Raw genomic sequence first — 57,671 nt, 5'->3', positions numbered from 1 at the left:
CTGGACCGCCCCGGACAGGAAGCCGCCATCCGCAAAACAGAGTCTGCATTCCGGGAAGCAGGCGCCGATTTCACCATCCGTACGATGGAGGCCTTGCCGGATTTGATTGAGGAAATCGAAACGATGTTGGCAGACGGGAAGCGTCCCGGCTCGGCAAGAGAATAAAGCGTGACTGATATGGGGTCCTGTCCGGAGAGTGTGGACAGGGCTTTTTTGTTTGGCTTCGGAAAGCTTGTAATCGGAGGGCCGGCCAAGAGCTGATTTGGATTTGGTCTGTTTAAGATGGCGGCAATCCAAGCAGATTTTCTATAGCCGATTACCATCCGCGGAAACTTAGGAAAATTACGAAAAATAATTGACATATATTGAACGTGTCTATAATATATTAAACAATATTCTAAATACTAATAACCGTTAAATATATTAAATCCATTTTTGGAGGTTTACTTTATGGCTGACATACATGAAAAAATCCGATCGTTGAGGAATGAGCGCGGGCTCACGTTGAAGGAATTAGCGGAGCTGACCGGCTTGTCTGCCGGGTTTCTTTCAATGATTGAACGAGGGTCATCGTCGCTTGCGATTACTTCGCTCAAGAAGATCGCCGACGCGTTCAACTTGGATATTACCTATTTCTTTGAAAGTCCAAATCCTAACCGGAAATTCCATGTTGAGAAGGCAGATCAGAAAAAGTTCTGGATTGATACGCCCGATAACGGATTTGTGAAGCTGAGTGGCCAGTTTGCCAACCGCGGTCTTGAAAGCCTTTTCGTCACGTTAAAGCCGAATCAGCAAAAAGAATATGATGATTCTCATGCTGGAGAAGAATTCTACTATATCCTGGAAGGGGTTGTCCGCTTCACGGTCGACGGGGAGAAGTTCGATGTTCAAAAAGGAGAATCGATTCATTTCCCGTCCAAGCTGCCGCATGACTATGAGAATCCAACGGATGAAGAGGCTTCGATGCTTTGTGTGATGACTCAATTATTATTCTGAACGGGGGAGACGGAAATGCGAATTGCAACAGACATTGGAGGAACGTTCACGGATCTCGTGTATATTGACGAACATGATCAGGTTCAGGTCGCCAAAAGCTCGACGACCCCTCCGGACTTTGAACAGGGTGTTATGAATGTCATTGAGCGTGGGGGACTGGAGTTTTCAATGATTGAAGAGTTTATCCATGGAAGCACGGTCGTCATCAATGCCATCACAGAACGAAAAGGCGTAAAAACAGCACTCATCACGACAAAAGGTTTTCGGGATGTACTGGAGATTGCCCGTGGAAACAGACCGGATCTCTTTAATATCCGCTATGAAAAACCGGCACCGTTTGTCGAACGTTATTTGCGCAAAGAAGTAGAGGAACGGCTGAATGCAAACGGGGAAGTCCTGTTGCCGCTTAACAAGGAAGAGCTTCTGAAAGTAATCGGGGAATTGAAGCAGGAACAGGTGGAGGCGGTGGCGGTTGCCTACCTTCACGCTTATTTGAACCCGGAACACGAGTTGATCACTAAGAAGCTGATCGAAGAACATTGGCCGGAAGTATCTGTGAGTGTGTCGCATGAAGTGACGATGGAATGGCGGGAATATGAGCGGACGAGCAGTACGGTGCTGAATGCGTATGTACAGCCTGTCGCTTCATCATACATCGATCGTCTCGACGGCGAACTGAAGTTCAGGTCATCGAGCCGCAACTATATCATGCAATCGAATGGCGGGACAACGACATTCGAACATGCAAAGGAATTGCCACTGCATATGCTTGAGTCCGGTCCGGTGGCGGGGGTTTACGGAGCGGCTGTTCTCGGCAGAGAAATGGGAGAATCGGATATTATCGCATTTGATATTGGCGGCACTACAGCAAAATGCTCCCTGATTGAAGATGGTGAGATGAAGATTTCCACTGACTATTCAATAGAGAAAGACAACCGGAACGCAGGATATCCAGTCAAGGTACCGGTTGTCGATATCGTGGAAATCGGCAACGGCGGGGGCTCGATTGCATGGATTGATGAAGTCGGATCTTTGAAAGTCGGACCACGTTCAGCAGGATCCCGTCCCGGACCAGTCGCTTACGGTCTTGGAGGAGAGGAACCGACCACGACAGATGCCAATTTGCTGACAGGACGGCTGTCTCCGAAGAACTTTGATTACAACGTTGATATAAAAGCAGTGGGAAAATCGATTCAGGAGCGGATCGGTGATCATTTTGGAACAAACGCGGAAGATGCTGCGCTTGGCATCATCCGAATTGCGAACGCCAATATGCTGACGGCACTGAAACTGATCTCCATCCGCAAAGGCCATGATCCGCGCAACTTCTCACTGATGGCGTTTGGGGGCGGGGGCTCAATGCACGCTGCGGCACTTGCAAAAGAACTGGGTGTCCAGAAGGTCATTATCCCGTTTGCTTCTCCTGTGTTCTCTGCGTGGGGGATGCTGATGACCGATCTCCGGCAGGATAAGATCGTCACCCTGAATGAATCTCTCAAGGACATTGACCCGGTAAGGATTCATCAAGAGTGGACTGGTATTGAAGCCAGGTTGCAGGAACAGTTCATCAGTGACGGATTTAAAGAAGAGATCCTATTCAAACGGTACGTGGATATGAGATATGCCGGCCAGGAGCATACCGTAAAAGTCCCGGTGATGTTTGGGGAGTGGGGCGCTGAACAAATCGCAGTACTGACGGAGCATTTCCACGAGTTGCATGAAAAAAATTATACGTTCCGGCTTCCGGATGCGGAGTGCGAAATCGTAAACTTGCATGTCACGGCCATTGGCGAGGTAAGGAAGCCGCCAATCAACCGTAAGGAACGGTTGGGCAAAGTGGAAGATGCATTGAAGGAAACCCGTCCGGTGTACTTTGAGGAAACAGGCTGGACGGAGACACCGATTTACGATAGGGAACTGTTGCCGACGGGGCAAAGGCTTGTGGGTCCGCTGATTGTCGAGGAAAAGGCGGCAGTCACGGTTGTGGAGAGCGGACAGTCACTTTCGGTGGATACGCTTGGGAATTTGATTATCAGTACGGGGGTGACAATAGATGAACGCAACAAAATTGCAGGATCCCTTCACGCTTGAAATTGTTAAGGATACTTTGTTGTCAATCGGGGATGAAATGTTTCATACACTCGCGAGGACATCGATGAGTCCGATCATCTACGAAGTGCTTGATTTTGCCTGCGGACTCACTGATCGGAAAGGACAGTTATTAACACAAGGGAATGGGGTCGCTGGTTTCATTGGCACATTGAGCTATATGGTCAAGGACGTTTTGGAGTCTTATCCAGATCAAGAGGATATCCGGAACGGTGACATATTTATCATTAACGACCCTTATGGCGGCGGGGGAACACATTTATCAGATGTCGGTCTTATCATGCCGATTTTTCATGACGAGGAACTGGTGGGGTTTTCCGCAAACAAAGCCCACTGGACGGAAGTTGGCGGAAAGGATGCCGGATCCTTTACAAACGACTCGACGGACATTTATCAGGAAGGGCTTCAGTTTCCGTGTGTAAAGCTGGCAGAGGCCGGAAAGCTGAATGATGCGCTAGTGAAAATGATCCGGGCGAATGTCAGGTTCCCTGACCTGTCAATCGGTGATATGTGGGCACAGATTGCCGCCTTGAAAATCGGGGAGAAGCGGTTGAATGAACTGTATCAAAAATATTCTAGGGATACTGTGGGAGCATCAATTGAACTGCTTCTGAATCAAGGAGAGCAGATGGCGAGAACGGCGATCCGCAATCTGCCGAAAGGGGTTTATACTGCCCGGAACTATATTGACGGAGACGGCCTCGGCAATGGACCTTTCCCGATTCAGGTGAAAGTTACGATTACGGATGATGAGTTCATTTGTGACTTCACAGGCAGCCATCCGCAGGTCCCCGGCCCGGTGAACGGTTCTTATACGACGCTTGTAACAGATGTCCGTACGGTCTTCCTTGCAATCACCAATCCTTCCCAGGACGCAAACGACGGAGTGTTCCGTCCGTTGCAAGTCATAGCGGAAAAAGGGTCCGTCTTTGCAGCAGAACGGCCGGCCCCGGTTTCGAACTATTGGGAAAGCGGCTCGTCCGGAGGTGATCTTGTATGGCAAGCACTGGCTCCCGTCTTGCCCGAACGTCTGAATGCCGGACACTTTTTGTCTGTTTGTTCCGTGACGGTGTCCGGCAGACAGCCCGACAGTGATGAAATGTTCTTGATCGTTGAACCATCGGTTGGCGGATGGGGAGCAGGAAAGGGCCAGGACGGGGCAAGGGGACAGTTTTGTATTGGGGACGGAGAGACCTATAATATTCCGGTGGAAGTTGCGGAGTCGAGATACGGGGTAATGGTGGATTCCTATCGGCTGAGATGTGATGGCAAGGGGACAGGAGAATATATCGGTGGATCCGGGGTCGTACGCGCCTACCGGGCAATGACTGACGGTCAACTGGCCACTGTCACATACGGCCGCCATCTGTTTGCGCCATGGGGGGTAAACGGCGGGGAGGAAGGCTCACCGAATGAGTTTGTTGTCATCAAACAGGACGGCACCAAGGATGGGCCGTACGGCATGTATGCCCGCTACCGGTTGAATAAAGGAGACGTATTGGAACTCTCTACCGGAACAGGGGGAGGGTATGGTCACCCGTTTCTGAGAAGCGCAGAACGAATCCAGAAGGACGTCAAAAATGGATATTTCACAGTGGAAGACGCAAAAGTCAAGTTCGGGGTGATCTTGGATTCTGAGACGCTGGATATCTTGGGGGAAAGCGCAGAGCGTGCAAACTACGGGGGGATAAATGATGACATTAAAGAGCGACGTTTCGATCACGTCGGCAGAATCGGCCAAACGCGTATCTGATGAAGCTTTGACACCTGTACCGATGGAGGAGCGACAACACTGGATTATACCGGCGATGATTTTTGGGGGTCTTGAGTTCTCCATTCCTGTTCTGCTGACCGGCGCTGTTCTCGCCACACACTTTGGAATAACGAAAGTGTTCTGGATCCTATTCGGTACACTTTTTGTCATTCAGTGGTTCGGAAATGCGGTGATGGGCTATATGGGGGCAAAGACAGGAGTTTCTTCCTCAGTAATCGCCAGAAGCAGTTTTGGTCATGTACAGGCCAGATGGATCATCGGTTTAATTACTTTTTTTGTCGGTCTTGGATGGTGGGCTCTACAGACGGCGGTAACCGGGGAAGCCATCGCCGCCATGCTTGGCGTAGATTATCAAAATAATTTCTTGATGCTCGCACTGATCACAACGGTATGCGGCCTGATCTTCGCCATCCCTTCGGTACTGGGCTATGCATCCATGAAATGGACGGATATTGTAGCAGTTCCGGCAGGTCTGCTCTTGATTGTCACTGGCATCTATCTCGTAATGAAAAACGGAGGCTGGAATTCGGTCATGTCCTGGAATCCAACTCCCGGCATTACAGTACTTGCTGCCATCAGCCTGATCCTGGGCATGAATGTGTCCCAGTGGGTTGGCGTTCAAGATTATACGCGCTACGCCAAACCGAAAATTAAAGACAATATTCTCATACCGCTCGGAATTGTCGGAGTTGGATTTCCACTGTTTCTTGTAGGCGCCATTATGTCTGTAGGTGCGGGTGAAGCGGATATTGTACAGATTATGATGGGACTGGGGTTCCCGGTCTGGGGCTTCCTGATTCTGTGGTTGTCGACGTGGACAAGTCAGATCGTCAACAGCTACAGCATGGGGCTATCCATGGCGAACATGCTCAATATCAACTCCGGAAAGGGCCGTGCGCTCCTGACGCTTCTCGGAATCATCTTGGGACTCGGGTTGGCGCTGGGCGGAGTTCTGCACTTTTTTGAGGACTTCCTCTATGTGTCCGGTGTTATCTACGGACCGATTGCGGGCGTCATGCTTGCGGACTTCTTCTTTATCCGCAAGCAATCTTATATTGATAATCCCGGTTGGAATTGGGTGGCGACGTTTGCAATGGGCATTGGGGTCATACTTGCTTACTGGACACAATATGTGCAGGAGATGGGCATTCCGGCAGTTCAGTCCTTAATCATTTCGGCTGCTTTGTACTGGGTCGGTATGAAGGTGAAAAGGAATATTAAGCCTGATCAGTTCACGGAAGTAAAAGAACCAGAACCGCAAGCCGTCAAATAAAGCGGCAATAAAAATCGGAATGAGAGTGGTGCTACGTGCCTGAGAAAATGAACCGACAACAAGCAGAGGACATCTTATTTGGTGCGTGTATACTGGGGGCCGGCGGCGGTGGCAGCCTGAGTGAGGGGCTTGGCCTGATCAAACGTTTATATGGAAATGGGCGGTCTGTTCAGATCGTGGATGTAGAAGACGTCGGGGACAACTGGCTTGTCGTCTCTCCCTATTATGTTGGATCAGTCGCACCTCCGACAAAAGAAGCGATGGATAAACTTTCTGGGATTTCAGAAAGGGAAGGAAATCCATCAGTCTTCGCCACAAGAGCATTGGAGGAATATCTGGGATGCCCTGTGGACGGGATATGTGCCACGGAATTAGGCGGAAATACGGCATGGGCCATGGATGTGGCAGCTGAAATGAACTTGCCCCTCGTAGATGGTGATCCGGCAGGAAGGGCTGTGCCGGATTTGGCCCACACGTCATTTAACGTTCATGGTGCCTCTATCACGCCATTTGCACTGGCCAACCGGTACGGCGAGCATTTGATCGTCCAGTCGGTTGCCAATCATGATCGTGCAGACCAGATTGCCAGGAGCTTCGCGATGAATTCAGGGAACTTCTCGGGGATTTGTGATCATCCTTTAAACGGCAAGCGGTTCAAAGAAGTGGTCATCCCAGGGACATTAAGCCGTGCCAAAAAAATTGGAGGAGCACGCAGGAATGCAACGGAAATGGGGAAAAATCCAATCGAGGCTATCGTGGAAGCGGATGAGGGATGGCTCATCGTAAGCGGAACAATCATGCGGGCTGAGTGGGTAGACGCTAATGGATTCATCGAAGGGGAAGTCCTCATCAGATGCCACAAAACTGATCGGATATTTGCCGTTAACTTCCTGAATGAAAATATGACAGTGGAGTGCAACGGCAATCTTATTGGGATTATTCCCGACATCCTGAGCATTCTTGATGCGGCAACAGGCATGCCTATTTTAAATCCCTCCTGCCGGGAAGGAATGGAAGTGGCACTCATTAGGTTTACATCGCCGGAAATTTGGACAACGGCGGAAGGAATGGCTGTGTTTGGACCTCGTTATATCGGAAGGGAAATAGAAGAGTATTTTAGGTGTCGGGAAAATTCGGATAATGGGCTTGGGAAAGAGAAGGATTCAATCGTTTTTTGATGGCTTAATAAGCATAGAAAACCAAGTAAGCTTGTTTGGCCCCTATAAAGCGGACAGTCCCATTGCTTTGGCAGCGTCCTGTTCAGAACCAAACTCAATGTTGTGACGGATTTGAAAATAGCAACGGCCTCGGGAACGTGGCAGATCTCGGTGGCCCTCTTGGCTTTTAACACAGGGGGCGGACTCTGCCACGGCTTCGCAAATCGCTTATTCAGTTCCTCCAGCGGATCCTTCCGTCAATAAAAAGTCTGCTTACGCAGCGATGAGATGATTCCGGTATTGAGCCGGGATCATCTTTTTGCAGCCCAAAAAACGTAATCAGACTAATTGATATATTGACAATATCCAAACACACGACTATCATTTACCCGCTATAGAACCGGTGGTTCGATATAAGAACCAATATGTGAGGAGGCAAATATCATGCGTGTGGCAACGGATATTGGCGGAACGTTCACGGATCTGGTTTACGTGGATGATGAAGGATCGGTCGGATACGCGAAATCAAATACGACTCCTTCCCATTTTGAAAGCGGTGTCATCGATGTCGTTCAAAAAAGCGGGCTCTCTCCCGAGGAAATCGAAATGTTCATTCACGGTTCGACGGTCGTGATCAATACGCTCACAGAGAAAAAGGGCGTGAAGGTCGGCCTGCTGACAACGGCAGGCACGCGGGATGTGCTGGAGATCGGACGGGGGAACCGGCCGGATCTTTATAATTTCCGTTTCCAGAAGCCCGAACCGTTTGTCGAACGGCATTTGCGAAAAGAGGTCCGCGAACGGCTTGATGGAAAAGGGAATGTCATTTCGGAGCTGAGCACCGACGATATTCTGCAAGCCCTCGAGTACTTCCGGAAAGAGAAAGTGGAAGCGATTGCGGTCTGCTACCTGCATGCCTACATCAATCCGGGACACGAACTCGAAACGAAGCGGGTGATCCAGGAAGAGTGGCCCGAGGTATCTGTCACCGTCTCAAGCGAGATCATCAAGGAGTGGCGCGAATACGAGCGGACGAACACAACCGTGCTGAATGCCTACGTCAAACCGATCGCAGAGGCATACATCGACCGGCTTTCCGGAAGGCTGGATGAGCTCGGAATGACGGAAAACCGGTATATCATGCAGTCCAATGGCGGCGTGACCACTTTTGAGAATGCGAAGAACGTCCCGATCCACATGGTGGAGTCCGGCCCGGTGGCAGGAATATTCGGTGCGGCGATGCTCGGCGAATTGATCGGCGAGCAGAATATGATCGCGTTTGATATCGGCGGGACGACCGCCAAGTGCTCACTCATCACGAACGGGGAAGTCCGGGTGACGACCAATTACTATATCGAAAAGACCGAGAAGACAGCCGGCTATCCGGTGAAGGTGCCGGTCGTGGACATCGTGGAAATCGGCAACGGCGGGGGATCGGTCGCCTGGATCGACGAGCTCGGATCCCTGAAGGTCGGGCCCCAGTCGGCAGGAGCGATGCCCGGTCCCGTGGCATACGGCAATGGCGGCGTGCAGCCGACGACGACGGACGCCAATTTGTTTGTCGGCCGTCTTTCGAAGAAGAACTTCGAAAACCCGGTGGACATGGACGAGGTGAAACGGGCGATCGACCGCCATGTGGCCGATCCGTTCCGGACCTCGACCGAGGACGGGGCGATGGGGATCATCGATATTGCGAACTCCAATATGCTGAATGCCCTGAAGCTCGTGTCCGTGCGAAAAGGCTATGATCCCCAGGACTTCACCCTCGTCGCATTTGGCGGAGGCGGGCCGATGCATGCGGCTGAACTGGCCGAAGAGCTCGGCGTCAAAAAGATCGTCGTCCCGAATGCGTCCTCCGTGTTTTCAGCATGGGGCATGCTGATGACCGATCTCCGTCATGATGACATCCGGACATACAACCGCAAGCTTCAGGGCATCGATCTCCATGACCTGAACGAAACATTAAAGGAAATGGAATCCGAATCAACCCGGCAATTTATCGGGGAAGGCATCGATCCGTCCCGTGTCCTGTTCATGAGGAATGTAGATTTCCGATACGTCGGTCAGGAGCATACGGTCAAGCTTCCGATCCCGGCCGGGATTTTGGATGGTCCGCAGATGGAGGAACTCAAAGCCCGTTTTCATGAAGCCCACGAAAAAGCGTACAGTTTCCATCTGAAGGAGAATGAGATGGAAATGGTCAATCTGCATCTGGTCGGCCTCGGCAAAGTGAAAAAACCGCGCCTGTCCCGGATTGAAGCTCACCGGGAAGCCGGCAGCGGTCCCAAAGAGGTGCGGAGCGTTTATTTCCGGAACGGCGGATGGACGGACGTTCCGGTCTATGACCGCGAAACGTTGGGGGCCGGTTTTGAAATGGAGGGACCGGCAATCGTGGAAGAGCCGAACACATCCACACTGATGGTCAAGGGGCAGCGGCTCCAGGTGGATTCTTACGGCAATTTGATTATTGAAACGGGGGTTAAGGAATGACAACGTCAGAAATCAGCCCATTCGTCCTCGAAGTCATCAAGGATTCCCTCATGTCGATCGGGGAAGAGATGTTTCATGCGCTCGCCAGGACGTCCATGAGCCCGATGTTTTACGAGGTGCTGGACTATGCCTGCGGGCTGACGGATAAACACGGCAACCTTATCAGCCAGGGGAACGGCGTGACCAGCTTCATCGGCATGCTGAGCCCGATGGTCCAGCGGGTGCTGGAGAAGTATGAAGGCGGTGCCGGCCTCTCGGAGGGAGATGTCATCCTGATCAACGATCCGTATGTCGGCGGAGGCTCTCACCTGTCGGATGTCGGCCTCGTGATGCCGATCTATCACGGGGGCGAGCTGGTGGCCTTTTCGGCGAACAAAGGACACTGGACCGAACTAGGCGGGAAAGACCCGGGCTCGTTTACAAACGATTCGACCGAGATCTATCAGGAGGGCCTGCAGTTTCCGGGCATCAAGCTCTATGACCGCGGCGAGCTGAACGAGGCGATCGTGGAAATGATCGGCGTGAACGTCCGGCTGCCGGATATGTCGCTCGGAGACATGTGGGCGCAGGTGGCCGCACTGAAAACCGGAGAAAAGCGCGTCCGTGAACTTTGCCGGAAATACGGACGGCCAGTCGTCACCGGTGCGATGGAGAAATTGATCCGCCAGGCTGAGCAATATTCCCTGGGCGAACTGTCGAAATTGCCGAAAGGGACGTATGAGGCGGAAGACTTTATCGAAGGAGATCCCGAGAAGGGCGGACCATATCCGATCAGGCTGAAAGTGACGATCACCGATACCGAGTTCATCTGCGACTTCCGGGGTTCCCACCCGCAGGTCATGAACCCGGTGAACTGCTCGTTTTATGGACTGATGGCCAGTGTCCGGGTCATGTTCCTTGCGATTCTGCGTCCGCAGTTCAACGTCAATGAAGGGCTGTTCAAGCCGCTCAAGATCATGACCGATCCGGGGTCGATCGTGTCAGCCGAACGGCCGTCCCCGGTGTCGATGAACTTTGAGGCACGCATGGGCGGAGCCGAACTGATATGGAAGGCGCTCGCACCGGTATTGCCGGACCGGCTGACGGCAGGGCATCTGCTCTCCGTCTGTTCGTTCCTCCTGAGCGGGAAACATCCGGACACCGGCGAGCGGTTCCTGATCGTGGAACCGACGCTCGGCGGATGGGGAGCCGGTGAAGGCATGGATGGCCAGCGCGGGCAGTTCTGCATGGGCAACGGTGAAACGTACAACATGCCGATTGAAATCGCCGAGTCGCGATACGGTGTCCGTGTGACCGATTACCGGCTCCGCTGCGACGGGGCTGGTGCGGGAACGTTCACCGGCGGATCGGGAGTCGTCCGGGAATACGAAGTGCTGACCGACGGACAGGAAATGACGGCCAGCTTCGGCAGGCACCGGTTTAAACCTTGGGGCATGAAAGGTGGCCATGATGGCTCATCCAGCTATCTGAGGGTGATCCGCAAAAACGGGGAGACCGAGGGGCCATTCGGCGTCGCGACCCGGCTTCGCCTGAACCGCAGCGACAAAGTGCAGCTGGTGACCGCGACGGGCGGAGGCTACGGCCCTCCGGAGGAACGGGACCCTGAACAGGTTCGGGCCGATCTGAAAAACGGCTACATCACTGCCGGCCAGGCAGAGGCGGTTTACCGGCTTGCGGAGAACGGAGCGGATTCTTAATGGCCGATCAGCCGACAGGCGTGTCTTCATTGAAAACACTCGACAATGCGCTGGCCGTCTTATCGGAATTCACTCTTGAGACGCCGACATGGGGACTCCGGGAGCTCTCGAAGAAGATGGACATGAACCATACGGTCCTGCACCGGATATTAAGGACATTTGAAGGCTGGGGATATCTCCGGCAAAATCCGTTGACCAAGGAATACGAGCTGGGATTGAAGATCCTCGAGTTCACGAGCGTGGTCAAGCAACGGATGAAGCTGTCGGAGTTCGTCGTGCCGGTCATGCACGAACTGGTCGAGGAAGTCGGGGAAACCGCCTTTTTGACACTGAAGGACGGGGACAAAGGCGTCACGGTTGAAATTGTGGAGTGTGACCGGCCGATCAAATTCAACGTCTCCATCGGAACACGGACACCTTTGCATGCGGGGGCATCCTGCAAAGTGATCCTGGCTTTCATGGACGAGGAGGAGAAACCCGGGGTACTCCCTGAATCCCTGCAGGCGTTCACGGCGAGAACCGTGACAGAGAGGGAAGCGCTTATCCGTGACCTCGAAGAAGTGCGGGAAACCGGAGTGTGTGTCACAAAAGGGGAATTCTCGGATGCCGTGTGCGGCATCGCCGTTCCGCTGTTCAATGCCAGGCGGAAAGTGGTCGGCTCCCTCACCATTGCGGGGCCGGGCTATCGGATGCCGGACGAAGAAACACCGGAACTTGCGGAGAAGGTCATGAACAAAGGGCGGATCATCCAGCAATACATTGACCGGTTCGGAAGCTTTTATTAAACGGAAACATTAGGGGGAAACCGAATGGCAAGCAGAGATCAGTTTGAAACCAAACATCCGACCATATTCTCGCCTTCGCTGCTCATTGTCATGATTGTTTTATCGGTTCTTGGGGGAATCATCGGCGTACAGCTCATCACCTCGCTCGGAATTTCTGCCAACACGTCAATCGTCGGGGCGGTCTTTGCCATGATCCTGGCAAGGATTCCGCTGAATGCGCTTATGAAATTCAAGTCGGTCCACAACCAGAATCTTGTCCAGACATCGATTTCCGCCGCCACCTTCGGAGCAGCAAGCAGTCTGATCCTGCCGATCGGCGTCCCGTATGTACTGGGGATGGAACACCTGATCACCCCGCTGTTTATCGGCGTGGCCGTGGCGATGATCGTGGATGCCTACCTGCTCTATAAGATGTTTGATACAAAAGTGTTCCCGGCTAAAGGAACCTGGCCGCCGGGAGTGGCGACAGCCGAAGCGATCAAAGCGGGGGACGAAGGCGGAAGCCGGGCCAAGTTCCTGCTCGGTGGCATTGTCATCGGCATTGTCGGCTCGATCCTGAAAATCCCGATGTCCGCTTTCGGGGTCGCATTCATCGGGAACATCTGGGCACTCAGCATGTTCGGGATCGGACTTTTGCTCCGCGGCTACTCCATCCCGCTTTTCGGAGTCGACATCAATGAGTATTACATACCGCATGGGTTCATGATCGGCGCGGGGATTGTGACGCTCGGCCAGATCATGGTCCTGATCTTCAAAAAGAAGAAGTCGGAAAAACAGGAAGAAAGCTATGCGAAGGAAGGCAAAGAGTTCGGTCAGGCGTTCGGCCAGGGATTTATTGCATATCTGATCATCTCCCTGTTCCTGGCGATTTCCGGCGGGCTTTATGCAGACCTGTCTCCGGGAATGTTCGTGCTGTTCCTGGTGTTTGCGACCATCGCTGCGTTCGCCCATGAACTGATCGTCGGCATTGCCGCGATGCACGCCGGCTGGTTCCCGGCATTCGCCGTTGCATTGATCACCCTGATCCTGGGCATTCTGATCGGCTTCCCGCCGGAGGCCCTCGCCCTTCTTGTCGGCTTCAGTGCCTGTACCGGCGTGGCATTTGCGGACATGGGGTACGATTTCAAAACGGGCTATATGCTGCGGGGGAACGGGGAAAACCAGGCGTTCGAACGGCAGGGAAGGAAACAGCAGCTGTTCGCAGCGTTCATCGGATTCTTCGTCGCGGCGATCGTCGTCTTGTTCTCCTTCCAGTCCTACTTCGACCAGGGCCTCATCCCGCCGGTCGACAAAGTGTACGCAGCCACGATCGAATCCGGAATTTCCGGTGATGTCGCCAAGCAGCTGATGATCTGGGCCATCCCGGGGGCGCTTCTTCAACTGATCGGGGGCTCCACCCGCCAGATGGGCATCCTGTTCGCAACCGGCCTGCTCCTCACCTCTCCGCTTGCCGGATGGGCCGTCCTGGCCGGAATCATCATCCGGTTCGCCGTGCTGCGAAGCCCTGCTGCCAAATATGAACAGCACATGACCATCATGGCCGCCGGCGTTATCGCGGGCGATGCAATTTACAGCTTCTTTAGTTCGATCCTGAAGATTGGGAAGTGAGGACCTTGGGTGCCGGTGATGTGAAGTTTTGTTTTGGTGAAGAGTGATTCACCTTCTCTGATACGTGGTTTGATTATAGGTTTCGCCATGCAATAGAGAAAACGGAAGTAACAGCCCCTGTCCAGGAAGTAATGGACAGGGGCTTATTGATGACTTTTCATTTTGTTTAAACCGTTTGGCGCCGTTCTAGCCAAATAAGTGCAATTATTCTGTGAAGTATTGAATACCCTGAAATAAATGTTATAATATGAGGAACAAAGGTTCTTGTTTTAGGTGAGTAGACTTGGCTTGATGAAAACAATTATTGAGTCTAAGGAGGGCCCATGGAAAATAGAATGCCAAGGGTTTTTATCGGTTCTTCCAGAGAAGCTCAGGTGTATGTGGATGCAATTCATGAACAGCTAAATTACGTTGCAGAGGTTACTCCTTGGACAGCTGGCGTGTTTGGAGCAAACCGTTACACATTGGAAGACTTGGATCAGCAATTAAACAGTAATGATTTTGCTGTATTCGTCTTCGCGCCGGATGATTTGGTGATTTCAAGGGGGGAAGAATCATACCGAGCACGGGATAATACGGTGTTTGAAATGGGAATGTTTTGGGGTAAGCTAAAGAGGGAAAGAGTATTCTTTTTAGTCCCCAACAAGGCACCGAATAACTTTACTATACCTTCTGACTTTAACGGGCTTGGGCGTCTTGAATATGAAGTCAGAGATGATCAAAACTATGAGGCGGCTGTTAATCGGGCATGTAGTGCGATAAAACGGCGAATCGAGGATTTAAATCTTTTTCAAGATCCTATCGACCTATTGGAAGAAATGGAAAAGGATTTAACGGCAATGAGAAAGATTCGTCTCTTTTATAAACGGTTCACCAAGCTAATAATGCGAAGGCAGACACGCCCCCATGATTGTTTATTTGAAGCAATCCGTGACTCTCATACTTGTCCGGCTGATTATGATGTTACCGGTGTTGGCATTTGGACAGCAACAGATGAAGGGATTCAATACCTTTCTGGAGATGTGGGAATTGGGCGGTTTTATCCTTTCTCTATAAACCAAAGTAAAGGTGGAATGGATAAAATTCTTGTGGTTGAAAGTTATTTAACCTCAAAAGAACAAGTTGTTGAACTGCAAAATTCCGTTATTCGCTCATATTTAATGTGTTATCCAATCAGAAGCCATGTGATTTCTGTCCATATGGAAGGAAGAGCTAATCTATCTCCTGAAGAGTTAAGAAAAATGCTTGACGCGAACTGCATGTTAATCGGATGCGTAAAAGATCTTTTAGGGGAGATGTCCAATGAATAAAAAAATGATGATTAAACGATCTGCCGGAAATGGTTCGTATTCATCAAAAGGCAGGAAGGTCATTGCATACTCGGTCAATGGCGAAGAACAGGTCGGGCGAGTAATTATTGAACGTGCTGCCAATTACCCTAAGCCTGAATACCTGGACGACGAGAACTTCTGGAAGAAAAAGATTCATGGTTTGAAAATGCAACGCGTTCATTAATAGTGCTTTTAGCTCTGAAAAGATGAGTTTCCAGAAGCTGACGTCGAAATGCCCAGTAAATCAATTGTAGGATCTTCAAAAGAGCCGCCCCAAAGCATTCGCTTCGGGGTGGCTTCCTTTATTTACCTCACAATCACCTTCACTTTACTACTCGCCAACTCCTTGAACAACTCCACTCCGCACTCGATCAATTCATCCCTGAAGTCATATTCCACCGTATGCACAGGCGGGTGGTCTTCGCCGTTTCCGATGATGCAGTAGGCGCCTTTCGTGAGCTTGGTGAAGTGGCCGAAGTCTTCGGAACCGCGGAACGCTTCGCTGATTTCAATCACATCCATGCCTTTCGCTTTTGCGGCGGCGCGGATGTGATCGGTGCTTTCCGGGTGATTGTAGGTTTCGGGGAATTCGTCATTGTATTCAAAGCGGACCCGGAGTCCGTATTCTTCTGCCTGCTCATTGGCCAGGTTCTCAAGGTTCTCCTGCAGCCGGTCCAGTTCATCCTCATACAGCGCGCGGATTGTCATGCGGAGGTCGCCTTTGTGTGCGGCAATGCCGAACATTTCTTCGCCGACATCGATCTGGACGACGGTGCAGAGGACGAGTCCTCTGTGGTGTTCCGGCTGGATGAGGCGGGGGATGGCATTGACGATGTTGGCGATGGCGAATGACGGGTTGATGCCGGTTTCGGGCTGGCTGGCGTGTGCAGGCGTGCCTTCGAGATGGATTGTCATGCCCTTGGAGGCGCACATGAAGGTGCCGTCCATAACGCCGACCGACTTGAACGCGAATCCGCTCATATTGTGGCAGCCGTATATTTCGTCGATCTGTTCATCTTTGATGAGATCGATGCATTGGATGGCGCCGTCGCCGGTTTCTTCGGCGGGCTGGAAAAGGAAGAAAATATTATTGTCGGCACCGTTCTGATCGACTTCGAGTGCGAAGGCGGCAAGCGTCGCCGAGTGCCCGTCATGGCCGCATTTATGGGAGACGCCCGGAATTTTGGACCCCCAAGGAAGGTCGATCGTCTCTTCGATCGGCAACGCATCGAAGTCTGCGCGGAAGGCGATGTTCGGCCTGCCATCGCCTGCGCGGTAGGCGGCGTAGAACCAGTTCCCCTTATCGATGACTTCCAGGTTCGTATTCGCATGGATGAACGCCATCAGATGCCCTTTCGTCCATGTCTCTTCGTTGGAGAGCTCCGGGTGCTCGTGCAGGTCATGCCGGAGTTTGATGGCCAGTCCGAGGTTTTGATCGTTCATGTGCAAGGTCCCCCTTCGATGTATTATCATTCTATTATGACAATAATCATTGAACATACAATGCCCAATCATTATTCCAGGAGGGGCTTTTGACGAAAAGGCGGGGTTCATTTCAAAAAACGAAATAGTATTCTTAGAAACTGAAACTTAAGGGGGCGTTTGGGTGATTACGGTGAAGCAGATTGCAGAGAAGCTGGCCGATGTTGGGATCCCGCTTGTTGCAGGACATGAAGGGACCGGCCGGATGGTTGAATACGTGACAACGATTGAATTGAATGAACGGACCGGACGAATCCAGAAGGATGGATTCCTTTTGTCCACTTTTCATGCGTTTCAGGGTGCCCGGGAAATTGTGGATCACTTGGAGTGGCTTGTGGAGGTCGGTGTGTCCGCAGTCGGGTTCCACACCTCGGTCTATTCGTCCATTCCCGATGAGGTGAAGCAGTTCGCGGATGAGTCCGGTCTGCCGCTTTTTCGGCTTTCCGCACAAACGCCTTACAATCTGATTTTTGAACTGTTTAACGGAATGCGGCAAGACATAAGAGACAAAGGCAGAAACCGGATCAGCCAGCTTAACAATTTATTGATCGAATCCATTCTTTCCGGACGAAGCCTCAGACAGATTGTTGAAATGATCGGCGAGTACGCCGGGGGGGATTATGTCGCGTGGATAGACCCCGGCTTGGAGGTGCTGGAAAAGTGGATCGGACACAATGCCGGCTCCGGCACGGCACAATCCGTCAGTCTGATCCTTCAATCCGAAAGGGAGCGGCTGCAGGAGGCCAGAGTGCTGAATGAGCCATGCAAAATTCCGGCTGATCTTCTGGATGGGGCATTGGTGGTGTTCCCCATTTCCAATGAAGCGGGATTTGGAGGCTATTTGGCGTTTCATTTTATGGAGGAACGGGAAGCCCCGGAGCCCGAAGAGATGGGCCAGTTGATTGAGACTGCCTCCAAGATTCTTTTATCGGATCCGTATTATCCGGGCAGACGGGGACAGCCGGAAGTCATAAAGATGCTCAAGTATTTTTTGGCGGGCGGGGAAGATCATCAGATGGGGGGAACCTTACCAATTGCCGAAGGCATGGAATTTCATGTCGTCGCCGTGGAGGCGGTTGATGGAGAGAGCCGGGCATTGCTGGAACGGTTCGGCCGATGGGTGGAACTGGACGCGGATCAAGCCCCGGACCGGTATATCCTGTTCCCGCCCTTTGTACATGATGACCGGCTTATCTTATTCATGAAAACGGAATTCCGGATAGAACAGTGGGCGGAAGCAGTTCCGGAGAGTCGGCAATGGATGATCGGGGTCAGTGATGGCGCATCCAGTACGGAGCCGTCCGTCTTTCGCCGTTTGTATGGGCAGTCGGTCATTTCACTCAATCTGTGCCGGAAGCAAAATCTGTCTATCTCCAAATGGACAGAATCGGGAGCCGGCAAAGTTGCCGTATTTCTGGAAACACAGGAACCGTTCAAAGGGTTTGCTGAGGATCTCCTGCTTCCTCTGATTCAATATGACCGCCAAAAGAATACGGATTTGGTTCACACGCTGCGTGTGTATCTGGACCACTTCTTCAACTTGAAGAATACCGGAGAGGCGTTGTTCGTGCATCCAAATACGGTGAAGTACAGAATGGAGACCATACGGGAACTGTTGCCTTTTGAGATTGAAGACGCCTCTTTCTTTGCTCTGCTCGTGTTGGCTTATCGTTCGTACGGAGCACCAGACGTGAATTCCGAATGATCATCAATTTGTTGGTCACAGACAATGGATGACAGAATGTTTGGCGACGGCTCATATGGTGCATGGCCAGAAATGCATGTAAGATTTGATTATTCGGGATTGTCTGTTTTCCTCTATGGAAAGCGCTTTCCTGGTTGGGGATCGAGGATGCACAAACACGAGAAGGGGTGAACACATGTGAGCATTTACCTGATTGCGGTCATCATTTATTTGTTGCTGATGGGGTTGCTCGGAGTCTACTTTGCCAAAAGCACAGTGAAAAACAGCGATGATTTCATGGTGGCGGGAAGAAGACTTCCGCTTTGGATTGTCATCGGTACATTGCTGGCCACATTTGTCGGATCGGGAACGGTTGTCGGTGGCGCCAGCTTTATCTACCAGTACGGACCGTTTGCGGCCATCTTCAATTTGTCGGGTGGTTTTGTCGGGGCATTCATCTTGTACATGATTGCCAGCAAGGTCCGCCAGAGCGAGATGTATACGGTCCCGCAACTGCTGGAGAAACGTTTTGGGACGGGCACCCGGGTCATTGCTTCAGTGTTTATTTTACTGGCCTATGTCGGAATTACAGCCTATCAGTTTACCGGTGGGGCCTATGTCCTCCAATTGACGACAGGAATGCCGCTTGAGATAGGCGCGATCGTCATGTGTGCGCTCGTCATCTTCCTCACGATGAGCGGCGGATTATTTTCGGTCGCCTATTCGGATGCATTGAGTGCTGTGCTGATCCTGATCGGGTTCATCATCGGGATCCCGTTTGCGCTGAATTCAGCCGGCGGGTTCAGCGGCCTGGCAGAAGCCTTGCCGGCGATTACGAAGACATGGAACGGCGGTCTATCCATTCCGCAGCTGCTCGGCTTTTTCCTGCCGCTCTTCCTGCTGGTGCTCGGGGATCAGAATATGTACCAGCGGTTCGCAGCCGCGAAAGATGAACTGACAGCCAAGCGGTCGGTCATCGGGTTCATCATCAGCAATGCACTGGTCATCGGGCTGGTCATCATGATGGCGACCGCGGCGATTGTCCTGTTCCCGAATATCAGCCCGGACTCGGCCGTTCTGACCGTCGCGCTCAAAGGAGTTCCGGTGGCGGTAGGGGTGCTGATCCTCTGCGCATCGGTTGCATTTTTGATCACGACCGCCACCTCCTATCTGCTCTCTGCATCCGGAAATATCGTGTATGACCTTGTCCAGCGCTTCAGCAAGAAGGAAATCCCCGAACAGCGGCTGCTCTGGCTCAACCGGGCCACCGTGCTCGGACTCGGTGTGTTCGCCTATATCCTGGGCCAGTTCTTCCCGAGCGTCCTGGCGATCCAGATGTACTCCTATACGATGTACGGTGCAGCGATCACGCCGGCGATCATCGCGACCTTGTTGTGGAAGCGGGCAACGACGGCGGGCATCATCAGCTCGATTGTTGTCGGGGGATCCGCGACGATGTTCTGGGAGCTTGTGCTCAACCGGCCATTTGACTGGAACAGCGTGCTGTTCGCGCTTCCGCTCTCGGTCATTACATTGATTGTCGTCAGCCTGGTCACTCAAAAGAGGGGAGAACGTCTTTCATTTTTGAATAAGAAACTGAACTTGGAGTAAGAAGGGGTTTTGACTGTGGAATATATCATTTCAAATGTGTGTTTGCTGCTCGGTGAAGAGCTGGAGCCGGTGAGTGACCGGGCAGTCTGGGTGAAAGACGGGGTCATCCGGGATGTGATTGCAGATTCGGAGATTCCAGGAGATGTGCTCGTCTATGACGGCGGCAACCATCTGCTCATGCCGGGACTGGTCGACCTCCACATCCACATGATGTGGGACGGGTCCGCCGATCCCGTGGCGACACTGGAATCGGAAGGCTATGAACAGATGCTCATCCGGGCGGTGGCGAACTGCAGACATTATCTTGAACACGGCATTACAACGGTCCGTGACGTCGGCTCTGTCGATGATATCGCACTTCATGTTGCCAAGAGCATCCGTCGGGGATTGGTGCCGGGGCCGGCAGTACTGGCGAGCGGAAAGACGCTGACGATGACCGGCGGGCACGATCCGTTCTGGGCCCGTTTCGTGGATGGACCGGACGAGGCACTGAAAGGTGTCAGAGAACAGATTTACAAAGGGGCACAGGTCATCAAGGTCAGTGCAACAGGCGGTGCATACGGGCGCGATGAAGGTGAACAGGTCGGACACGCCGAACTGAATTTGTCCGAGCTGACGGTCATCGCGGATGAGGCTCACCGCTTCGGGCTCAAAGTGGCCTCCCATGCGATCGGGAGAGACGGGATCCGGAATTCCCTTTTGGCGGGAATCGATACAATCGAGCATGGTCATTTTCTGGATGATGAATTGATCGGGCTGATGAAGGAGCGCGGGGCGGCGTGGATACCGACGCTGCATGTTTATCGTCAGTTGGCCACGATGGACGAAATCCCGGACTACGCGAAGGAAAAGGCGAAGGAAATTACGGAGATCCATGCAGCTGCCTTTAAAAAGTACTTTAAGTGCGGCGTCATGGTCGGGGCCGGGTCTGATGCGGGATCGCCGGGCACCTCCCACCATGCGATCAAAGACGAATTGTATGCGATGTACCACCTCGTCCCAGACGCGAAGGCCGTATTAAAAACCGCAACCGTGAACGCCGGGAAGATTCTCGGGATGAATGTGGGGCAGATCGCAAAGGGATATCAGGCCAATCTGCTGATGGTGGCGGGCAATCCGCTGGAGAACCTTGAACATCTGGAAAAGGTGAAGCAAGTGATCGTGGACGGGAAGATTGTGATCAACCACAGCTTTGCAGCCGTTTCTGAAATGGAAACCGTGCAATGACTTTTATGAAAAGGCGGGATCGGGATGAATACAGATAAACGTGTGCAGAAACTGCGTGAAGTGATGGATGCAAGAGGGATCGATGTATCCGTCATCTGCAACTTTGAAAACCAATACTATTTTAGCGGGCTCAAGGCCATTACGTATTCACGGCCCATCGTGCTCCTGGTGGACAAGCAGGAAACATCGCTCATCATCCCGTCGCTTGAGGAGGAACACGCCAAGGCGAAGACGAGGGTGGACCATCTGCATGTGTATCACGAGGTGAAGTCGAAGGCGGGGCAGGGTGAGTCGTACACCGAGCATTTCGATGCCCTCTTGTCCCGTTATCCGAAAGGCACGGTGATCGGGGCGGAGTTCGCTTCATTCCCCGTGAGGCTGGAACAGATTGCCCGCAAGCACGGAGCGGACCTCGTCAGCATCGACAAGGAGATTGTGGACATGCGGGCGGTCAAGGATGAGCAAGAGATGGGCATGATTGCGGAATCCGGCCGTCTTGTCAGCCTGGCGCTCAAGCATTCCCTTGAACATGCGGCTGCCGGGATGTCCGAAATGGAGATGGACCAGTTCGGGACGCGGGCACTCTTCATGGAGGTTGCGGAGAAGCACCCGGATGCGACACTCGATTACTTCGTCATGTCCCCGTCCGGAATCGAACGGACGAACATGCCGCATGTCTTTTCAAACACCCGGCAGCTAAAACAGCAGGACATCATCATCCATAGCCGGCAGGTCGGGCTCAACGGTTACCGTGCCGAATGTGAACGGACCTTCTTTATCGGCGGTGCTACTGAAAAGCAGAAGGAAGTGTTCAAGGTTGCCCAAGAAGCACAGGCGGCGGCCTTGGACTTCATCAAAGTCGGCGTCACGGCAAAGGAAGTGAACGAGGTTGCACGGAAAGTCATTGAAAAAGCCGGCCTGGAAACTTTCGTCAATCACCGGACCGGCCACGGAATCGGCATCGGCCTACACGAAGAGCCGTCGCTGCGCTACGACAATGATCTGGTGCTGAAGCCGGGCATGGCCTTCTGTGTGGAACCGGGAATCTATATTCCGGAAGTCGGCGGCTTCCGGCATTCGGACACGGTCATTTTGAGGGAGAACGGAACGGAATTGATCACGGAATACCCGCGCGGCCTGGATGCATTGGTGTTCGGCGGGGTGAAGCAGGAAGTCTGATGAAAAGTGGATTGCGATGCTTCGGGAACATTCCAAGGCAATGAAAATCACCATATAGACGTTTACCGCACAGTGTGTCTGACTGTGCGGTAAACGTTTTTTGTGTGGGGACATTTATGGTCATCTTCCTTAACTCCCGAAACTAAACTGAGGCCGCTTCAAGAGAAAGTGATCCTAAGAAGATGGGCATGGTCTGTCCATTTCTCATACCATTTATAAAAATCTAAATATTCCGTTGACACGATAGATTCATTGCTCTAAAGTAAAGTTCAGCATAAAGGACATTTTCCTTAACTGAAGGGGTGGTTGGGTGGTTTGTTGAAACGGGATGTGTTGACAGTCATTGAGGAGAATCGGGAGAGGTACATAGAGTGGCTCGTGGAGTTCTGCAAGATTCCGAGCGTCGCGGCACAAGGCCGTGGGATGGAAGAAGCGGTCAAGTTTCTGGACGGACTGTTTGAAGAGGAGCTTGGGCTTCAGCCGGAAAAGCTGGATGCCGGCGGTTATCCGGTCGTTTACTGCGAGATGAAGGGGGCTTCGGACCATACGATCAGCTTCTACAACCATTACGATGTGCAGCCTGAAGATCCTGTGGATCTCTGGCAGACCCCCGCTTTTGAGCCGGATCTGCGGGACGGGAAAATCTTTGCCCGCGGAGTGGCGGACAACAAGGGCAACCTGATCGCACGGATGGCTGCGGTCCATGCGATTTTGCAGGCCGATGAAGAACTGCCGATGAACGTGAAGTTCGTCTTTGAAGGTGAAGAAGAGATCGGAAGCGTCAACCTCCCTGAGCTAGCGGAAAAACATGCGGAGAAATTGGCTTCCGACGGCTGCGTGTGGGAGTTCGGCTACCGGGATCCGGACGGCACGGTCCAGCTGTCGCTCGGGGTGAAGGGCATGCTCTACGTGGAGCTCACGGCTTCCGGTGCATCGACAGATTTGCACTCCGCCAATGCGACGATCATCGAGAATCCGCTTTGGCGTCTCGTCTGGGCGCTCGGAACGCTGAAGGATCCCAAAGAACGGGTGCTGATCCCGGGATTCTACGATGAGATCGATGAAATCACCGAAACGGAACTGGCCCTTCTGGATTCCTATGAGTTGGATGAGGACGCGATGCTGGATAGCCTTAAGCTGAAGAAATTCGTGCTCGGCCTGAAAGGGGATCAGCTGAAGAGGAAGCACATCTTCGAACCGACATGCAATATTTGCGGAGTTGAAGGCGGTTACACGGGGGAGGGTTCGAAAACCGTCCTTCCTTCGAAGGCTATGGCCAAGCTGGACTTCCGCCTCGTACCGGGGCAGGATCCTCAGAAAATCCTGGCCGCATTAAGAGAGCACCTGGATGCAAACGGATTTGAAGACATCGAGATCCGGGAAATGAGTTCCGAAGTGGCTGCACGAACGCATCCGGATGAAGCACTCGTCCATGTGATGAGGTCGGTGGCAGAGAAAGTGTCAGGGAAAAAACCGAATGTTGTACCGAACACACCGGGCACCGGCCCGATGCACGTCCTTTGCCAGGCACTCGGAATCCCTTCCGCTTCGTTCGGTGTCGGCAATTTCAGTTCCAACAACCACGCGCCGAACGAGAACATTAACGTCGAGGATTATATCGACGGCATCAAGATGGCCGCCGTTCTGATCGAAGAATTCAATGCGCAGCTCAACAAGGAAAAGAGCGTGGTCGGATGATGACAGGACAGGAGATTTCGACACCGTTTGAAAGACTCAAGGAGACCCGTCCGGATCTTTACGAGGCCGTTCAGAATGTGTTTTCGGACACAGTGGAAACGAGGAGGCAGATCCGCCGTCATCCGGAGCTGGCCTTTCAGGAAACGGAAACGGCAAAGCTCGTGGCCGGCCGGCTGAAGGAATGGGGATATGAAGTGCAGGAAGGCGTCGGCGGTACCGGGGTCGTCGGGGTTCTGAAGGGCGCCCGGCCGGGACCGGTGGTCGGATTGCGTGCGGACATGGACGCCCTTCCGATGAACGATCTGATCGACGAGCCGTACAGGAGTGAGCACGGCGGCATCGCCCATACTTGCGGCCATGATGCCCATACGGCGATCCTGCTCGGTGCGGCGAAAGTCTTTTCGCAGGCCGGTCTGTCCAGGGGAAGCCTGAAAGTCATTTTCCAGCCTGCCGAGGAAATCGGAGAAGGCGCGGCGGCGATGATCCGCGACGGGGCCCTTGGGAATCCAGATGTGGACGTCATGGCCGGCCTGCATGTCCACCCGACCGTCTGCGTCGGAGAGTTTTCCCTGGCGACTCCGGAGTTCACCTGCGCTGCGGTCGATCTGTTTGAACTGGAATTCAGGGGACAAGGCGGGCATGCCGCGCACCCGCATGAAACGGTGGATCCGATCATGATGACGGCACAGGCCCTGGTCACCCTGCAGCAGATCGTCTCCCGACAGACGGATCCGCTGGACTCGGTCGTGCTCAGCTTCGGGCAGATCCACGCGGGAACAAAGGACACGATCATCCCGGATGCGGTGAAAGTATCCGGCACGGTCCGGACGCTCAAGCCGGAAACCCGAAACCGGATGGAAGAGCGGATCCGGTCAATTGCGTCCGGAATTGCATCCGGACTCGGGGGTTCCTGCACGCTCGATTATCGATATGGCCCGCCTTCAATCAAAGTGGGCGAAGTTCCGCGCCGCATGCTTGAGGAGACGATCTCCCGCCTGTTCGGATCCGACGCACTCAAAGAGACGGCCCCTTCCATGGGAGGAGAAGACTTCTCCTACTTCTCGAACGAAGTTCCGTCGGTCTTTTTCCGGCTCGGAACGAACGGAGGCGAGCGGACCGCTTACCCGAACCATAATGCCCGCTTTGATGTGGACGAGCAGTCATTCCTGTACGGAATATCCACACTGGTCGAATTGACCAATACATTTCTTGAAAAGGACAAGGGGGAGTTTGTATGAAAATGAAGTGGAGGGCGGGAGCCTTGCTTCTGAGTGCCGGCCTGCTGTTGGCAGCCTGTTCGGACAAAGGGGAGGCGGACGAAAAGTCTGGTTCGAAACCGGTCGAGCAAAGTGACAGCAAGACACTGACGATCGCTAACGGCAGCGACATGGTGACATTTGATATCCATGACCACAATAATACGTCGACTGAAGCGATCCATGTGAATATGTTCAATTACCTTGTGAAAAACGGCGGAGATGAAGGATTCCTCCCGGATCTTGCCGAGAGCTGGGAGAACAAGAACGATACCACTTGGACGTTCAAGCTCAAAGAAGGTGTGAAGTTCCATAACGGCGATGATTTTACGGCGGAGGACGTCAAGTTCACGCTCGAGCGGGTCGCCAGAGACGAATCGCTGCTGGAATACGGCAGCTACAAGCAGATCAAAGAAGTGAACGTGCTCGGAGATCATGAATTTGAGATCATCACCAACAATCCGGAACCGGCCTTGCTGAACCGGTTGTCCCGCCTGGGCTCCGGTATGCTGCCGAAAAATTATATCGAGACCGAAGGATGGGAAACGTTCCTCAAGGAGCCGGTCGGCACCGGGCCTTATAAATTCAAGGAGTGGAAGCGGGATGACCGCCTCGTGCTCACGGCGAATGAAGATTACTTCGGCGACGCACCAAAATGGGAAGAACTTGTTTTCCGCGCAATCCCGGAAGATTCCACCCGAGTGTCTGAATTGCTGACGGGAGGAGTGGATGTGGCCGTAAATATCCCTCCGACCGATGTGCAGCGGATTGAGTCCACTGACGGCGTCCATGTGGCACAGTCTCCGACACAGCGGGTCATGCTGCTCGCAGTGCGGACTGCAGGAGAGGGTCCGACGGCTGATCCGAAAGTCCGGGAAGCGATCGACCTGGCCATCGACAAGGAAGCCATTGTCGAGTCGCTTCTCGGGGGAGCTGGCACGGTCACCCGGACCCGTGTGACGCCGGGTAATGCAGGGGCGAATGAATCGCTGTACGGCGTATCCGTGTATGACCAGGAAAAGGCAAAGAAGCTGCTTGCCGAAGCCGGATACCCGGACGGAGTGGAAATTACATTAAGTTCACCGAACGGTCGTTACCTGAAAGACAAGGAATCGGTGGAACTCATGTCGGCGATGCTCGGTGAAGTCGGGATCAAAGTGGAACTGGAACTGCTTGAGTGGAGTGCATTCAGCGAGAAGTACCAGAACCGGACATTCGGCGACATGTTCTACATCGGGTACGGCAATTCGATGTTCGACGCTTCCCTCGCGCTTGAGCGTTTGACATTCGAGCAGGCGGCAGGTGAAACCGATTACGATAATCCGAAAACAGAGGAACTCCTCAAGGCGGCAGAAAAGAACATGAATCCGGAAGAACGGACGGCCCAATATCAGGAAGCCCAAGAACTCATCGCGGAGGATCGTCCGCAGATCTATCTGTATCAATTGGATGCGATCACCGGTGTCAATGACCGCCTGGATTATGAACCGCGGCTGGACGAAATGTTCTATGCCGATACCATTACATTGAAATAAAAAGGGGGGATTTCCCCTCTTTTTTGATTCAGGGAGGAACGCCATGAAGTACTTACTCAAAAGCCTTCTCAAAACGATTCCGGTTCTTCTCTTCATTACATTGATCGTATTCGTCCTGATGAGGCTGACGGGGGATCCCGTCTCTTTGATGCTGCCGGAAACGGCAACTCAGGAAGAGCGGGAAACCCTTAAAAATTCGCTCGGTTTGAACGACCCGCTTCCGGTCCAGTACATGCATTTTCTGGGCGACCTGGTGAAAGGGGACTTCGGGGATTCTTTCCGGTATAACACGGATGCCCTTGAACTTGTGATGGAGCGGCTTCCGGCCACGATCGAACTGGCCATCGCCGCCATGATTGTTGCGGTCATCATTTCCATCCCACTCGGAATCTTGTCGGCGATCAAACGGAACAGTTTCATGGACCTGTTCATCACCGGAGGGGCGGTGCTCGGCAAGGCGATGCCGAGTTTCTGGCTCGGCATCATGCTCATCCTTCTCTTTTCTGTGATGTTCCAGCTTTTCCCTGTATCGGGAAGGGGGACGCTGGGTCATCTGGTTCTCCCGGCTATCACGCTCGGCACCGGGATTGCGGCGGAGATGACCCGGCTGATCCGTTCGAGCATGCTGGAAATCCTCGGCCAGGACTTTATCCGGACTGCGCGGAGCAAGGGGCTGCGGGAGACCGTCGTTGTGAATCAGCACGCTTTCCGCAATGCGCTCATCCCGGTTGTGACGATCATGGCGCTTCAGACTGCGACATTGGTGGGCGGGACGCTGATCACCGAAACAGTATTCGCATGGCCGGGGCTCGGCCAGCTGCTCGTGCAGGCGGTAAACCTGCGGGACATGGCTGTTGTCCAGGCCGCAACCTTCATCATCGCGATTTTCGTCATCGTGAGCAATTTATCGGCAGATCTGATCTATCGCTTGCTTGATCCTCGGATCAAATACGAATGAGGAGGGCGAGATCATGACACAAATCACCGAACCGGCAATCAAAGTCACCCGCAAGCCAAAATCCTCTTCAGGCAATCTGATCCGGCGGCTGCTGAAAAGCCGGACCGGCATGCTTGGCCTCATCATCGTCCTGCTCGTGACATTGATGGCGATTTTTGCGCCGTTTCTTGCAATGCATGATCCGGCGAAGACGGACATCATGAATCGCCTCGTTCCGCCGTTCTGGCTGGACGGAGGGAATATGAGCTATCCTCTCGGCACGGACAACCTGGGCCGGGATGTGTTGAGCCGGATCATTTACGGCTCCCGCGTCTCCCTGCTCGTCGGGATCAGCGCCGTGCTGCTGGCAGGAGCCATCGGCATCGTGATGGGTCTGCTCGCAGGCTACTACGGCAAGGCATGGGACTTCCTCATCATGCGTCTCGTGGACTCGTTTTTGGCGATTCCGAGCATCTTGTTCATGCTCATCGTCCTGGCGGTCATGGGCCCGAGCCTGTCGACCCTCATCCTGGTGCTTGGAGGGACGACCTGGGTCGTGTATGCACGGATGGTGAGAAGCGAGACGCTCAGCGTCAAGGAACGGGATTATGTCCAGTCAGCCAAGGCGATCGGGGCGCTCGATTTCCGGATCATCGTCAAGTATATCCTGCCGAACGTCATCTCCTCGTTCATTGTGATCGCGACTTTGAATGTGGCCACCACGATCATCATGGAGGCGAGCCTCAGCTTTCTCGGACTCGGGATCCAGCCGCCGGATGTATCCTGGGGCCTGATGCTCAGTGACGGCAGGGAGTACATCGCGACGAGCTGGTGGGTGGCCACATTCCCGGGTCTTGCCATCACGATCACCGTACTGGGTGTGATTTTCTTTGGAGACTGGCTGCGCGATGTCCTCGATCCGAAGATAAAAGACTAACGGAAGGAGCATCCGACATGCAGGAAGCGGTATTAAAAGTGGACGGTCTGAAAGTCCGTTTCAAAACAGAAGACGGCTATGTCAGCACGGTGAACGGGGTCTCCTTCACCGTGCACGAAGGAGAAACCCTGGCGATCGTCGGAGAATCCGGCAGCGGCAAAAGTGTCACCTCGCTCGCGCTGATGGGCATCCTGCCGCCGAACGGAGAAGTGGTCGAGGGAAGCATCCTTTACAGGGACCGCGAGCTGACCAATCTGTCCAAGAAGGATTACCGGAAAATCCGGGGCAATGATATATCGATGATTTTCCAGGAGCCGATGACGGCCCTGAACCCGGTCTTCACGATCGGATTCCAGCTCCGGGAGCCGCTTATGCTTCATGCGGCGCTGAACAAGCAGCAGGCACACAGCCGGGCGATCGAGATGCTGCGTTCGGTCGGTATCTCCGATGCGGAGAAAGTGATGGGCAGGTTCCCGCACCAGCTTTCAGGCGGGATGAGACAGCGTGTGATGATCGCGATGGCCCTTTCATGCAATCCGAAATTGCTCATTGCCGATGAACCGACGACGGCACTGGACGTGACGATCCAGGCGCAGATCCTGACTTTGCTGCGGAACCTGAAAAGACAGTCCAGCACGAGCATCATGATCATCACCCACGACCTCGGCGTGGTGGCGGAAATTGCGGACCGGGTGGTCGTCATGTATGCAGGGGAGATTGTGGAGGTCGCGACCGTCGATGAATTATTCGAATCGCCCCAGCATCCGTACACGAAAGGACTGCTCAATTCGATGCCGAAGATTCATGACGTCGTCGATGAGCTCTATTCAATAGAAGGAACCGTCCCGAGTCCTCTGGAAATGCCGACCGGCTGCAAGTTTCATCCGAGGTGTCCGCTCGGTGACAGCGAGTGCGCCAAGATCCACCCTTCTTTGGAAAGCAAAGAAGGGGACCACCTGGCCCGGTGCATCAAAGTGGCCAAAAAGGAGCTGGTCGTATGATAGCCTCCAAAGAGCGAACGGTCATTTTTGAGGTGAAAAACCTGAAAAAGCATTTTGAGCTTTCGAAGGGGATGTTCAAAAAGCAAAAAACGATCGTCCGCGCCGTGGACGGGCTTAACTTCAGGGTGTATGAAGGGGAGACGCTCGGCATCGTCGGCGAGTCGGGCTGCGGAAAGTCCACAACCGGGCAGCTGATGCTCGGCATGCTTGACGCCACCGACGGCCAGATCATATTCCGCTCCCAAGACCTGGCGACGATGAATAAGGAAGAACTCCGAAAGGCCAGAAGGGATCTTCAGGTCATCTTCCAGGATCCGTTTTCCTCCCTGAACCCGAGGATGACGGTGGAGGAACTGATCGGGGAGCCGCTCATCGTCCATGGCATCATGAAAGGGAAAGAGCTGCGTGCGCACGTACTGGAGCTGATGCAGCTGGTCGGGCTGAGGGAGCATATGATCAACCGGTATCCCCATGAATTCAGCGGCGGGCAGAGACAGCGGATCGGAATTGCACGGGCCCTTTCGCTCAACCCGAAAGTGATTGTCTGCGATGAAGCGGTTTCCGCGCTGGATGTTTCCATTCAGGCGCAGATCCTGAATCTGCTCAATAAGCTGCAGAGAGAGCTGGACCTGACTTACATTTTCATCGCCCATGGCCTTCCGGCAGTCCGTCACATCAGTGACCGGATCGGGGTGATGTATCTCGGGAAGATGGTCGAGCTAGCCGGCCGGGACGACTTATTCAATCAGCCGCTCCATCCGTACACGCATGCGCTTCTGGATGCGGTGCCGATCCCGGATCCGAAGCTGCGGAAAGAGCATGATCTGATCGAGGGAGAGATCCCGAGCCCGAGCAATCCGCCGTCTGGGTGCCGTTTCCATCCGAGATGCCCATACGCGACGGATAAATGCAGCAAGGAAGAGCCGGAGTATCGGGAAGTTTTGCCGGACCACTTTGTTGCCTGTCATTATCCGTTGACAGAAGTGGCAAAGCGTCCCGTGCCGAGCGTATAATGGACGGGAATCATCGCGTTGAATACAGATGGGGTGTCCGCCGCAAACGGCTGGCAGACCCATCTGTTTATTTTGACTGCTGAATATGAGGGATGCCAAGATGAAAGTGCGGATAGGTGCCATCGGTGCCCCGGATTCTTTGCGGAAGATCGAGGCTGTGGCCGATGAAGATCCAAGAATTGAGTTAGTGGTTTTTGAGTATGAAGAACTGCCGGAGCTGGATGAAATCCTGAACGTCCACCGTCATAGTGTGTCGCAGTGGATTTTCTCCGGCTCCTCTCCGTATCTTTACTGTGTGGAAAACGGGCTGATCACTTCCAGGGAAGCGATGTATCCGCCTGTGCATGGAATGGCGCTGCTCGGGACCTGCCTTCGGGTCATGCAGGAACTCGGCAGCGATGTGAAGCGGATGAGCCTGGACAAAGTCGACGAGGAGCTCGTCCAAGAAATGTTCAGCGAATACGCTCTGGACAGGCTTCAGTTTGAACTCTGTCCGGTCTCGGGCTATGACTGCAACGACGAACTCATCGCGTTTCACAGTGAGTGTTTTGAGAGCGGGAAAACAGAAGTGGCGCTAACTTGCCACCTCGGTGTTTATGAAGAGCTTCAGAACCGTGGAATTCCTTCGTTCCGGATCATCCCGCCGAAGTTGGCCATCCGGACCGTATTCAATCTCCTCGTTTCCAGAGCGAGAAACCACCTGTACGGAAAGATGAAAATGGCAATCCTCGGCCTTGCGGTACAAACAGGGGACGGAAGGACCTGCCGGATCGCGCACTCGTTTGCAGACCAGGAGAGGCTGCTGGAGCTGAAAACAGAGCTGTTGGAAATCGCGAAGCAGGTGAATGGTTCCCTCGTGGAAAGAGGGGCTTCCGGCTTCTTCATTTACACCACTCAGGGAGATTATGAATTGATGGAGTCCTCCGACCCGCCGTTTTACCGTTATCTGGATGAGATCATGAGCAGGTTATCGTTTGAGTATCAGCTGGTGATCGGGGTGGGCTATACCGTCTATGACGCGGAACAAAACGTCCAGCTTGCCTTCGACCATGCTTCCGGAGCCGCAGGAACCCGGATCATCGCAGTAGACGAGGAAAAGAACCTGTTTGATCTAACGCCTGAACGACTCACCGACTTCCCGGACGGTCACTTGCCGGAATCGTGGAAAGAGACATTATCGAGGCATCAGTATAAACCGAACATCCCGGCCAAACTGTATCATTACATGCAGATCAAGGGCCTGAACGAACTCACAAGTGAAACCCTGGCGTTGATCCTAAAAAACACCGAGCGCAACTCAAGGAGGATCCTGAATGAACTGGAGCAGCTGAAGCTGATCGAAGTGATCCGGGAAGAAAGCCTCGGGAGACCCGGCCGCCCGCGCAAAGTGTATCGCCTGGTGACTTGACCTGCAGGCGGAGCACGCGGCAGGAGTTAGTGATTCGTAGATGATTCGTGGCGATTATCGAGTCAGTGGTAACGACTCAAGCGGGATTGGTAGGGACTCATCAGGGTTTGGTAGCGACTCACGGGTGATTGGTAGGGACTCGTAAAGGTTTGGTAGCGACACATGAATAATTGGTAGGGACTCAACAAATCATCGTCTATAAAGGACGCTTCCCGCGTGGCCCAAAAGGCCGGGGAGGCGTCTTTTTCGATAGGATCGGCACATTCAAATGAAGCAAAATGAACGTTTCCGGAACTGAACCAAAAATGAACAATTAGAACCGGGGCTATCGCCCTGTTTTCCAGGCATACCGGCCTGCATCAAGTACTTCCGTATGATAGACGCCTTTTGAATAGTCAGATAATCTAGCTGAAAGCGCTGACAATTCTATGAGGAAGGCAGGAGAAAAGATGCGGAAGATCAGGAAGGCTGCGGTGGCCGCAGTTTTGGCGGGTGTGATGATGGCAGGCTCCGTCCAGATGGCACCGGTTCTGGCGGACGGGGGCGGGAACGGAGCCAAGGTATGGGACCGGCCGGGGCCGATGTCGCCGGTGCTGCATCCGGGTTCGGTGAACGGAGCGGGGATGGTGCAGGCGCCATTGGATGCGATTGACGGTGCGATCGAGAAAGGGATGGCGGAAAAGACACTGCCGGGCGCCGTGGTGCTTGTGGCGAAGAACGGTCATATCGTCAAGAATGATGCGTATGGCTATTCGGCACTTTACACGGACGACAAGTTTACAAAGATGGAGGATCCGGTCGCCATGACCGAGGAAACGATCTTCGACCTGGCGTCCATCAGCAAGATCTTTACGACGACCGCGGCGATGAAGCTGTATGAACGCGGGGCGTTCAACCTGGATGATCCGGTCGCCCGGTACCTTCCGGAGTTCGCCGACAACGGGAAGGAAGCCGTGACGATCCGTCAGCTTATGACCCACACATCCGGCTTCACAGCTTGGGTCCCGCTGCACAGCCAGGGGAAAACCCGTGAGGACCGGATCGATATCGCCCTGCGCTATCCGCTCGCGAATCCTCCCGGGACGACGTACACGTACAGCGACCTGAACATGATCACGCTCGGCACGATCGTCGAGCGGCTGTCCGGAAAGCGGCTTGATCGATTCATCAAAGACGAGATCACGGGGCCGCTCGGCATGAAGGATACGATGTACAACCCGCCTGCATCTCTGAAGCACCGGATTGCCGCGACGGAATATCAGCCGGAAATCGGACGCGGCCTTGTCTGGGGAAGCGTCCATGATGAGAATGCCTGGTCGCTCGACGGCGTGGCGGGCCACGCGGGTGTGTTCTCGACGGCAACGGACCTGGCGAAGTTTGCCCACATGTTCCTGAACGACGGCCGTTACGGCGGGAAGCGGATCCTGAAGCCGGAAACGGTCCGCCTGCTGGAGGAAAACCAGATTCCGGACTTCCCCGGCAACGACCACGGCCTCGGCTGGGAGCTGAACCAGGGCTGGTACATGGACGCACTTGCGGATGACAACACGGCAGGACACACAGGCTACACCGGCACCAGCATCGTCGTCAGCAAGAAAAACCAGACGATCGCCATACTGCTCACAAACCGGGTGCATCCGTCGAGGAACACCATTTCCTTGAATGCGATCAGGAGGGCGGTTGCGCAATCCGTCGCAGATGCCATACCGGCACCGCTTCCGAAAAAAGAGACGATGTGGTTCTCCGGCTACGGGGACAAGATGGAGCGTGATCTGCAATTCAATGTGGAGAAGGGCGCATCCCGTATTTCATTCCAGTCGTGGCACCGCCTTGAGGACGGATCGGACTTCGGCCGGGTGGAAGCCTCGGCAGACGGAGTGAACTGGACAGAGATCATGGCCCCGCTCACGGGCAATGGCGGAGAGGTGAAGCGGATGACGGCGGAACTCCCGGCAAACAGCCAGTTTGTCCGATTCCGCTATGCGACCGATGCAACCGTGAACGGCCGCGGCTGGTATGTCGGCCGGGTGCAGGCCGACGGGAAAGACATCAAACCGATCCAGGATACAGAAGGATGGAAACTCAGGGGATACTGATGAATAGGAGAGGTGACTCATGCGGAAATTCAAGAAATTACTGATGGTGCCGCTGCTGGCTGCACTTTCGTTGACACCAATGGCAACTGGAGTGAATGCAGCGGTAAAGCCGGACGCATCGGACCTGGTCATTCTTCAGAATGTGCCGGAGATGGACACCCGGATCGGGGAAGACGGGCTGCAGCTCACTGCACTTCGGGTGTATGATGACGGGCATTTCGTGAAGACAGATGATGTTGAATGGACCACTTCGAATGGGAATGTCGCAACGGTGGACGGAGCCGGGAATGTCACGGTCACCGGGAAGCCGGGCAAGACATTCATCGGAGTGAAGGACGGGGACATGTCCGACCGGATCGCCGTACAGGCGAAGCCGGATCCGGGTGCAAGGACGGGCAAAGGCAAGCCGCCTGTGGTGGCTTCACTCGTGAAGGAGGGAGGCGACCGCCATGACCTCATCGGCCACGCCATCTCCCAGATGACGATGGAGGAAAAGGTCGGGCAGATGCTCATGCCGGACTTCCGGACTTGGAAAGGCAAGAACGTGACGGAAATGCTTCCCGAAATCGAACGGCTTGTAAAAGACTATCATCTTGGCGGCGTCATCCTGTTCCGTGAAAACGTCGTGACGACCGAGCAGACGACGAGGCTTGCAGATGCCTACCAGGCAGCGTCCGACAAGTACGGCATGTTCCTGACGATTGACCAGGAAGGCGGAATCGTCACCCGGCTGCAGTCAGGGACGGATATGCCCGGCAACATGGCGCTCGGTGCAACGCGCTCCCCGGAACTCGCCTATGACACCGGACGGGTGATCGGGGAAGAGCTTGCTTCACTCGGCATCAACTTCAACCTGGCCCCGTCTCTCGACATCAACAACAATCCGGACAACCCGGTCATCGGGGTCCGCTCGTTCGGCGAGGACCCTGAACTGGTCGCGGAACTCGGCATTTCTTATGTGAAAGGGGTTCAGGACACGGGGACCGCGGCGACGGTCAAGCATTTCCCGGGGCACGGAGACACGGCGGTGGATTCCCATCTTGGCCTTCCGGAAGTGCCGTATGACAAAGAGCGGCTGATGGAAGTGGAGCTCATGCCATTCCGCAAGGCGATGGATGAAGGGGTCGATGCGCTTCTGACTGCACATGTCACGTTCCCCAAGATCGATGATACAAAGGTGATCTCGAAGAAAGACGGGACGGAAATTAATCTTCCGGCAACGCTCTCCCATAAAGTCTTGACGGAGCTTGTGCGCGAGGAAATGGGCTACGAAGGATTGATCTTCACGGACGCACTGAACATGCAGGCGATCGCCGATCACTTCGGTCCGGTGGATGCGGTCATCAAGGCCATCCAGGCGGGTACCGATATCGTGCTCATGCCGGTCGGGCTGGAAGATGTCGCAAACGGTGTGTACGATGCTGTGCGTTCCGGAGAGATTTCCGAGGAGCGAATCGAAGCTTCGGTTGCACGGATTCTTGAATTGAAGCTGAAGAGGGGCATCTTGAAGGAAGAAAATCCGGAAAGCCTGGATGAAAAGATTTCAAATGCGCTGGAAGTCGTCGGTTCGGATGAGCACAAAGAAATCGAACGGCAAGTGGCGGAAAAGTCCGTGACGCTCGTGAAGAATGACAGCGTGCTGCCTCTGGCCCCTGCGGCGGATGACCGAATCGTAGTCGTCGGGAATACGTACATTGAGGATCTATATGGGGCGGTGAAGGAAAAGCATGAGAATACGGTGCTGATCAAGACGACCGGTCCTCTGACGGAGGAACAGCTGGATCAGGTGAGGGCGGCGAAGGCGGTGGTTGCAGGAACGGTGACTTCCACGGTGGCGCAGCGCTCTCCGGACAATGCCCAGATGCGGATGGTCAATCAGTTGAAAGCGGAAACTGAAACTCCGGTGATCGCGGCCGGCATCCGGAATCCGTATGACATCATGGCCTATCCGGACGTTGACGCGTATCTCGCCCAGTACAGCTTCCGGACAGCGAGCTTCAGGGCGACCGCAGGGATCCTGTTCGGTGAAGTCGCACCGAGCGGACTGCTTCCGGTGACGATTCCGGGAACAGACGGCGGCGTCCTGTACGGATACGGGCACGGACTGACTTATTAAGCGAGGGGGAATGAACGTGGGGATGAAGAAATCCTTGATGTTCCTGCTGACGGCACTGCTCGTGGTGTCGATGGTGTCGGTCGCATGGGCCGATCACGACAAGGGGAACGGAAAGTCACAGGACCACAAGAAAGGCGGCAAAGGGAACGAAATTTCCCTCGGTGTGGACGTGCTGCTCGGTGATCAGAAAGATTTGATCCGCGGGAAGAAGGTCGGGCTGATCACGAACCCGACCGGCGTGGACAAGGATTTGAACAGCATCGTCGACCTGCTGCACAATGACCCGGAAGTCGAGCTCACGGCCCTTTACGGACCGGAGCACGGCGTCCGCGGGGATGCGCAGGCCGGCCAGTATGTGGAGTATTACATCGACGAGGTGACCGGACTTCCGGTGTACAGCCTTTACGGAAAGACGAGAAAGCCGACGCCGGAAATGCTCGAGGGCGTGGATGTCCTGCTGTTTGACATCCAGGATGTCGGAACCCGCTTCTACACCTACATCTACACGATGGCGCTTGCCATGGAAGCTGCCAATGAGAACGGCATTCCGTTCGTGGTGCTCGACCGGCCAAACCCGCTCGGCGGGGAGAAGGTGGAGGGCCCGGTGCTCGATCCTGAATTTGCATCGTTCGTCGGACAGTATGCAATCCCGCTCCGGCATGGCATGACCGTCGGCGAACTGGCCCGTCTGTTCAACACGGAATTCGGGATCGGGGCAGACCTGACGGTGGTGGAAATGAAGGGATGGAAACGCAAGGCGTACTTTGACGACACCGGATTGCCATTTGTGATGCCGTCTCCGAACATGCCGACACTCGAGACTGCGCTCGTCTATCCGGGCGCCGCCCTGGTGGAAGGAACGAACCTGTCCGAGGGAAGGGGCACGACAAAACCGTTCGAGCTGATCGGCGCCCCGTTCGTGAACAGTACGGAGCTGGCCGCCGCGCTGAACGATCTGCAGCTGCCGGGCGTCAAGTTCCGCGCCGCCTCCTTTACGCCGACGTTCTCGAAGCACTCGGGCAAGCTGTCACACGGCGTGCAGATCCACGTGACGGACCGGGACAAGTACCAGCCGGTCGAAACCGGGCTGCACATCGTGAAAACAGTGCATGACCTGTATCCGGAAGACGTCACGCTGACCGCGTTCTTCGATAACCTGATCGGCAATGGCTGGATCCGGGAAGGGATCGAAAATGGAATGAGCGTGGAGGAAATGAAGGCTCAATGGAAGAATGAGCTGAAGAAATTTGAGAAAGTGAGAAAACAGTATCTGATCTATTGACGGATACCACTTCGGAGTCGTCTGAAAAGGCGATACCTCAGAGAAAAGCAAGGACCTTGGTCGTGTTCCACGAGCCAGCCACCGACCCCTCCGGCATACAGCCGTGCAGGACATCGGCCGGCAGGCTATCGCGGAGACCACCATCGTCCTTGCTTTTTGCATTCTCAAGAAACAACCATTTTCCGTGTACAGGCAAGTTAATCCTGATCTTTCACACTCTCTTTACACTGCAGCAATATTACACAGTTAGAGTTGAATTGTATTGCCTATAACCAGGAGGGATTCCATTGTTATCAGATCAAAGACGTGGTTTACTGGCTCCATTCTTTGCGGTGCTTCTATTCGTCCAGGTTTTGGTTCTGCCAATTACTGCGGCGACACCGGTTGTACATGCAGAAATCGGTGAGGAACATTCACTCGGAACGTTGATTGATGAGTGGTCGAAAACGATCGCGCCCGGGGTGACGGAAACGAACTTGATCCTGGACGGGTCCGGCGGCCGTCAACAGGTTTCTGTGATGGATGTTGATATCGGCATTCCGAGTATCCATCTGCAGGCAGGGATGCCCGATGGAGACCGATTTGGCATGCAGACCGTCCGGCAGCAGGCGGCGGCCGTCTCCGTTCCGGGCCACGTGGTGGTTGGCGGGGTGAACGGTGATTTTTACAACACGGCGAACGGGATGCCAAACGGGACCGTCATCCAGGAAGGAAGGCTATTGAAGGCCGGATCAACCGAATCGTTCGGGATTAAAGCGAATGGGGAAGGAATCATCGGCTACCCGGATGCTTCGTTTTCTGTTGGAATTGGAGGGGAGGAACGGACCCTGAAAGGGATCAATCAGCCGCGCGGTGCCGATGAGTTGGTTGCCTACACATCCGAACAACAGACAACCGGAACAGACGACGGCGGCATCGAGGTGATTGTAAAGGGTATCGAGCGTGATGTCCGAACCATCGGCCAGGTGACCGGCGTCGTCGGGAAAGTGGTACATAACACAGGGGATCAGCCGGTCAATGAAGGAGAGATTGTCCTGTCCGCTGCTGGAGCGGCCGCAGAACATCTGAACGGTCTGAAAACGGGTGATCAAGTGATATTCCATACTAACGTCGACCCTGCATGGAAGGAAGTCACCCAGGCGCTTGGGGGGCAATACATCCTGACAAAAGACGGAGCCCCTGCGTCCATCCGGGAAAACAGCTTCACGACAGCGAAGGCACCGCGGACCGCTGTTGGAATCCGCGAAGACAAAAGTGTTTTCTTCGTGGTAGTGGACGGCCGCCAGCCCAGATTCTCTGAAGGAATTACAATGTTCGAACTCAGAGACCTGATGCTCGAACTGGGGGCGAAAGATGCGCTTAACCTGGACGGAGGCGGGTCCTCCACATTCGTCAGCCGAGAGCCGGGTGATGCGGAACTCACCGTGAAGAACAGCCCATCCGACGGCTATGAGCGCACGGTGGCAAATTCGTTCTTTGTCATCTCCACAGCGGAAGAAGGCAGTCTGAGCCAGCTGGCCGTGAAACCGGATCACTCCCTGATTTTGGCAGGCAGCACACAATCATTCGCTGCCAAAGGAATGGATGCTGCTTATAATCCCGTCGAAGTGAAAACAGTTCCTACCTGGAAGGTTTCTGATCCAACTGCCGGCAGTGTGGATGGCCAAGGCAACTTCACTGCAGGAAATACCGGAATCAGAGGCGAAATCCTTGCGTCGGTTGACGGGGCGGCCGGTTCCTCGGCGATTACTGTGACGGACAAGTTGACAGATTTAAAGTTCGTCCAACAGGCGCTGACTGTAAAGCGGGGTGAACAGGTTTCTCTGGAAACAGCAGCTACGCTCAATGGCCGCAACGTCCATGCCAGTCCCGACCGCTTCAAATGGACAGTAAGCGGAGAGATCGGTTCGGTCGATGACAAGGGAGTCTTCACCGCAGCGGACACAACCGGAAGCGGTACGATCACCGTCTCTCACGGGGATGTTTCCGATACGATGGCCGTGCAAGTCGGAAAAATGCCGGTGATTCTGGAGACGTTTGAAGATGGTCTGGACAAGTGGACAGCCAGCGGGGCACGTTATAACTCTGTGTCCATTGACCAAACGACCTATCCGGAACCCGCCCGCTTCGGAAATCATGCATTGAAATTGAACTATGATTTCATCGGGACGATCGGGACATCCGGTGCTTATGCACATACGAAGGAGCCGGTTGAAATCGAGGGTTACCCGGAAAAGATCGGCATGTGGGTATACGGTGACGGGGCCGGTCACTGGCTCCGTTCCCAGATGCGCGACGGCAATAACAATGCCTTCGCTTTGGACTATGCGACGGACATGGACTGGAAAGGATGGAAGTACGTTGAGGCGGATGTGCCGCCCGGCAAAGAAACTCCGCTTAAGCTCGATTTGGCTGTTCGTTTGATGGAGACGAAAAATGAAAACAAAAATGCAGGGGCCATTTATGTGGACAACATCCGTGCAGTCTACGGGGAGACGGACGATGACCTGATCAATCCCGAACTATCTCAGGAGATGCCGGCTCAGGATGAGGTCTTGGCGACAAATGAATTCAAGATTTCCGTCACCGCAAAAGACGATGAAGGCGGGACCGGCATCAATCCCGAAAGAATCTACATGGATTTGGACGGCATCCGGGTCCAGCATTCATTCAATGAAGAGACAGGGGAAGTTTCCTATGTTCCGGAAGAGGCATTTCTGGACGGATACCATCAAGTCAAAGTTGCTGTCCAGGATCGCTTTGGCAATGAATCAGAAAAGACATGGGTCTTTGAAGTGAATAGCGGAAATGAGGGCGTGAAACCGGTATTTGAAGAAAAGGCTTATGTCGGCAGCCCCTATACAATCGGAATTCAGGGAAGCAGCCTGGAAACGATGGACCGGATCAGCCTGTCGTTCGAGTTCGACCCTGGGCAGCTGGACACAGCATCAGAACTTGCGTTGAACCCGGCCATTTCCGCAAAACATGTTGTGAGAAATGAAATCGATGAACACGGAAGGATCCATCTGGAACTCAAAGGACTGAGCGGCATTTCGGGAATACAAGACATCAATGAATTGGCGGAGATTCCGTTCGTCATTCCGCTCGCCGGAAAAGACGAAGCGACGATCCGGTTTGTCGATGGAGAAGTTCAAGTGGTTGGGGAATCCACATCACGTAAGGTCTTTATGCCGGACATCCGGGCGAACATCGCTGCACACTTGGCAATCGGTATCGACCGGGCTTCCACCGGGTTCAGCTCGAAGATCAAGGTGATGGATGAATCCGGCCGTCCGGTGAAGGATGCGGAAGTGCATGTGGTGTCCCCGGACAGAGAACTGGCCAGGATCAAATCAAAAATTGCTCCTCTGTATGAGAGGCCGGATCAAGCCAGCCCGGTCATCACGGAGCTTGAAAAAAAGGAGTATGCCGTAATCCTGAAGCAGGCCGATGGTTGGCTTGAAGTCGGAACCTCGGGAAGAAACGGTTGGATCCGGGCGGATCAAGCGGTAATCGAGCCTTGGCAACTCGGAAGAACGGACAGCAAAGGAGAGTTCAAAACTGACAAGCTTTCCCTCAATCCCGGCAAGCTGATTGTCCAGGCTGTGAAAGACAAGCGATACAGTCTGCAGACGAATGTTGAGGTGTTAAGCCACCTGGGAACAGGAAAGCCGGAACAGCTGAATCTCACATTCGCTGATCAAGCCAATGCCAGGAACATCACATGGACCACTTCGCCGGCAACAACGGATACGGTCGTGGAGTTTGTGCCTGCCAAGCAGTTTGGACAAAGCGGATTTTCAGGTAAAAAAGTTAAACGCACAAAAGGTAAAAGCGTTCCGCATGCTTTTGATGCAGGCGAGATTCAAGTCCACTCTGCCAAGCTCAAAGGACTGAATCCGCAGGAAGAATACATTTACCGTGCCGGTGACGGTACAGCAGAAGGCTGGAGCGAAGCGGGCAGATTTACGACTGCGCCCAAAAAGGCTGAAGCGTTCAACTTCATCTTGATGGGGGATACACAAGCGCCTCCAAATCAGACGGAACAAGGTTTTGGCCTCTTTACGGACCTGTTCAAAAAGGCGAAGGCCGAATATCCGGATGCTGCCTTTATGATGCATGTTGGCGACATGATCGATGACGGCAATCTCTACTCACACTGGAGCGCATTCTTTGAATCAATGAAGGATCCATCCTTGGCCGCATCAACGCCGATCGTCCCGACGGTCGGCAATCATGAGAATATCGGAAACGGCGTCGAGACATACAGGCAGTTGTTCAAGACGCCGGAGAACGGTCCCGAAGAGTTCAAGGGCACCGTCTACTCCTTTGATTATGGGAATGCCCATTTCGCAGTGCTCAATACAGAAACGACCATTGAAGGGCTCGAGCTGCAAGCTGATTGGCTGAAAGAGAATATGGCCAAATCGAAAAAACAATGGAAAATCGCTGTGTTCCATCGTGCCCCTTATTACTCGAATCCACAAGGGGGAAGCGAAAACGTCCGTGAAATCTTTACAAAAGCGATGGATGACGCGGACATTGATTTGGCGATCTCCGGCCACGATCACGCTTATGTCCGGACGATGCCTTTGAAAAATGGAAAGAAAGAAGATGACGGAACGACCTATCTGATCGCCGGGTCGACCGGAAGTAAATTCTATCCGACCACTCCGCAAGATTATATGGAGAAGTTCTTTGATGAAAAAACACAGATCTATACCAATGTCGCTGTTGAAGATAACAGCATCCGGCTGCTCTCCAAGACGAGGGACGGAAGGATTGTAGATGATTTTACGATAAGTAAATGACGGGTTGAAGCTCCCTGCAGAAAGTCGGCGGGGAGCTTTTTTGTATCTGATGGAGACACAATCCTTTGGGTTTCCCGATCCTTCCTTCCGTACAGTTTTTGGAATCATAGAGTCCGCTCTCACCCTCCTTGACTGCAAATGGACAATAGGATACGGTTGAATGAGTGTCGATAATATTCTGACTTATGAATATGTTCATCTCCGGCACTTGCAACTTTTCGTACTTCCAGCGAAAGGAGGATTGCGGCTTTCTCGCTTTAGACAAACGTTACCATCCATTCTTGACCAAAAAGGAGAGGATTCAGGTTGACGGTTTCAATTCGAGAGAAGTTAGAGGGAAAAGGACTTACCGTGAACAGCGAGCATTTGCCATTGCTCCAGGCCCGTTGGGATGCCATTCAGGATTTAAAGGCGCGGATCGACAGTGCCAATCTGGATGATGCAGACATCAGTCTTGTGAACATTCCTGGGGGTGACCACATTGAATGAAGAACTCATCAAAAAGCCGGTCGAGGAGTTGGCTCCTCTCATCAAGAACAGAGAAGTCTCCTCCCTGGAACTGACAAAAGCAGTGATCGATCACGCAGAATCCTTAAACGAAAAAGTGAACGCCTATGTGAGCTTCCGCCGGGATGAGGCGGAAAAAGAGGCGGAGCAAGCCGACCGGGAGATCGCTTCCGGCCAATATAAAGGGATGTACCACGGCATCCCGATGGCTGTGAAGGACAATATTTATTTAAAAGACGAAGTGACGACCATGTCATCGAAAATACATGGAGAGTTCGTCTCCGATTACGACGCGACGGTCATCACAAAAATGAGAGACGCAGGGATTGTCTTCACAGGCAAGCTGAACATGCACGAATATGCATGGGGCATCACGAATAACAGCCCTCACTTCGGGGCTGTCCGGAATCCATGGAATCTCGATAAAATTCCCGGAGGATCCAGCGGCGGTTCGGGTGCCGGGGTGGCAGCCGATATGACGACGGCCACGCTCGGAACGGATACGGCCGGCTCGATCCGGATTCCGTCCTCTTCGTGCGGAATCGTAGGCCTGAAGCCGACTTTCGGCCGGGTCAGCAAGTACGGCGTCTTCCCGCTCGCCTGGTCATTGGATCACGTCGGACCGATGACCAAAACGGTGAAGGATGCGGCCGGGCTCCTCGAAGTCATCGCCGGCTACGACTCCAATGACCCGACATCGGTCAATGTACCGACCGAACCTTACACGTCAAAACTTACCGGAGAAGTGAAGGGCCTCCGAATCGGCATCTATGAGGAATACTACTTCAAGAATGTGGATTCCGTGGTTGAGGATCAGGTGAGGAAAGCGATCAAGACTCTGGAGGAGATGGGCGCAGAAGTTGTGACGGTCAACATACCGGCGCTGCAGTATGCAGAGTACGCAGAACTTGTGACGTCACTCTCCGAAGCGTCGACCATCCACCACCGCAACCTGATCAAGCGTCCGGATGACTTTGGCGATGACATCCGCCTACTCTTTGAAATGGGAGAGCTTTTCTCGTCCGTCGAATATCTGCAGGCACAGCAGCTGCGCCGCCAGCTGAAGCAGGACTTCCGGAGTGCCTTCGAAAAAGTGGATGTCCTTCTGGCCCCGACGCTCCCTGTGATGCCGCCTGACATCGGCAGCGATTTCGCAGACCTGAACGGAAAACAGGTCGACCTGATCGACAACTTCATCCGTTTCATGGGACCGTGCAACCTCGCGGGGCTTCCGGCCATGACCGTCCCGTGCGGGCTGAACAATGGCATGCCGGTGGGGCTGCAGATCATCGGACCTGCCTTCAGCGAAAGTGTGATCTTGAACACCGGCTTCGCCTTCGAACAGACCAACCCGCTGCAGGGCAAGAGAGCGGGCCTCACCAGTTCGGTTTCCTGACCCTTTCCTCAATAATGGGACGAGCCGAAGGGCAGGGTGAGGCTTGTTTGTAACAAATGATGATCATGAATAGAAAGAACACATTAAACGAACACCCCCCGCTCTCACATTCGTGAAGGCGGGGGGTGTCTCAGATTGTCAGTAATTCAGCTGCTTCTCCGGTGAAGGTGCCGCCGGGGCAGCGAGGCTGTCGGTTTCTTCCGATTCAACAGGTTCCTCATACCGCGTGACTTTCCTTGTATCCGGCGAGAAGATCGAGAGGCAGAGGGACAGCAGGAGTCCGCCGATCATGAAACCGCCGAATACATACGGGGCGGCGCCGTAGTGATCCGCCATCGTCGTCCAGAGCATCGGTCCGAAGCCGACGATGGCCGCAGCGACCTGATAGCCTAGAGACAGTCCGGTGTAGCGGACGTTGGCCGGGAACAGTTCTGAGAAGAAGGTTCCCTGCGTGGAGAAGATGGACGCCCAGATCACGCCGAGCAGGATGATCTGCATCGTCAGGAACCACCCGTTCCCTACAGGGATCATCAGGAAGTAAGGGATGGCCAGCGCCACCATGGCGACCAGTCCGGCGATGTAGATGTTTTTCCGCCCGATGAAGTCGGACAGGTAACCGACGATCGGAATGGTGATGATCATCGTGGCACAGCTGAGCGTCAGTGCCAGGAGTGCTTGGTCGCGCGTGTAGCCGACATACGTGGTGGCATAGACCAGGATGAACGACATTAGAAAGACGTTGAAGAATCCATCGCCCAGCTTGAGGCCGATGATGCGGAACAGGTCTTTCTTGTTGTTGCGGAACAGGTCGGCGACCGGAATTTTGGCGATATCCCCGGATTCTTTTTTCTTCTGGAACTCCGGTGTTTCTTCAATCGTGCTGCGGATCCAGATGGCCAGTACGATCAGGACGGCGCTGAACAGGAACGGGATGCGCCAGCCCCATGCCATGAACTGGGCTTCCGTTGTAAATGCGCTGATGACGGTGAAGCTGAAGGTTCCGAGCACGAGACCGATCGGCACGCCCAGCTGCGGGATGGAGCCAAAGAGACCGCGGAGGCCTTTCCCTGCGGATTCCGTTGCCAGCAGGACGGCGCCGCCCCATTCTCCGCCGAGCGACACCCCCTGGATGAGCCGCAGGATGACGAGCAGGGCAGGGGCCAGCACCCCGACTTGTGCGTACGTCGGAAGGAGCCCGATCAGGAAGGAGCTTCCGCCCATCCCGATGAGCGTCATCATGAGAGAGGCTTTCCGTCCGACCCGGTCCCCGATGTGGCCAAAGATGATGCTTCCGATCGGGCGGGCCGCATAACCGGCACCGAATGTGGCGAAGGCGATCAGGATGGAGATCGCCGGGTCATGCGACGGGAAGAACAGCGTAGAAAATACAAGAGCAGTCGCAGTTCCATAGAGATAGAAGTCGTACCATTCAATGACAGAGCCCGAGAGACTGGCCAGCAGCACTTTGCCTTTTTTCATAAGCTCTCCTTCTTCCTTTGTATGGGATAGGGTGGCGCCGGATTGTTCATTGCAGCACGGATTGTCGGATCAGGTGTTTTTGAATTTTGCCGACCGCAGTTCGGGGGAAGTCCTCCACGATATCGATTGTGTCCGGCACTTTGAAGTTGGCGAGCCGCTCCCGGCAAAACGCGATCAATTCCCCGGAAGTGGCTTCAGCTCCGGCGTGCAGGATGACGAATGCCTTGATGGACTCGTCTTTGATCGGGTCCGGTACACCGACAACGGCTGCTTCGTACACAGCCGCATGATCGGTGAGCACACTCTCGACCTCTCCCGCAGCCACGTTTTCCCCGGATCGTTTGATCATGTCTTTCAGCCGGTCCACAAAATAGAAGTTGCCGTCATCCCCGAGCCTGGCGTTGTCGCCGGTCATCAACCAACCATCCCGGACGGCCGCTTCGGTCGCCTCCGGATTTTTGAAATACCCTTTCATGATTGTCCGCCCCGGGGTGCCCTTTACCGCAATCTGTCCGGCGCTCCCTTCCTGAACTTCCTTGCCTGCTTCATCAATCAGCTTCACTTCATAGCCGAGTGTGGGCCGGCCGATGCTCAAATTATTGGGCATGGAATAAGGCTGGTTCATGAGAGGGATGCCCACGGTCTCGGTCATTCCATAAAGCTGATAAAGGCGGGTGTCATACCGGGATTCGAACTCATCGAGTTCCTGCCGGCCGACTGACTGGGCAAACAGGATGAGGCGAAGCGGATTGTCCCTGTCTGCAGGATCATAGTCCTTTGACAAAATCATGCGGATCGGGGCGGCGAATAGGGAGCCGACCGTCCCGCCGAGTGCCTTGGCCTGCTTGAAGTAACGGGAGGCGCTGAACCGTTCCGTCAGGGCGATGCTTCCGCCGGCAATGAGCGCAGGCATGCACGTATAGTACTGAGCGTTGCCGTGGAACATCGGAAGAACGGTGAACGTCCGGTCCTCCGGCGTCAGACCGATAGTCTTGGACATCAGCTCCCCGGTGAAAATATAGTTTGCGTTTGTGACCTGGACGCCTTTTGGCCTGGAAGTCGTCCCGGATGTGTAAAGCATGCCGACCACGTCTTCCGGATGGACTTCCGGAAGAGGCATATGCAAATCCCGTCCTTCAAGGACGAGCTGTTCAAAGCTGAGTGTGTGGTCGGGGCCTTTTGAGCGGGTAACGATCGTATGCCGCACAGCCGGTATTTCATTTTTGATCGTGTCGAATTTCGCCAAGTGTTCCTCTTCTGTGATCAGAAGGACGGAGTCTGAGTGTGTAATCAGGTATTTCATCTCGTCTGCCGTGGACAGGATATTGGTCGGCACCATGACCGCCCCCAGCTCTGCGGCCGCGAACCAGATGGCCAGGAATTCCGGATTGTTCGGCAGATGAACTGTGAAATGGTCGCCTTTTCGAATGCCGAGATTGAAAAGCGAGCGGCTGAAGCTGATCACGTCAGAAAAAAATTCAGCATAGGTTTTGGTGATCCGAATGCCTGTTGCGTCTTCAAAAACAATGAATGCCTTCTCCGGATAACGCCCGGCCTGTTCACGCAACACCTGAGGCAACGTTCGGTTTCCGATGATGTCCATCTACTGACCTCCTAAAATAAAGCGCTTTCAATCATGCGAAAATCTTCCATAGACCGCAGTCTTAGACTATAGTCTATATATAATCAGAATTCAAAAACGATGTCAATAATATTTTGAATAATCCGCATAAGAAAGAACGGAGAGTGGAGAAATGGTCAACGGGAACCGGCAAAGCCAAGCGGAACAGACCAAACAGCGCCTGTTTGAGACGGCATTGGAGCTTTTCAAGGAAAAGGGATTCGACCAGGTCAGTGTCGATGAAATCGTGCAGAAGAGCAACAGCTCCAAAGGGGCATTCTACGGTCACTTTAAATCCAAATACGGGATTTTCATTGAGAAATTCAAAGAGATTGATCATTTCTATGAAGAGTATGTCGGACAGATTCCTGAAGACCGGTCATTTAAAGAGAAAGTCCTTCTATTGTTTGAAGGACAGATGAACTATCTGGAACATGTACTCGGCAAGGACTTGATGAGGACGGTCTATATCAGCGGTCTGAACGAGACGGATGAAAACTTCTTCTCCAACTCGGAGCGCAGCCTGTACCGGATCGTCCGGGGACTTATCGGGGAAGCGATCGAAAGAGGCGAACTACGCCGGGATGCGGATCCCCGCCAGCTCACCTGGCTCATCACCCGTTGCATGCGCGGCACTCTTTATGACTGGCATGCATTCGGCGATACATTTGATCTGCAGAAAGAGAGCAAGGAATTTATTGAGCTGTTTTTGGATGGATTGATGGGGCGATATGGAGTGGCAGGACAACGGGGAAAGTGAATGGAACCCGGAAATTCAAGAGGCAAATCTAATTGCATAGCTGATGAAAAGCCCCCCGGTCGCAGACTGGGGGGCTTTAAAATGCCGTAAACCGAAAACTGGAAATCAGTCGATGTTATAAGCATTTAGGATGGAGCGGTAGAGGATATCGGCTCCGTTGATTAAGGCTTCTTGATTGAAGGTCATTTTCGGATGATGGAGACCGGGCCCGAGTCCACAACCGAGACCGACCATTGTCGCTTTCAGGTTTGGATTATTCACAGAGTAATAATGGAAGTCGTCTCCTCCGGGCGTTAAGAGCGGCGGATCAACATTTTCGGGACCGAGTACATCAGCGATCGACTGCTGCATTATATCGATCGCCTCTTGATGATTCTCTGCCGCGACAACTCCGCATGTATTTGTAATCTGGATATTGGCTCCATTTAGATTCTTGATCGAATCAAGGATGCCTTCCACCCTTGCGGTGAGTTCGTCCATCAGTTCGTTGGTCTGGGCCCTCAGATCCAGGGAGAATGTTGCGTTCCCGGGAATGATATTCACATTTTTTCCGCCGGATTGGAGCTGGGTCATCTTCACGGAATGCGGTATGCGGGGATCTAGATGGATCTGCTGGATCATAGCTATTATCTGTGCTGCGACTTCAATCGCGTTGATGTTTTGGTGCGGCCGGGCACCGTGGGCATCGTGGCCTGTAATTTTGGCTTGATACATTTTTGTCGCACCGTGGACGATGGCCGGAGTTGCATGTCCCGTTCTTGTTTCCTGCTCGGGCCGGAGATGAATTCCGAACAGATAATCAACATCTTCGGTGACACCCTTTTCAACAAATTTCAATGCGCCAGCAACTTTTTCTTCAGCAGGCTGGAATATGAATTTAACTGCAATTTGCTCTTTCAGGTGAGGCTCATTCTGCAGTCTCCAAAGCACCCCGAGCACCATGGCCATATGGGCATCATGACCGCACGAATGATTCGCACGGAAAGATCCGTCCACTTCCTGCCAAAGTGCATCCATATCCGCCCTTACGGCGACTATGGGCAAACCCTTATCAAAATCCCCATACTTCCCGATCACGCCTGTGCAATCATCAAATGTGATGGTCTCGCAGTCATTCTCTTCGAGGATTTCCCGGATAAATTGTGTTGTGTTCACTTCCTCCCAACTGATCTCCGGATTTTCATGCAAATAACTGAAGGCCTCTTCTACTTGCTCCTTAATCGAAGTCGTAATGGTCATTTTTTTCCTCCCCGTCTTTGATGAAATATTTATAAGAAGCCGGCGTGACGCCTTTCTCTTCAATCTGGTTGGCGGCTTCCGCCAAGATGGAATTGATGACCGATAATGTGACGGGCCCTTTTCTGAGAAGAGAGGCCCGTCCCAGGCGGATCAACACAATATGGTCTGCATACTGAACCACAGGAGAAACGTGGGAATCGGTGATCACGATGACGGTGATTCCTTTGTTCTTCGCCTCTTTGACAAACCGGATCGTATCCATGGCATACCGGTAAAACGAAAATACGATGACGCAGGAATTAGGCGGAGTCAGATCCAGGAGGCGGGCATCGGTTTCCGGGCGATAGAGATGAGCGTTCCCTGTAATGTAGTTGAGATTGAAAAACAACCAGTATGCGAAAGCGTTGGATTGGTAGTAGCCGACAACGATGACGCGCTCGCTTTTGATGATTCGCTCAACGACCGACGATAATTCACTCGTATTGAGTTGTTGAAGATTGGACTCGATCAAATCAAGATCACCCCGGATGTTGGTTGTAAATGGGGTGGGTACGTAATCATCCAGAGGTATAGGTGAATCAAACTTTAGCATTTCTTGCTTTAATGTTTCCTGCAATTGGCTGAATCCATCGTATCCAAGCGCTTTGCAAAATCTGATGACCATCGTCTCGCTGACACCCGTGATACTCCCGATTTGTTTCGCAGGGTGGATTACAAAAGAGTACGGATCGTGCAGGAGAGCCTCGGCTACTTTTTTCATTCCTTTGGTTAAAGAAGGAAATACTTTTTCTGTTCTAGTAATATATTCCGGAGTCATTGAATCACCTTTTAAAGTTTTTGCAACATTTGACCTTGAAATGAATTATACGCTTCACTATAATTCATTACAAGTGGTAATATTCAGACTAGAGTGTGTATTGCCAACTAAAACATAAGGGGTGGAATGGAAGTGAAGTTCAGAAAAAGAGGAGTGGGATTGCTGGTCATGGCGGCTGTTCTCGCATTATCTGCCTGTTCAAAGAATGATGCCGAGTCGCCTGAATCCTCGGGGGCAGATAAAGCAGTGCAAACCGGAGGGACACTGGAGGTCGCGTACCCGACACAGCCGCAATCGCTGGATCCCCATGGCACCACCGCTGAAGCGACGCGCGATGCTGCCAAGGTCATTTATGAAGGCCTCGTAACGATCAACGACAATTACGAGGTGATCCCGCAATTGGCAGACTCATTCGAAGTCAGTGAAGACAATAAGAAAGTCACTTTTAAGCTTCGTGAAGGTGTTCCGTTCCATAACGGAAAAGAGATGACTTCAGAAGATGTGGTCGCCTCCATGGTGAAGTGGAGTGAGAACAAGCCGGAACTCGGCGAACATGAATGGATCGCTGTGGACGACTACACGGTTGAACTGAATATGTCCCAGCCGTCCTCGCTTGTTATGCACTTCCTGGCGGACGTGGGCAACCTTGCTGCCGTCATGCCGAAAGAAGTAGCCGAGAGCGCAGAGGCAACCGGAGCAAAAGAGTACATCGGTACTGGGCCGTTTGAATTCGTCGAGTGGAAGCAAGATGAAATGATCAAGTTCAAGAAGTTCGAGGACTATGCCCAGGATGAGGACGAGGCAAATGGTCTTGGAGGGAAAAAGGAAGCTTTGGTTGATGAGATCAACTGGCGCTTTGTGCCGGATGCTTCCACCCGGGTAAATGGACTGATCAGCGGACAATACCAATTTGCTCATATGCTCAACTATGACTCAATCCCGCAAGTTGAAAATAATCCGCAGGTTGAAGTGGATGTATGGCCGTACGGAATTGAAGGATTGGTGTTCAACAAAAAAGAAGGGCTCTTCAAGGATGTCAAGGCACGGCAGGCCGTTAACAATGCTCTTGATATGGACGTGATCATGAGCTCAGCGTTTACCGGCAAAGATTACTATGAGCTTGATCCAAGCCTCTTCCTCGAAAGCCAGACCGACTGGTATACAGATGCCGGCAAGGAAAACTACAACCCGAAAGATCCGGAAAAAGCAAAACAGTTGTTGGCTGAAGCAGGCTATAACGGCGAAGAAGTCGTTATTCTGACAAGCCGGGACTATGAACACCACTATAATGCGGCCGTTGCAACCCAGCAAATGCTTGAAAAGGCCGGGATGAACGTGAAGCTTGACGTGTATGACTGGCCGACATTGCTGGAGCGGAGGGATGATCCGTCTGCCTACGACATCTTCTATACAGGGTTCTCCACTTCGTTCACCCCACATCAGTATGTATTCCTGGATTCAGGGACACAGTGGCCGGGATGGACGGAAGACCCTGAAATAGACCGTCTTCTGGATGAGATCAATGCTGCCGCTTCACAGGAAGAAGCCCATGATCTGTACGCACAATTGCAGGAGGAAATGTGGGAATACCTCCCGATCATCAACACAGGGAAGAATTCCCGGGTGTCCGGATACTCTAAAGATCTTAAAGGTTACACCAATCTGTCCGGCCCGAACTTCTGGAACGTGTCCATCAATAAGTAAGTTGAGAGAGGCAGAATTCATGATTGGATAATTGGCCGGTTTGTCACGGAATGAGGCAGAAGACAAGGACCCATTTTGAACTCTCCTGAACAGGAGACTAGTCCTTGTCTTTTCCTTTTTCATGTTGGCATTGTGTGTTCTGCCGGAAGTCCTTTCATCCTGCCGACTTTATACCTGGAAGAGGGGAGTAACTTTGAAGGCGTATATTATCAAGCGTTTACTATCGATGATTCCGGTTCTCCTCATCGTTGCAATGTTTGTTTTCTTTCTGATCCACATGATTCCGGGTGACCCTGCTGCTGTCATGCTGGGGCCTGAGGCAACCCCTGAAGAAGTGGCGGCCCTCCGGGACAATATGGGGTTAAATCTCCCGATCTACGAGCAATTTTTCAACTGGTTCACAGACGTTGCCCGGGGCAATCTCGGAGATTCCCTTTACATGAACGTACCGGTCATGGATGCTTTCGTCAGTCATTTGGGACCGACCCTTTCCCTTGCTCTGCTCGCTCAAGGTTTTTCCATCCTGATTGCAATTCCGATCGGCGTATTGGCAGCGAGGAAGCGGGGAACCGGGGTTGATCGGACGTTCATGATCATTGCAATGCTCGGAATGTCGATTCCCAGTTTTCTTTTGGCCCTTCTCCTGATGCTGGTTTTCGGTGTGCGGCTGAACTGGCTGCCAGTGGCCGGATATTCCTCATTGGCTGAAGGTGTCTGGCAACATGTGAAGTTCCTTATTCTACCTGCAATTTCATTGGGCGCCATCCAGGCCGCGGTAATTGCGCGGATGACCCGCTCGTCCATGATCGATATCCTGAGCATGAACTTTATCAAAACCGCCAAAGCCAAAGGTCTCAAGCAAAAGGTGGTCATCTACAAACACGCATTCAGAAATGCATTGATCCCGATTCTGACGATCTTGGGAGAGACGTTCGGCGCCTTGATCACAGGTGCCGTCGTAACAGAGACGGTATTTAACCTGCCGGGACTGGGCCAGCTGGTGATCAATGCGATCACACGCAGGGACTATGCGGTGATCCAGGGAACGATTCTCATGATCGCCGTGACTTATCTGTTCCTGAATCTGATCATTGACCTCCTCTATGGCCTCGTCGATCCGAGAGTACGGCTAAGTCGGAAATGAATGGAGGGCTAAACTATGGTCATTACGAATGACGCTCAAGTCAACGAACTTTCTTTACTGGAGAAGAATGTCAAGAAGGAACGGCGCAAGCTTTTGGTCAAACGCTTCGTGTCCAACAAAACCTTGGTGACCGGAACGGCGATGCTGGTCTTTCTGACTCTGTTCTCCTTTGCCGGTCCGCTCATCAGCCAGTTTTCGCCCCTCGACATTGACCCGGCAAACCGGCTGCAAGGTCCGACTGCAGAGCATTGGTTTGGTACGGACAACTTTGGCAGGGACCTGTTCAGCCGGGTTGCAAGCGGTGCTCAAGTATCGATGGGCGTCGGACTGTCGGTGGCTGTCCTGACGGCGATCATTGGCATGGTGATCGGCCTCTATGCGGCCTATTATTCGATCCTGGATCACGTTCTCATGAGATTCAGTGATGCCCTGATGGCTTTTCCGGATATTTTGCTGGCGATCGCGATCATGGCGGTTCTGGGACCTCAGCCGGTCAACGTTGTGATTGCCGTGACGCTTGCGAAAATCCCGGTGGTTGCCCGGATCGTCCGTTCCTCGGCACTGGTCATCAAGGAGCAGACGTATATCGAGGCAATGAGGGCTCAGGGGGCCAGTTCCTGGAGGATTATATGGAGGCATATTTTACCGAATACCGTCTCTCCGCTGATTGTCCAGGTCACCTATGTGTTTGCCATTGCAATTATTTTGGAAGCGGCGCTCAGCTTCCTGGGCGCAGGCGTGCCGGCACCGGACCCGAGCTGGGGCAACATCCTGTTTGACGGGAAAATCGTCATTTACAACGCATGGTGGATGACAGTATTCCCGGGGGCATTCATCGTTTTAGCCGTGCTCGCATTGAACCTGTTCGGGGATGGCCTGCGTGATCTGCTGGATCCTCACTCAAACAAAGCGATCAAGGAATAAAACAGATTTACCGGACCGAGTCCATTGCCAAAGGAGGTTAGTGCGATGTCCCATCCATTATTGGAAGTCAAGGAATTGAAGACCCGTTTCTCTACCGAAAAGGGAACGATCACAGCCGTGGATGGCGTGACGTTCAATGTGGACTACGGAGAGACCCTGGGCGTTGTCGGAGAGTCGGGGTGCGGAAAGAGCGTGACCGCCGAATCGATCATGCGCCTTCTGAATGAGAAATCAACAAAATATGGCGGAGAAATTCTCTACAAGGGCAGGGATTTGCTCTCTCTTCCGGAAAGCAAAATGCTGGATATCCGCGGCAATGAAATTTCTATGATATTTCAAGACGCGATGACTTCCTTGAATCCCGTCTTTACAATTGGTGACCAAATTGCAGAATCCATCGTTGTCCACCAGAAACTCAGCAAAAAGGAAGCGATGAAGAAAGCGGTCGAAATGCTGCGGGTTACCGGGATTCCCTCACCGGAAAAGCGGATTCACGAATATCCTCATGAAATCTCAGGCGGGATGCGGCAACGGGTCATGATTGCCATGGCGTTGTCCTGCCAGCCGAGTCTGCTTATTGCGGATGAGCCAACGACCGCACTTGATGTGACCATTCAGGCGCAGATCCTGGAAGTGATAAACGAGTTGAAAGAGGAACTGAATATGGGGGTCATCATGATCACACATGACCTGGGCGTTGTCGCGGAAGTTTGTACGCGTGTGGCAGTCATGTACCTGGGACAGGTGATCGAAGAAGCGGATGTCGATACTTTGTTTGACAGTCCCCGTCACCCCTACACGAGAGGATTGCTTCAGTCCATCCCGAAAATCAATGGAGACCGGGAACAGAAGCTTCATACGATCAAGGGGGTTGTGCCTGCACTGGATAATGTTCCAAAAGGCTGCCGCTTTGCACCGAGGTGTTCATTTGCAACAGAGAAGTGTCTCGAAGAAGCGCCGGTGCTCGATGAGTTGCCAAACGGGCAGAAGGTCAGATGCTGGCATCATGCGAGGATAAAAGAGAGGGAGGACGTACCTGATGCTATTGAAGCAACATGATAAGGAATCTTTGCAAAGAGACAATTCCGTTTTACAGGTACGGAACTTAAAGAAATACTTCCCGATCGCCTCTCCGTTTGGCCGGGTCAGCGGCCATGTCAAGGCAGTGGAAAGTGTCAGCTTTGACTTGTTTGAATCCCGGACACTTGGACTGGTGGGTGAGTCCGGTTGCGGGAAGAGTACAACCGGAAGGTCCATTTTGCGCCTGATCGAGCCTTCGGATGGTTCCGTCATTTACAAGGGTGAAGATGTTCTCAAGCTAAAACAGAAACAGTTCCAGAAATATCGTCGTGAGATGCAGATGGTCTTCCAGGATCCCCATTCATCCCTGAATCCTAAAAAGCGGATTGGGGAACTGATTGAGGAGCCGATGGAGATCCATAAGATCGGGACGAAATCGGAACGCATGGAACGGGCGATGGACTTGTTGAGGCGGACCGGCATAAGGGAAGATCAGTATTTCCGGTTCCCCCATGAATTTTCCGGCGGCCAGCGGCAACGGATCGGAATCGCACGGGCACTTGCCGTGGATCCTTCCGTTATTGTCCTGGACGAACCTGTATCGGCACTGGATGTTTCCATTCAGTCCCAAGTGCTGAACCTGCTGGAAGAAATACAGGATGAGTTCAAATTATCATACCTGTTCATCTCCCACGATTTAAGTGTGGTCCGCCACATCGCCGATGAGATCGGGGTCATGTACTTAGGCCATATGGTTGAGAAGGCCCCGACGGATGATCTGTTCGCCAATCCGCTCCATCCGTATACCCAAGCATTGCTGTCGGCCATACCGATCCCCGACAGAAAGCAAAGGAGAGAGCGGATCATCATCAAGGGAGACGTGCCTTCTCCGATCGACCCGCCAAAAGGCTGTGTGTTCCATACGAGATGTCCGTTCGCCATGGAGCAATGCAAAACAGTGACGCCGGTGATGCAGCAGCATTCGACAGGGCATGAAGTGGCCTGCCATCTATATTGAAAAGGGGAGAAGCGAATTGAAAATCGATAAATTCAAGCTGAGAAGAATGATGCTTCAACTTAAAGAGCCGTTCCAGACCAGCTTCGGTACTCAGCAAGATCGGGAGTTCTTCATCGTGGAAGCATACAGCGGCGATGACGTAGGCTACGGGGAATGTGTGGTCAATTCCCGTCCGCTCTATAGTGAAGAAACTGTAAAAACTGCTTGGCATATTGCAGAAGACTTTTTGATCCCGGCGATTTTTGAAAAGGGAGAGATTCATCACCCTGACGAAGTAAGCGAACTTTTTGCCCCTTACCGCCGCAACAACATGGCGAAGTCTTCTGTGGAAGGCGCAATATGGGACTTATACGCGAAAAAGAACAAGGTCACATTGGCTGAAGCGCTCGGCGGAGACAAGAAGGAAATTGACGTCGGCATCAGCATCGGGATCCAGGAGTCCACAGAAAAGCTAATCCAGACAGTCGGAAAATATGTTGATGAAGGGTATAAGCGGATCAAAATAAAAATCAAACCGGGTACCGATGTTGAAGTGCTGAGAGCAGTCAGAGAGACATATCCGGAGATCGCCATGATGGCGGACGGTAACTCGGCCTATACATTGGACGACATCGAGACACTGAAACAGCTGGATAACCTGAACCTGACGATGATCGAGCAGCCTCTTGCACACGATGACATTATTGACCATGCTTCGCTGCAAAAAGAAATTAAGACCCCCGTATGTCTGGATGAAAGCATCCACTCGCTTGATGACGTTAAAAAAGCAGTTTCACTGGGCAGCTGCGAAATCATCAATATCAAGATTGGAAGGGTCGGCGGCCTGACGGAAGCGAAGAAAATCCATGACTATTGTGAGGGGCACGGCATTCCGGTATGGTGCGGCGGGATGCTGGAGTCGGGTATCGGCCGTGCGCATAATATTGCCCTTACGACATTATCCAACTTTAAGCTGCCGGGTGATACCGCAGCGTCGTCCAGGTACTGGTCGGAAGATATTATCAGTCCGGAAGTCACCGTCGAGGACGGCGTGATCCATGTCCCGGACAAGCCTGGAATCGGTTATGAACCGGTTGAAGAACTGCTGGATCGGTACACACTCGAAGTGAAGGAATTCAGACCGGAACCGGTCCGGGCCTGATCTAGATTCGCTCAATTGGAAAGCAGGATAAAAAACGCGAATCTCTGTTGAGATTCGCGTTTTTTCTACTCCTGATGGCTGCTTACTGCTTTACCAGGTCTCCGCCCTTCATGACCTTCAAGATGTTGTCATGGTCCGCCAACGAATAAATGTCCTCCAGCGGGTTCCCTTTCACGATGACCACATCCGCGAACTTTCCTTCTTCCAGCGTTCCCACCTTGTCTTCCCAGCCCATGCATTCCGCCGCGACTTTTGTCGTTGCGACGATGGCGTCCATCGGGGGCATGCCGCCCTCGACCATGAGGCCGAGTTCACGGAGGTTTGTCCCATGCTTGAAGACACCGGCGTCGGTGCCCATTGCGATTTTCACGCCTGCTTTGTATGCCTTCGTGAAGCTTTCTTTATGGG

Annotated in this window: 43 protein-coding genes (2 of these 43 running past the window's edge); 37 read left to right on the top strand and 6 right to left on the bottom strand. The window is 53.2% G+C overall.

What is annotated here, in order from left to right; all coding sequences use genetic code 11:
* From phnX to B0B07_RS04495, 12 genes are all read left to right on the top strand, one after another.
* On the top strand, nucleotides 1-165 hold the final stretch of the coding sequence (phnX, locus tag B0B07_RS04550) for a phosphonoacetaldehyde hydrolase (RefSeq protein ID WP_076757512.1). It extends 654 nt beyond the left edge of the window; 165 of the gene's 819 nt are visible here — the last part of the coding sequence; its start codon lies off the left edge, out of view; its stop codon occupies nucleotides 163-165.
* 285 nt (nucleotides 166-450) lie between these two features.
* The gene (locus B0B07_RS04545; RefSeq protein WP_076757150.1) at nucleotides 451-996 is read left to right on the top strand and encodes a helix-turn-helix domain-containing protein; all 546 of its coding nucleotides are present in this window, start codon (nucleotides 451-453) and stop codon (nucleotides 994-996) included.
* Nucleotides 997-1,011: 15 nt separating this feature from the next.
* Nucleotides 1,012-3,087, top strand: a complete 2,076-nt coding sequence (locus tag B0B07_RS04540; RefSeq protein ID WP_076757149.1) for a hydantoinase/oxoprolinase family protein — start codon at nucleotides 1,012-1,014, stop codon at nucleotides 3,085-3,087.
* Nucleotides 3,050-4,858, top strand: a complete 1,809-nt coding sequence (locus tag B0B07_RS04535; RefSeq protein WP_084186544.1) for a hydantoinase B/oxoprolinase family protein — start codon at nucleotides 3,050-3,052, stop codon at nucleotides 4,856-4,858. Before B0B07_RS04540 ends, B0B07_RS04535 begins: the two co-directional genes overlap by 38 nt.
* A complete protein-coding gene (locus B0B07_RS04530) occupies nucleotides 4,800-6,152 on the top strand; it encodes a purine-cytosine permease family protein (RefSeq protein ID WP_076757148.1) in 1,353 nt (450 codons plus the stop codon). Before B0B07_RS04535 ends, B0B07_RS04530 begins: the two co-directional genes overlap by 59 nt.
* 35 nt (nucleotides 6,153-6,187) lie before the next feature.
* Nucleotides 6,188-7,330, top strand: coding sequence for a DUF917 domain-containing protein (locus tag B0B07_RS04525; RefSeq protein ID WP_076757147.1), 1,143 nt, complete (start codon nucleotides 6,188-6,190; stop codon nucleotides 7,328-7,330).
* Between the two features lie 423 nt (nucleotides 7,331-7,753).
* Nucleotides 7,754-9,799, top strand: coding sequence for a hydantoinase/oxoprolinase family protein (locus tag B0B07_RS04520; protein WP_076757146.1), 2,046 nt, complete (start codon nucleotides 7,754-7,756; stop codon nucleotides 9,797-9,799).
* On the top strand, nucleotides 9,796-11,496 hold the full coding sequence (locus B0B07_RS04515; protein ID WP_076757145.1) for a hydantoinase B/oxoprolinase family protein: 1,701 nt from the start codon (nucleotides 9,796-9,798) through the stop codon (nucleotides 11,494-11,496). The genes B0B07_RS04520 and B0B07_RS04515 overlap by 4 nt, the downstream gene beginning before the upstream one ends.
* The gene (locus B0B07_RS04510) at nucleotides 11,496-12,281 is read left to right on the top strand and encodes an IclR family transcriptional regulator (RefSeq protein WP_076757144.1); all 786 of its coding nucleotides are present in this window, start codon (nucleotides 11,496-11,498) and stop codon (nucleotides 12,279-12,281) included. Before B0B07_RS04515 ends, B0B07_RS04510 begins: the two co-directional genes overlap by 1 nt.
* Nucleotides 12,282-12,305: 24 nt before the next feature.
* Nucleotides 12,306-13,889 carry an OPT/YSL family transporter gene (locus B0B07_RS04505; protein ID WP_076757143.1) on the top strand — a complete coding sequence of 528 codons (1,584 nt, stop codon included), beginning with the start codon at nucleotides 12,306-12,308 and terminating at the stop codon, nucleotides 13,887-13,889.
* A gap of 323 nt (nucleotides 13,890-14,212) precedes the next feature.
* Complete coding sequence (locus B0B07_RS04500; RefSeq protein WP_076757142.1) at nucleotides 14,213-15,199, top strand: TIR domain-containing protein; 987 nt, start codon at nucleotides 14,213-14,215, stop codon at nucleotides 15,197-15,199.
* The gene (locus tag B0B07_RS04495; RefSeq protein ID WP_076757141.1) at nucleotides 15,192-15,404 is read left to right on the top strand and encodes a hypothetical protein; all 213 of its coding nucleotides are present in this window, start codon (nucleotides 15,192-15,194) and stop codon (nucleotides 15,402-15,404) included. Before B0B07_RS04500 ends, B0B07_RS04495 begins: the two co-directional genes overlap by 8 nt.
* 122 nt (nucleotides 15,405-15,526) lie before the next feature.
* On the opposite strand, the gene B0B07_RS04490 is transcribed toward B0B07_RS04495, so the two are convergent.
* Complete coding sequence (locus tag B0B07_RS04490) at nucleotides 15,527-16,663, bottom strand: M20 metallopeptidase family protein (RefSeq protein WP_076757140.1); 1,137 nt, start codon at nucleotides 16,661-16,663, stop codon at nucleotides 15,527-15,529.
* Between the two features lie 163 nt (nucleotides 16,664-16,826).
* Between B0B07_RS04490 and B0B07_RS04485 the strand changes: the two genes are divergently transcribed.
* The 18 genes from B0B07_RS04485 (at nucleotide 16,827) to B0B07_RS04400 (ending at nucleotide 44,396) form a co-directional block, all read left to right on the top strand.
* Nucleotides 16,827-18,407 carry a PucR family transcriptional regulator gene (locus B0B07_RS04485; protein ID WP_076757139.1) on the top strand — a complete coding sequence of 527 codons (1,581 nt, stop codon included), beginning with the start codon at nucleotides 16,827-16,829 and terminating at the stop codon, nucleotides 18,405-18,407.
* A gap of 177 nt (nucleotides 18,408-18,584) precedes the next feature.
* Nucleotides 18,585-19,997: a sodium:solute symporter family protein gene (locus B0B07_RS04480; RefSeq protein ID WP_084186543.1), complete on the top strand. Its 1,413-nt coding sequence runs from the start codon at nucleotides 18,585-18,587 to the stop codon at nucleotides 19,995-19,997.
* Nucleotides 19,998-20,012: 15 nt separating this feature from the next.
* Nucleotides 20,013-21,224, top strand: a complete 1,212-nt coding sequence (locus B0B07_RS04475) for a metal-dependent hydrolase family protein (RefSeq protein WP_234982243.1) — start codon at nucleotides 20,013-20,015, stop codon at nucleotides 21,222-21,224.
* Between the two features lie 24 nt (nucleotides 21,225-21,248).
* Nucleotides 21,249-22,403 (top strand): M24 family metallopeptidase, encoded by a 1,155-nt coding sequence (locus tag B0B07_RS04470; protein ID WP_076757137.1) that lies wholly within the window; start codon nucleotides 21,249-21,251, stop codon nucleotides 22,401-22,403.
* Nucleotides 22,404-22,718: 315 nt separating this feature from the next.
* Nucleotides 22,719-24,101, top strand: coding sequence for a M20/M25/M40 family metallo-hydrolase (locus tag B0B07_RS04465; RefSeq protein ID WP_234982242.1), 1,383 nt, complete (start codon nucleotides 22,719-22,721; stop codon nucleotides 24,099-24,101).
* A complete protein-coding gene (locus B0B07_RS04460; protein ID WP_076757136.1) occupies nucleotides 24,098-25,339 on the top strand; it encodes a M20 metallopeptidase family protein in 1,242 nt (413 codons plus the stop codon). Before B0B07_RS04465 ends, B0B07_RS04460 begins: the two co-directional genes overlap by 4 nt.
* Entirely contained in the window at nucleotides 25,336-26,892 is a 1,557-nt protein-coding gene (locus B0B07_RS04455) for an ABC transporter substrate-binding protein (RefSeq protein ID WP_076757135.1), read from the top strand. The genes B0B07_RS04460 and B0B07_RS04455 overlap by 4 nt, the downstream gene beginning before the upstream one ends.
* Nucleotides 26,893-26,935: 43 nt before the next feature.
* On the top strand, nucleotides 26,936-27,850 hold the full coding sequence (locus B0B07_RS04450) for an ABC transporter permease (protein WP_076757134.1): 915 nt from the start codon (nucleotides 26,936-26,938) through the stop codon (nucleotides 27,848-27,850).
* Nucleotides 27,851-27,863: 13 nt separating this feature from the next.
* Nucleotides 27,864-28,766, top strand: a complete 903-nt coding sequence (locus B0B07_RS04445) for an ABC transporter permease (RefSeq protein ID WP_076757133.1) — start codon at nucleotides 27,864-27,866, stop codon at nucleotides 28,764-28,766.
* Between the two features lie 17 nt (nucleotides 28,767-28,783).
* On the top strand, nucleotides 28,784-29,767 hold the full coding sequence (locus B0B07_RS04440) for an ABC transporter ATP-binding protein (protein WP_076757132.1): 984 nt from the start codon (nucleotides 28,784-28,786) through the stop codon (nucleotides 29,765-29,767).
* Nucleotides 29,764-30,780: an ABC transporter ATP-binding protein gene (locus B0B07_RS04435; RefSeq protein ID WP_076757131.1), complete on the top strand. Its 1,017-nt coding sequence runs from the start codon at nucleotides 29,764-29,766 to the stop codon at nucleotides 30,778-30,780. Before B0B07_RS04440 ends, B0B07_RS04435 begins: the two co-directional genes overlap by 4 nt.
* Nucleotides 30,781-30,880: 100 nt before the next feature.
* Nucleotides 30,881-32,188, top strand: coding sequence for a hypothetical protein (locus B0B07_RS04430; protein ID WP_076757130.1), 1,308 nt, complete (start codon nucleotides 30,881-30,883; stop codon nucleotides 32,186-32,188).
* A 449-nt stretch (nucleotides 32,189-32,637) separates the two neighbouring features.
* Nucleotides 32,638-34,284 (top strand): serine hydrolase domain-containing protein, encoded by a 1,647-nt coding sequence (locus B0B07_RS04425; protein WP_076757129.1) that lies wholly within the window; start codon nucleotides 32,638-32,640, stop codon nucleotides 34,282-34,284.
* 19 nt (nucleotides 34,285-34,303) lie between these two features.
* Nucleotides 34,304-36,400, top strand: a complete 2,097-nt coding sequence (locus B0B07_RS04420; protein WP_076757128.1) for a glycoside hydrolase family 3 protein — start codon at nucleotides 34,304-34,306, stop codon at nucleotides 36,398-36,400.
* 22 nt (nucleotides 36,401-36,422) lie between these two features.
* Nucleotides 36,423-37,682 (top strand): exo-beta-N-acetylmuramidase NamZ family protein, encoded by a 1,260-nt coding sequence (locus tag B0B07_RS04415; protein WP_076757509.1) that lies wholly within the window; start codon nucleotides 36,423-36,425, stop codon nucleotides 37,680-37,682.
* A 287-nt stretch (nucleotides 37,683-37,969) separates the two neighbouring features.
* A complete protein-coding gene (locus tag B0B07_RS04410; RefSeq protein WP_144264286.1) occupies nucleotides 37,970-42,493 on the top strand; it encodes a phosphodiester glycosidase family protein in 4,524 nt (1,507 codons plus the stop codon).
* Nucleotides 42,494-42,799: 306 nt separating this feature from the next.
* Nucleotides 42,800-42,982, top strand: a complete 183-nt coding sequence (locus tag B0B07_RS04405) for a hypothetical protein (protein ID WP_076757126.1) — start codon at nucleotides 42,800-42,802, stop codon at nucleotides 42,980-42,982.
* Complete coding sequence (locus B0B07_RS04400) at nucleotides 42,975-44,396, top strand: amidase (protein ID WP_076757125.1); 1,422 nt, start codon at nucleotides 42,975-42,977, stop codon at nucleotides 44,394-44,396. The genes B0B07_RS04405 and B0B07_RS04400 overlap by 8 nt, the downstream gene beginning before the upstream one ends.
* A gap of 138 nt (nucleotides 44,397-44,534) precedes the next feature.
* On the opposite strand, the gene B0B07_RS04395 is transcribed toward B0B07_RS04400, so the two are convergent.
* Together B0B07_RS04395 and B0B07_RS04390 are read right to left on the bottom strand one after the other, a co-directional pair.
* Complete coding sequence (locus tag B0B07_RS04395) at nucleotides 44,535-45,875, bottom strand: MFS transporter (RefSeq protein WP_076757124.1); 1,341 nt, start codon at nucleotides 45,873-45,875, stop codon at nucleotides 44,535-44,537.
* Between the two features lie 46 nt (nucleotides 45,876-45,921).
* Complete coding sequence (locus B0B07_RS04390; protein WP_076757123.1) at nucleotides 45,922-47,478, bottom strand: AMP-binding protein; 1,557 nt, start codon at nucleotides 47,476-47,478, stop codon at nucleotides 45,922-45,924.
* A 151-nt stretch (nucleotides 47,479-47,629) separates the two neighbouring features.
* On the opposite strand from B0B07_RS04390, the gene B0B07_RS04385 reads away from it, so the two are divergent.
* The gene (locus tag B0B07_RS04385; RefSeq protein WP_076757122.1) at nucleotides 47,630-48,256 is read left to right on the top strand and encodes a TetR/AcrR family transcriptional regulator; all 627 of its coding nucleotides are present in this window, start codon (nucleotides 47,630-47,632) and stop codon (nucleotides 48,254-48,256) included.
* 105 nt (nucleotides 48,257-48,361) lie between these two features.
* Here the strand turns inward: B0B07_RS04385 and B0B07_RS04380 are convergent, their stop codons facing one another.
* Together B0B07_RS04380 and B0B07_RS04375 are read right to left on the bottom strand one after the other, a co-directional pair.
* Nucleotides 48,362-49,495, bottom strand: a complete 1,134-nt coding sequence (locus B0B07_RS04380; RefSeq protein WP_076757121.1) for a M20 peptidase aminoacylase family protein — start codon at nucleotides 49,493-49,495, stop codon at nucleotides 48,362-48,364.
* A complete protein-coding gene (locus tag B0B07_RS04375; protein WP_076757120.1) occupies nucleotides 49,473-50,312 on the bottom strand; it encodes a MurR/RpiR family transcriptional regulator in 840 nt (279 codons plus the stop codon). The genes B0B07_RS04380 and B0B07_RS04375 overlap by 23 nt, the downstream gene beginning before the upstream one ends.
* Before the next feature lie 132 nt (nucleotides 50,313-50,444).
* Between B0B07_RS04375 and B0B07_RS04370 the strand changes: the two genes are divergently transcribed.
* The 6 genes from B0B07_RS04370 to menC all read left to right on the top strand — a co-directional run bounded on the left by B0B07_RS04370 (nucleotide 50,445) and on the right by menC (nucleotide 57,263).
* Nucleotides 50,445-52,016, top strand: a complete 1,572-nt coding sequence (locus tag B0B07_RS04370) for an ABC transporter substrate-binding protein (protein ID WP_234982241.1) — start codon at nucleotides 50,445-50,447, stop codon at nucleotides 52,014-52,016.
* Nucleotides 52,017-52,209: 193 nt separating this feature from the next.
* The gene (locus tag B0B07_RS04365; RefSeq protein ID WP_076757118.1) at nucleotides 52,210-53,160 is read left to right on the top strand and encodes an ABC transporter permease; all 951 of its coding nucleotides are present in this window, start codon (nucleotides 52,210-52,212) and stop codon (nucleotides 53,158-53,160) included.
* Between the two features lie 15 nt (nucleotides 53,161-53,175).
* Nucleotides 53,176-54,084: an ABC transporter permease gene (locus B0B07_RS04360; protein ID WP_076757117.1), complete on the top strand. Its 909-nt coding sequence runs from the start codon at nucleotides 53,176-53,178 to the stop codon at nucleotides 54,082-54,084.
* A gap of 45 nt (nucleotides 54,085-54,129) precedes the next feature.
* A complete protein-coding gene (locus B0B07_RS04355) occupies nucleotides 54,130-55,143 on the top strand; it encodes an ABC transporter ATP-binding protein (RefSeq protein ID WP_076757116.1) in 1,014 nt (337 codons plus the stop codon).
* Nucleotides 55,124-56,122 (top strand): ABC transporter ATP-binding protein, encoded by a 999-nt coding sequence (locus B0B07_RS04350; RefSeq protein ID WP_076757115.1) that lies wholly within the window; start codon nucleotides 55,124-55,126, stop codon nucleotides 56,120-56,122. The genes B0B07_RS04355 and B0B07_RS04350 overlap by 20 nt, the downstream gene beginning before the upstream one ends.
* 16 nt (nucleotides 56,123-56,138) lie before the next feature.
* Nucleotides 56,139-57,263, top strand: coding sequence for an o-succinylbenzoate synthase (gene menC, locus B0B07_RS04345; RefSeq protein ID WP_076757114.1), 1,125 nt, complete (start codon nucleotides 56,139-56,141; stop codon nucleotides 57,261-57,263).
* Nucleotides 57,264-57,345: 82 nt separating this feature from the next.
* Here the strand turns inward: menC and B0B07_RS04340 are convergent, their stop codons facing one another.
* Nucleotides 57,346-57,671 carry the final stretch of a metal-dependent hydrolase family protein gene (locus B0B07_RS04340; RefSeq protein WP_076757113.1) on the bottom strand. The gene runs 907 nt beyond the window's last position, so 326 of the gene's 1,233 nt are visible here — the last part of the coding sequence; its start codon lies beyond the right edge, outside the window; the stop codon is at nucleotides 57,346-57,348.

It is taken from the genome of Edaphobacillus lindanitolerans (assembly GCF_900156305.1).
In the GTDB taxonomy this organism is placed as follows: domain Bacteria; phylum Bacillota; class Bacilli; order Bacillales_A; family Planococcaceae; genus Bhargavaea; species Bhargavaea lindanitolerans.
The sequence above is the reverse complement of the archived record's forward strand: the minus strand, read 5'-3'. Positions and strand labels throughout refer to the sequence as shown.

What these genes read in the sequence shown, in the direction of transcription:
- B0B07_RS04545 (WP_076757150.1), top strand. Translation starts at nt 451, where the DNA reads ATGGCTGACATACATGAAAAAATCCGATCGTTGAGGAATGAGCGCGGG.
- B0B07_RS04540 (WP_076757149.1), top strand. Translation starts at nt 1,012, where the DNA reads ATGCGAATTGCAACAGACATTGGAGGAACGTTCACGGATCTCGTGTAT.
- B0B07_RS04535 (WP_084186544.1), top strand. Translation starts at nt 3,050, where the DNA reads ATGAACGCAACAAAATTGCAGGATCCCTTCACGCTTGAAATTGTTAAG.
- B0B07_RS04530 (WP_076757148.1), top strand. Translation starts at nt 4,800, where the DNA reads ATGACATTAAAGAGCGACGTTTCGATCACGTCGGCAGAATCGGCCAAA.
- B0B07_RS04520 (WP_076757146.1), top strand. Translation starts at nt 7,754, where the DNA reads ATGCGTGTGGCAACGGATATTGGCGGAACGTTCACGGATCTGGTTTAC.
- B0B07_RS04515 (WP_076757145.1), top strand. Translation starts at nt 9,796, where the DNA reads ATGACAACGTCAGAAATCAGCCCATTCGTCCTCGAAGTCATCAAGGAT.
- B0B07_RS04510 (WP_076757144.1), top strand. Translation starts at nt 11,496, where the DNA reads ATGGCCGATCAGCCGACAGGCGTGTCTTCATTGAAAACACTCGACAAT.
- B0B07_RS04505 (WP_076757143.1), top strand. Translation starts at nt 12,306, where the DNA reads ATGGCAAGCAGAGATCAGTTTGAAACCAAACATCCGACCATATTCTCG.
- B0B07_RS04500 (WP_076757142.1), top strand. Translation starts at nt 14,213, where the DNA reads ATGGAAAATAGAATGCCAAGGGTTTTTATCGGTTCTTCCAGAGAAGCT.
- B0B07_RS04495 (WP_076757141.1), top strand. Translation starts at nt 15,192, where the DNA reads ATGAATAAAAAAATGATGATTAAACGATCTGCCGGAAATGGTTCGTAT.
- B0B07_RS04490 (WP_076757140.1), bottom strand. Translation starts at nt 16,663, where the DNA reads ATGAACGATCAAAACCTCGGACTGGCCATCAAACTCCGGCATGACCTG.
- B0B07_RS04470 (WP_076757137.1), top strand. Translation starts at nt 21,249, where the DNA reads ATGAATACAGATAAACGTGTGCAGAAACTGCGTGAAGTGATGGATGCA.
- B0B07_RS04460 (WP_076757136.1), top strand. Translation starts at nt 24,098, where the DNA reads ATGATGACAGGACAGGAGATTTCGACACCGTTTGAAAGACTCAAGGAG.
- B0B07_RS04455 (WP_076757135.1), top strand. Translation starts at nt 25,336, where the DNA reads ATGAAAATGAAGTGGAGGGCGGGAGCCTTGCTTCTGAGTGCCGGCCTG.
- B0B07_RS04450 (WP_076757134.1), top strand. Translation starts at nt 26,936, where the DNA reads ATGAAGTACTTACTCAAAAGCCTTCTCAAAACGATTCCGGTTCTTCTC.
- B0B07_RS04445 (WP_076757133.1), top strand. Translation starts at nt 27,864, where the DNA reads ATGACACAAATCACCGAACCGGCAATCAAAGTCACCCGCAAGCCAAAA.
- B0B07_RS04440 (WP_076757132.1), top strand. Translation starts at nt 28,784, where the DNA reads ATGCAGGAAGCGGTATTAAAAGTGGACGGTCTGAAAGTCCGTTTCAAA.
- B0B07_RS04435 (WP_076757131.1), top strand. Translation starts at nt 29,764, where the DNA reads ATGATAGCCTCCAAAGAGCGAACGGTCATTTTTGAGGTGAAAAACCTG.
- B0B07_RS04430 (WP_076757130.1), top strand. Translation starts at nt 30,881, where the DNA reads ATGAAAGTGCGGATAGGTGCCATCGGTGCCCCGGATTCTTTGCGGAAG.
- B0B07_RS04425 (WP_076757129.1), top strand. Translation starts at nt 32,638, where the DNA reads ATGCGGAAGATCAGGAAGGCTGCGGTGGCCGCAGTTTTGGCGGGTGTG.
- B0B07_RS04420 (WP_076757128.1), top strand. Translation starts at nt 34,304, where the DNA reads ATGCGGAAATTCAAGAAATTACTGATGGTGCCGCTGCTGGCTGCACTT.
- B0B07_RS04415 (WP_076757509.1), top strand. Translation starts at nt 36,423, where the DNA reads ATGAAGAAATCCTTGATGTTCCTGCTGACGGCACTGCTCGTGGTGTCG.
- B0B07_RS04395 (WP_076757124.1), bottom strand. Translation starts at nt 45,875, where the DNA reads ATGAAAAAAGGCAAAGTGCTGCTGGCCAGTCTCTCGGGCTCTGTCATT.
- B0B07_RS04390 (WP_076757123.1), bottom strand. Translation starts at nt 47,478, where the DNA reads ATGGACATCATCGGAAACCGAACGTTGCCTCAGGTGTTGCGTGAACAG.
- B0B07_RS04385 (WP_076757122.1), top strand. Translation starts at nt 47,630, where the DNA reads ATGGTCAACGGGAACCGGCAAAGCCAAGCGGAACAGACCAAACAGCGC.
- B0B07_RS04380 (WP_076757121.1), bottom strand. Translation starts at nt 49,495, where the DNA reads ATGACCATTACGACTTCGATTAAGGAGCAAGTAGAAGAGGCCTTCAGT.
- B0B07_RS04375 (WP_076757120.1), bottom strand. Translation starts at nt 50,312, where the DNA reads ATGACTCCGGAATATATTACTAGAACAGAAAAAGTATTTCCTTCTTTA.
- B0B07_RS04360 (WP_076757117.1), top strand. Translation starts at nt 53,176, where the DNA reads ATGGTCATTACGAATGACGCTCAAGTCAACGAACTTTCTTTACTGGAG.
- B0B07_RS04355 (WP_076757116.1), top strand. Translation starts at nt 54,130, where the DNA reads ATGTCCCATCCATTATTGGAAGTCAAGGAATTGAAGACCCGTTTCTCT.
- B0B07_RS04350 (WP_076757115.1), top strand. Translation starts at nt 55,124, where the DNA reads ATGCTATTGAAGCAACATGATAAGGAATCTTTGCAAAGAGACAATTCC.